Here is a 57671-nt window from a genome sequence, read left to right on the forward strand (position 1 = left end):
GCATTTTGCAAACAACTAAATAGATATTATTACAAGGAGGATACATGTTCCACAGCTAACCGAGTCGGTTGTAATCTAACCTAAGATAGAAGCTATCTAACAGTTTACTACAAATATGATGTAACATTTTAAAACATAGTATAACATGTAAATAGGATAGAAATCTGTTTGATTATACTAATAAAGTCAGTTATAAGGAGAATAATATGATATGGAAAATACACCTGTAATTAAAACTGAAAGACTTATTTTACGTAAGTTTACTCAGGATGACGTAGAAGCTTTATTTGAAATTTTAAGTTGTAAGGAAGTAAATACATTTCTACCATGGCTTCCTCTAAAGACTCTTGATGAAGCAAAGGTGTTTTTAGAGGAACGTTTCTTGGCTTATTACGATAAACCATCAAATTACCGTTACGCCATTTGCCTGAAAGAGTACGATAAGCCTATTGGTTATGTGTGGCTTTCAGATAATGAAAGTTGTGATTTTGGATATGGGCTGAAAAAAGAATTTTGGCATAAAGGTATTGTTAGTGAGGTGACAAAAGGGGTATTAGAAATAATTAAAAAAGCAGGTTACAAATATATCACCGCTACTCACGATATAAATAATCCAAGAAGCGGCGAGGTGATGAAAAGACTAGGTATGAGCTATAAATACTCCTATGTAGAGCAGTGGCAACCTAAAGATATTCCAGTAACTTTTCGCATGTATCAACTCAATATTGATGGAGAGAGTGATAGAACTTATTTATACTATTGGAATCGATATGAAAATCATTTTATAGAGAAGAATCTGTAAGATACAATACATATTGTAAAAAACCTTTTAACCAATCAGGTAATAATTTTACTGATTAATAGAACGGTTAAAATAGGTAGAGATATGAATAATAGTTCAAGAAAAAAATGAAGTAAAGCGTTAGAGAGTTATATCACTCCATCATCGAACAATGTGTTTACACTTGTTCAGCACAGGGTCAAAAAGCCTCTAGGGTTAGACTAAAGGTGTTACTAAGTAGTCACGCTCATACATTCCCCAGCTAAACGAGTCGACAGCACTCCAACCTAAGATAAGAGCTACCTAAGTTTGGAGCACTACCTGTAACACTGAGCAACGCCGTATACACGGAAACGTTATAAGACATTGGCGTATCATTTCGGAGCAGTTTTTGAGGGTCTTTTGATTGACAATACCATAACACTAGATGGAGGTATAGATGAAAAGATGAAGACAATTGTTATTTATAAGTCCAAAACTGGTTTTACTAAAATGTATGCAGAATGGATAGGAGAGGAACTTAACTGTGATATTTCGAGTTACGAAAATTTCCCTCTGTCCACTATTGCAGAATATGATTGTGTAATTTACGGAAGTCGTGTTCATGCAGGAAAAGTTGATGGAATAAAAGAGATAAAAGAATTGTTTGTAGGTTGTATAACCACTAAACTTGTTGTATTTGCCACAGGCGGAACACCATTAGAGGCAAAAGATGTTATTAATAAAATTTGGCAGAGGGTTTTTTCAGAAAAAGAGTTGAAAACAATTCCACATTTTTATATGCAGAGTGGATTAAATTACAAAAAAATGAGTTTTGGAGATCGTACAATTATGAAGACGCTTGCTAAAATTCTAGGTAGGAAAAAAATCAAAAATTCAGCAGAAACAGGATGTGAGAAAGCTATTGCAAATTCCTATGATATTTCTTCTCGAAAATATATTGTACCTTTAGTTGAATTTGTAAAAGAGCAGGCAAAGATATTATAATATTGATTTTTACACAATAAAATGAGTGGAGTTAATATTAGTATATGAAGCATTCCTAACGGGGCGTGCTCACCACATCGTTTCACTGGGAACGAAGCACCTCCAAGACGGACTAACTTACAAGCCTGCTCAGGGACATCACAGATGCAGGACGTCAGGTGAAATAGGTTCAAGATAACTTATATTTCTATAATTTGGGAAATGGAGAGGAACAAAATGTACAAATATAAAACCATTATATTTGATTTAGATGGTACCTTGTTTAAAACTGACACCATATTTGTTGAAGCTATTAATCAAATTTGTATGGCAAGAGGAGTACAAACATGGGAAAAAGGTAAATTAATAGAGCTTATAGGCAAACCTACGATTGATATTTGCAGAATATTATTTGGAGACAAAATAACCAATAAAGAAGTAGAAATCATACAAAATGAGGTAAGGTCAATCGAGGAAAAACTCTTGGTTCAATCAGGAAAGTTATATGAGGGTGTTATTAAAATGCTAAACAAACTCAAGAATGCTGATTACACTCTTTGTATTTGTACAAATGGTAGTGATATTTACACAAATAGGATACTAAGTAATTTTGCAATTAAAGACAAGTTTTCTATTATTAAGTCTAGAATTGATGGACTTACTAAATCACAACATATAATACAGATTTTAGATGAAACTGAGAGTTGTAATGCTATAGTGGTAGGGGATAGAGCTTCGGATTTTGAATCAGCTGAAGATACTGGCTGCCTGTCTATTGGAGTTTCTTATGGTTACGGGGGGGATGAATATCAATATGCAAATTTTACTGCAGTTTCAACAATAAACATATATTACATTATAGAGAAAATCAACAGAATTTACTATAAAGTATCTAATACAATAATTAACACTAAAAAGAAAGAGATACCGCTTATTGTTGGGATAAATGGTGTAGATACTTCAGGGAAGACAGTTTTCACTAAGGATTTAGCAAATTATCTTAAGAAACTTGGTTTCCATATCCAAACTATTCATTTGGATGATTTTCACAATCCTTCTGAGATTAGACATAAGGATACTAATCCTATCCTATCATATATACACAATGCTTTTAATCTTAATTGTATTGAAACTGAGTTGCTAAAACCAGTTATATCAGATGGGATATTAGATAAAGAGCTTACTTTATTAGAATTAGAGAGTAATGAATTTAATATCATTAAAAAGTATGAAATTAATCCTGATACAATAGTTTTAGTTGAAGGAGTATTGTTATATAGAGAACCAATTGATAAATATTTTGAGTTAAGAATATACCTAGATATTTCATTTGAAGAAGTATTAAAAAGAGCTTCTATAAGAGATGGATGTTTGATGGGTGAAACAGTTATTGAAAAATATCGACAAAAGTATATTCCTATTCAAAAATGGTATATTGAAAAATATCAACCTGTGAAGAAAAGCACAATAATAATCAAGAATGATAATTATGAAAAACCTAAAATAAGTTCTAATATGAAAAATCTGTTTAAAGAAAAAGAATATAGGATAGGGTTCAGAACTGCTGCAGAAGAAGATTTAGATGATATTAGAAAATTACACAAAGAAGACTATGTCAAAGAGATGCTTGGAGTTACAGAATTACCGGATAAAGAATATCTTAAAGCTAAAAACACAAAATGCTATGTTATTTTAAATGGCACAAGTGAAATTATTGGAATAATTGAGTTTTTCAGTATTTCATGGAGGAATAGAAGAGCAGAGTTAAGTATTATTATAAAAAGTGAGTACAGAGGAAAAGGATATGGAACAGAAGCTATAGAGAAAATACTAGATATTGGATTTGGTGAATTAGGGTTTAATAGAATATGGCTAAGAGTATTAGACTACAATAGACAAGCTATTGAAAGCTATAAAAAAGCAGGATTTATAGAAGAAGGTGTTTGTAGGGAGGAAAGCTTTAGGTTTGGTAAATTCAAGAATCAAATTCAGATGAGTATATTAAGAAATGAATGGATTCACCGAAGAAATTAAACTTCTAATAAAATTACATAAGTCTTACTCCACCTAACAGTGTTTTTACGCAGGGGTGCTGGTGGGCACATTTTGAAGTGAAGGTCAGCACACCACATTACTTCATTGGGTAACAAGTTCCACTAAGGCAGTCTAGCTTTTGGTTCCGGCTCAGGGACGTCGCAAACACGAAAACGATAGTGTAATTCAGATAAGCTTTGGAGAGAGAAAAAGATATCACTAAATAAAGGGGAATGAAACAAAGGGGTAGTGAATATATGGAAAAATACAAATCGAATCATCTTATATTAAAGGATGTAAGTTTAATTGATTGCAATACTGACCATGTGCAGAAGAATATGACAATAAGTATTAGAAATGGTATCATAGAAAAAATTATAAAAGAGGGTGAGCTGGAGACATTCGAAGATACAAAAGTAATAACTCTTACAGGGAAAACAGTAATTCCAGGTTTGATTGATTCTCATGTACATCTTTTTCAATCTGGAGTAGATGATTTTATGAAACCATATGCTGAAAAACTAATTAAAAAATTTAAACGAAATTGTTGGTTAACTATACGCTCTGGAGTTACTACAGTTAGAAACATGCCCGGTGGTCGTGGTTATAAAATCTTTAAATATAAAGAAAAAGTGAATAAAGGTGAAATTATTGGACCTAGGATTTTAGCATCTGGACCTGCGATCTCTGTACCTTATAGTTATTTTAGTATATTAGCATATTTGCCATTTAACTCTTTTGTGCGATTTTTCATAGAACGATTATTTCGAATACGAGGTTTATCTATTGACGTAAATAATGAGAGAGAAGCTAAAGAGGTTGTTAGAAGACTAAAACGAGAAGGAGTAGATTTTATAAAGACTATTACTCCAGGTTCTAATTATCCTTATGCAGAAGATGAAAACATGAAATTAGAGTTGTTAACTAAAGGTTTAAAAAATGAGCATTTAGAGGCAAGTATGCAACCTAGAATATTGAGAGCTATTAGCGAAGAAGCCAACAAACTAGATCTGAAAGTTGCCTGCCACAACATATATGGAACGGAAGGGTTTTCAGAAGCGGTTAAAGCAGGTGTAGATAGTATTGAGCACTCACCTATGGGATTACTTAGTGAAGAGATATTTAATCTTATGAAAGAAAAAGAAGTTTATTGGGTACCAACAGCACATGCTATTTATAATTGGAAAAATATTATAGATAATCCTGATATATATGAAACGGAAGAAATGAAAGAATTAGTACCAGAACCATTTCATTCTTTTGGGAAAAAGTGTTTACAAAAAGTAAGAGACGATATAGAAAATGGTGGATTCTGGAGTAAGTTTCATAATGATGTAGAAATATTCAAACATGAGTATTTTCCTGTGAATATTAGTAAAGCAATAGAAAAAGGAGTGAAAATTGTTGCCGGAGTTGATTGCGGAGCAGGAGGTGCTGGATATATTCCACACGGACAATTACACAAGGAGCTAGAGTTATATGTTGTAAATGGTATGGGTGAGTTCGATGCCCTTCAGACTGCAACAAAAAATGCAGCTGAACTATTAGGAAAGATAGATGAACTAGGAACTATTGAGGAGGGAAAAGTCGGTGATATTGTCGTTCTAGATAGTGATCCATTAAAGAATATATGTAATTTAAAAAGAATTAATCTTGTTATTAAAGAAGGAAATATAGTTTTTAATAAAAAAGAACCATTCTAAAAAAGTTCCACTATGATAGTATTTCTATAGGGTACAGCTAAAAAACGTCATAAACACAGAAACGTTATGAGACATTGTCCCATCATTTCTGGTAGTCCTCTTGGCTAAATGAAATAGGCGTTTATGTTTAATAATGCCAGCTATAATTTAATAAAGTAAGATGAAACAGGAGGTAATTAATCTGGAAAATTTTCGGTTATTTATAAGTGCTATAATTCAGGTTATTATATTTTCAATCATACCATTTATTTGGTGGATAATAAACGGAAGAAAAAATGCGAATTTTTTACAATGGTTGGGCATCAAGAGAATAATCATAAAAGATTGTAGAAAATATGTTGTAGTGGTATTATTTATGATATTTATTTCATTTCTCGTGGTGTTTGTTATACTCCCCTTGTATGTTGATGTTTCTAATAATGCAACTGCCCAGTTTGCAGGAAAAGGTTTTTCTGCCCTAATCCCTGCCCTAATATTTTCTTTCATAAAAACAGGTCTATCTGAGGAAATTTTTTTTAGGGGATTTCTAGCTAAAAGACTTATAAGTAAATTTGGATTTAAGATAGGGAATATTGCACAAGGCTTACTATTTGGTCTGTTACATGGGATGTTGTTTTTTTGGATAGCAGGAGTATTGGGGGCTATAGTTATAATTACTTTAACTGGTATATCTGGATGGTTGAGTGGATGGATTAATGAAAAACAGTCTGGCGGTTCGATTATCTCAAGTTGGTTGCTACATGGGACAGGTAATATTATTGCATCTATTGCCGCAATGTTCAATTCTATTTAAAACACGAGAAACACGAGGGGACGGTTCTCTTGTGTTCTTCTCTTATATTCTTTTTTCTAATACAGTTAAAACCTCAGTATCAACTTCTAATACCAAACCACAAATGTAAAAACTTAAGTCTTTTTATAATTAAATCATAAATAATGTAACATACGATTATTGTAAAAAAACTGATGAGTATAAACTTTACAGTAGCAGGAATATATAGTGGAAGAACTATTATAGCACCTATGTACATTACTATCATATGAATAATATACACTGGTAGAACTGCTTTACTTAAAACTGAAAGATATTTAAAGTCCTTATTTAAATAACTATAGCCGACTCCCAAAATAAAAAATATTAAACTTATTGATTCAATTGCTGTTAGCCAATGGGGCGAAGCGAAATCTAAATAATATACTCTAAACACATATAGACATGTTCCTAAAAATAGACACACATATTTATACTTTGATAAAGCTTTCCAAAACCCATCACCAATTGAAATAATTAAAAAACCTAGAATAAATGAAATTAGTCCTATTCTAAAACCATGACCACTCATGGCATAGCCAGTGAAACTAACATACCCTGGAGTAAGCCTAGCTACTAAAACATATGGAATGTACAGAAAAAATATCAATAAGCTATTCTTCTCAACTGCTTTCCTAATTTTAAGCATAAGCCAACTGTCTTTTCTATTTTTTAAGAACACAAGAACAGGTATCGTGATAATTATATAAATCATTAAATTCCCTAGAAACCAAAGATGGCCTGGGCTTGGGAAATAGAAAATGGCTTTTTTATAATAGTACTGAAATAGCATTATATGTATAGGTGTTATAGCAAAGAATCCAAAAACAAATGGTATTAAAATTCTTTTAGCTCTTTCTTTTAATAGAGCCTTCCAGTTTCTTCTTTGAAATGAAAAATACACACCCATTCCAGATACAAAAAACAGTAATGGAATCCTCCAAGTGTTTAGTAAGCTCATTAGATTCCATAGCCAATCTAATGATATATCATTTTTCATGAACAAAATGTGCTTTGCAAAGGGAGTGAAAAATATTGCTGTATGATAAATCATAAGTAAAATAATTGCAATAACCCTTAAAAGATCAATATCATACCTTCTGGTAATATTATTCAAATTTATGTTCATTCCTTTCAGGCTCTTGTTGTCAAAAAACCTTCCTGTATTTAGTTCCTTCTTTTAATACCAGCCTAATTGTTAATAATGTCTAATCAAAATTCTTGTACCTGCTTTATTGCTTAGGCTTTTGTACTAAAGATTTGCTAATTTATTGCCAGTTACATTTAAAAACAACATTTTTAGTTGTTTTAATCTACAGTTATCAGTATATATGAAAACATAGATCCTATACAAGGCTTCTTTTAACTATTGCATCGTGGGGACAGGAGTTTCAAACCTTATCAAGCAGTGATTATAACCAGTTGTAGCAAAGCCGTTTACGGATGTGAGTGGATAAACTCCAATAGCACTTAGATTTACTTATTTATTAAATATGACATACATATGTCAATTTAATGATGTATAATTGACTTAAGGGAGGTGAAATCAAGATGAAGATAACTCGTTTGTTGGAGATTACAATAATTCTACTAAACAAAGGAACCGTTACTGCGAAGGAGCTTGCAGATAGGTTTGGAGTGTCAAAAAGAACAATATATAGAGATATTGACGTGCTTTCAAGTGCTAGTGTGCCTGTTTTTACCAATAAAGGTAAGGGAGGTGGCATCTCATTAATGGAAAGCTATTCACTTAATAAAACCCTCATATCAGAGCAAGAAAGTGAAAGCCTAATGCTTGCTCTTAAAACATTGCAGGCAACCAAATATCCAGAAATTGATATTGTGCTGGATAAAATAGGAGCATTATTTAATAATGTAGATTCAACAGATTGGGTGTATATTGATTTTTCCGCTTGGGGTAGTAAACCTAATGAAAATGAAAAGTTTATAAATATTAAGAAGGCTATACTTCAACGTAAGCTCATTAGATTTGACTACCTTAGCTCAGAAGGGGTTAGAAGCAGCCGAAGCATTGAGCCAATGCGGATGGTATTTAAGAGTAATGCATGGTATTTGTGGGGATACTGCAAAGCAAGAGAAGATTTTCGTACTTTCCGAATTTCAAGGATGAAGAATGTTGTTTTAACAAATGAAGCTTTTGAAAGAAAAAATCCTGCAAGCTACAAAACATCTGAGGCTAATGAAGAACTAAAAAAGCCAGTAAAATTAAAGCTGAAATTTTATCCACAGGCCCTGTACAGGCTCTATGACGCATTTGAAGATGATGTAATTATCAAGAATCCTGATGGTACATACACTGTATCATTTTCATTTCTTGAAGATGAGTGGCTTTATGGATTAATTCTCTCATTTGGATGCTATGTTGAAGTTCTGGAGCCAAATTCTATTAGAGAAGCTGTTAAAGAAAAGCTGAATAAAGCATTGGATATATATAAAGTGTCAGAGGGACGGGGTTGTTGACATAATCTTATCAATAATATAATGGCACTGGAGGGTTAATAATGTTTTTATAAATGGCTGCGTATAATATCAGGTGGTATTGTAATAATCATTAGTATACTAATAATTATAGAATAACGGCTTTTATCTGATTATTGTATGATAAAGCTTAATTTATTTTTTTACTTAAGGAGGTTTTATTGATGTGTGATAGCTATATTAACTCAGAATCAAATAACGTTAATGAAGAGCATTTGTGCTGTGCAATTTCTGATAAAAAACATCAGCATGGTGTTGGTATGAAGCGAACTTGGTTGGCTGAAAGAATAAAAGAAGGTCATGTTTTTAAAAAGCTTGATGCTAGAGGAAAGGTTTTTATAGAGTATGCTTCAGTAGAAAATGCTTGGGTACCTGTTATGGGGGAAAACTATGTTTATATATATTGTTTTTGGGTTTCAGGTAGCTATAAAAAAAAGGGACATGGCAAGAAACTATTGGAGTATTGCATTGAAGATGCTAAGAGTAATGGCAAGTCTGGGATTTGTGTCATTAGCTCAAAGAAAAAAACTCCATTCCTTACAGATAAAAAGTACATGCTGAAATATGGATTTGAGGTAGCTGATGTTATTGATAATTATGAACTATTGGCTCTATCCTTTGACGGTACAAAGCCTTCTTTTACTGAAGGTGCTAGAAAGCAAAAAATAGATACTAAAGATCTAACAATTTACTACTCCATGCAATGTCCATATATACCCAATTGTATAGAGCAAGTAGAAGTGTATTGCAAAGAAAACAAAATACCTTTAAACCTCGTTAAAATAGACACACTGGAAAAGGCTAAGTCTGTCCCATGTGTATTTAATAATTATGCAGTTTTCTATGAAGGAAGGTTTATAACCACACATTTACTTAATTTAGGATATTTAAAAAAGATGGTTTTGAAGTAATTTAAATCCAGTTTAATATCATATCTTGTGAAAAACAAGGTTTATATAGGCGTGTATAAAAAGTCCATTTTTTTTAATATTAACATGATAATGATTGTCATTTTCACATTCACCTGTTATAATGAATTGAATAAAAAAATGAAGGAGATGGACAAAATGGATAGGAGTTTAGTACTTGTTTTATCATTATTAGTAGTGGGAATAATAGTTTTTTATTTTAGGGAGCCCTTTAAAAACAAATAAGAACATGGTATGCAATATCTTGGTTAGTATCGGCTCTAACATTCATCTATTATATTGTTACCTTGTTCGTTGAAGTGGATTATCATGCTTGGTATATAATACCATTTAGGGTAAGCTTCAGTGCAGTTATTCCAGCTGCCATATGGATGTATGTTATGTATGCTGGCGTAATACCTAAAGGGCATAGCTTTAAAAAACCAATGATGTCTGTGAGAACAGAATTATCTATACTGGCAGTAATTTGGTCTTTACCACAAGCAATTATTTATACATTAGGCGGCACTGTTGTAGCTTTTATACCCTTTATGATAGATTTAATTAATGGTGTTGAAGCCTTTGGCTATAGCTCATTAACCACAATTATAACCTACTTGTCTGGATATATTAATTTTGTTTTACTGGTAGTTTTAGGTTGGACATCAATGAAAAAGCCTAAGGCTAAAATGGGGATGGCAAAATGGAGAAAACTACAAAGATGGGCGTATTTATTTTATGCATCATGCTTTGCCCAATGGATTTTTATAGCTGTTAGGCGAGCAATTGGTCATGCTGCCCATGATGGAGTACATTTTTATCAAACCACTGAAATTATAAGGGTTATAATATATATTGTAGTTCTTGTAGGATACCTAGCATTAATGTATAAAAGAGAAAGCCATAAGAAAAAGGCTTTAGCTGAGGGTAGTGCTTAATAAACTGTTAATACATAGTTGATTAATGAAGCACATAAAAAATTATGAGGCAAATAATCAGCAACCCCAAATATGCAGATGCTTGTAAACATTATTATTACTATCAACATATAAGTGCGGAAGCCTGAGATAATAATAACATATCATTCAAAGCATTTAAGTATATACTTAAAATAAAGGCATAGTAGCTATTATACACTATGCCTTTACTTATATGGTTATAAAGAAAACTTAGTTCAGATGGAGTTTTAACTCCAAATGAGTTTTAGTTGCCCTTATTTCGAAGCTTAGCGGCACTTATCTCCTGCTTTGGAAGCGGGAGTGTTAGTAACGCCGCTGAGATAAAAAGCCAGCCATTAGTTTATGGCTTAGTACCTTGCTACTATTTTTTCTTACTGCCTAATTGCTGAATATGGCTTAAGTCTTCTTAAGCCGTATAGATCTAGCATACTAAAGCCTACCTTCGAAAATATGGGTAAGAAAATAAAGGCTAAAACATCACTTGATTCTGTTATCAAACCAAGACCAGAAGGACCAATTAGCCATACTGTTGGATAGCTAATCCAAAGGACAGTTAGGTACAAAGCGGTTGTTTTATAATGGTTACTGAGCTTTGTATCGCTTGCTTTAGCAATTTTATATAGGGGTACCCAAATTATAAAAAGAATAATAAATAAAGCAACCATACCAATGGAGTACCATATATACTTTAGACTATGCTCTGAAAGGTCTGCTATAAGTCCAGATAATATCATTATTATGTCTGCAAATACTAGGGATAAAATAATAGAGATGTTCTTAGATGTATAAAACATTGCTGTAAGTGCCAGTGACAGAAGCAGCAGAGGTGTTGTAACAATCCAGTCTAAATAACGTGCGAAGAATACTGTTTGTTCGGAGGTTTTTAAAAATCCTTGACCTATTGCAATGGAAAAATAAGCTATAGCTGACCAAACAGGTATAAAAATAGCAATTAAGTACTCGTATTGAGGCACCCCTTGAGGATTTCTACTTTGAAAATAAAAGTATAAAGCACCTGCCAGCATCACTGCTGCGTAGAACCAATGAAGCTGTAGAATAAACTCGTCCATTTAATCACTCCTCTATATAAGTTCATATGAGAGACGCTACTGATAACTCCTTTTCTAAGGGGATATGAGTACCGCCAAGTATTGAAATAGGTGGAAATAAGCTTTCTTCATTAGTATCTTTAACATTTTCCTAGTACTTTATACTGTTAAAAGCAACGTAGGTACTGTACTAACATTTAATACCTTGTATAAAAGCAACAAAGATGCTCAGAAAAATAACTTGAAGCAATTAATATAGAAGAAAAGTATTGACAAAATAAAATGAGAATGATAATCTTTATCATGACATAAAATATTCTGAAGAGATGCTTTTAACACTTCATTTATGAAGCAGAGAACAAGCTTCAAACTAATACATTTTAAAGGGGAGGATAACATGAAAAAAATATTATTACTTGTACTAATTGGTTTATTAAGTATGTCTATGATTATAGGTTGTGGGTCAGAAAATACTACTAATGACGAAACAAACGAAAATCAAACTGAAGCAAATGGGGAAAAAGACAAAGATACAGAAGAAACTAATGAAGAAACAGCTGTTGAAACAACTAAGTTTGCTGGTAAAATATCCTTTAAAGAGGTAGCTGGCAAGGTAACTTTGGACTTAAAAAACTCAGCTCCAGAGATAAGTGAAAAATATGATGTACTATTTAAGAAGTTTTCACAGCTAGGCACCTTTGAAAATTCAGCAATTGGAGCTGCATCCACCGCTAATTTGTTCTATGAGCTAGGTATTGATTTTATTGCTGCTCCACAAACAAAAACACTACATAATGACCTAGTGGCTAGACAAAAAACTATTGAAGAGTTTTCAAGGGAAAATAATGATATTCTTAATATAGGAAGCTCAATGAGCCCTAACACAGAAGCCCTTATAGAGCTGCAACCTGACATTTTCATATTTCCAGACACCCTATTAGGGCTAAAAGAAAGGTACAAATATATAGAAGAGGCAAATATTGAAATATTCCCGTTATATCAAAGCGAATACACAGATATATTTGTAATATTACAAGCGATTTTAGATACCACAGACACAAGTGATGAGAAAATATATGAAATTTTTAAGAATGCAAAGGAGGTTATTGAGGAAGCAAACAGCCTTACAGCAGAAGCTAAGGAAGAAAAAACAGTAGCTGTTCTTTATATTAAAGGTGAACCTCGTATTTTAGAGGATGGTATGCCGGTTATTAAAATCGCTGAAGATTTAGGAATGATTAATGTACTGGCAGGTGCTGAAGCTTCTGAGCTTAGTCCTGAGGTATTAATTGATAAAGATCCAGATTATATTATTTATTATGCCCACGGAGATGGAGATGTAGAGGCACTAAATACATTCACTAAAGAGCTTGAGGATGAAAATGGCAAATATAGATCCTTAAAGGCTGTTAAAGATGGAAACTATATCCCATTAGGTAACGAGAATTACTCTAGCTTCTCAAGCGTTGATTTAAGAGTTATTGAAGTAATAAAGCAAATTGTTGAGACTACCTATGGTGAAGAATAAGATAGTTGCAACTGTAGCTGCCTTAGCCATATTATTGATTGCTTTACTAATAAACATTTGCTATGGTGGCTCAACTGTTGGACTAAAGGATGTTATAGATGTTTTTATTGGTAATCCAGTAAAAGATAGTACAATGATAATTGTAAAAGAGGTGCGACTACCTAGGGCTATTACTGGCCTTATGGTAGGAGCTACCCTTGCCGCCAGTGGAACTCTAATCAAGGCGGTTATGAGAAATCCTCTTGCCGATAGTGGACTTTTGGGCATACAAAGTGGTTCTGCTTTAGTGGCTATATTCATAATACTTGTAGCTCCAAACCTCTACTCTTATCTACCCGTAGGAGCCTTTATAGGGGGAATAATAACATACCTAATTCTTATTGTGCTTGCAGTAAAGGATGGTAAAATACAATCACTGAGGCTTGTGTTGGCAGGGGTTGCAATTAGTGCTTTTATGGGTTCAATGATAGGTCTAATAACAATTTATAATAGTGATGAATTAGAAAGTGCAATATCATGGCTTAATGGTTCATTTGTTGGAATAGGTGGCTATGATGCCAAGCTATTAACTATATATGGAGTTATAGCACTAATAGTCTCTTTGTTTTTAATACCAAAGTGTAATCTTTTATTATTAGATGATAGTACTATAGAAAATCTAGGTGAAAACGTAAGCCTTGTAAGATTTATTGTTGCAACAGTGGCGGTCTTTTTATCGGCAGTAAGTGTTGCCTTTGTTGGAATAGTAGGCTTTGTAGGCTTAGTTATACCACATGTGGGTAAGCTTATAATAGGTCAAAATCATAAATGGCTATTACCCTTCTCTACATTATTAGGCTCTATTTTTGTTTTACTTTCCGACGGAATACAAAAATTAGTTTTCTCTCCAATGGAAATTCCAGTTGGAATTGTTATTTCATTTGCTGGTGCACCTTTCTTTTTATACCTCCTTAGAAAGGAAGTGTAGTTAATGATAGAAGTGAAGAATTTATCAGTTAGCTTTAATAGCAAAGCTGTACTTAATAATTTATCAATTGAAATAAAAAAAGGTAGCTTTACAGCTATAATTGGTCCTAATGGCTGTGGCAAATCAACACTGGTAAAGGCAGTTGCTGGTTTAATTTCAACGGATTCTGGTGTAATTATTGTTGATGGAAAGCTGAGAAATAAGTATAAGAGAAAGGAATTTGCCAGAAAGGTTGCATTCTTAATGCAGTTTGGTACCAGCTGTGACGGTGTTACTGCAAGAGATCTAGTAGAATATGGTAGAAACCCATATAGAAGGCTTTTTAAGAGGCAGACAAAGGAGGATGAAGAAATTATCGAATGGGCTATAGAAAAAACCCATTTAAGAGAATTTGAAAATAGAATGCTAAATAAATTATCTGGTGGAGAAAGACAGCGTGCCTTTCTGGCAATGGCTATTGCACAACAAACAGAAGTTCTTATATTGGATGAACCAACTAATCATTTAGATATAAAATATCAATATGAAACCTTAAACCTAGTAAAAAAGCTAAACCAAGAAAGCAATATAACAGTAATATGCATACTCCACGATATTAATCAAGCCCTAAGATACAGTGATAATATAATTGTTATGAAGGAAGGTAGAATAGTAACTAACGGAGCTACAGAAACATGTGTTACAAAAGAGCTCATGCAGGATGTCTATGAAATTAAATGTGATGTAATCAAAAGAAGGGGAGTATGTTGCATAGATGTATTTTAAGAGATACAATAATAATAAAAAGGGAGGAACTTCAATGAAGGTACTTATTACATATAGTTCCAAAACAGGCAATACTAAAAAAATAGCAAATGAGGTAGCTAAGGAGGTTACAAAATTATATCCACAGGCAGATTTTAAGAATATTGATGAAGTAGTTGAATTTGACTACGATATAATATTTTTAGGGGGATGGATTGATCGAGGTAATTTCAATAAAGAAGTAGAATGCAGGCTAGATTCAATTAAGAATAAGAATGTTGCTTTTTTCTTTACTTTAGGTGCTTATTCCACCTCCATGCATGCTTATGATTGTATAACAAATATAAGAACAGCATTAGATAAGAGTAATAATAGAGTTATAAATCATTTTCATTGTATGGGTCCAGTATCTAAAGACCTTAAAGAAAGAATGGCTAAACTTCCAAAGGATCATCCACATTATCCAGATGAAGCAAGATTAAAGAGATGGGCTTGTTCAGAGAGCCATCCTAATGAAGAAGATTTTGAGGCAGCTAGAAGCTTTGTATCAGGAACCTTTAAAGCATTGAATAATAAGAGGGTTTAGTATATGTTTGAGAAAAGATATAAATCCCATCATGATGCAAGAAGAGAGTTTTCCCACCTGCTTCAAACAGAGAAATCTAACTTTAACCAATTAACTGAAGTCCTAAAAAAGGAAGCTTTAGAACAGGAAAAGGAACATTGTATTTATATTCACATTCCTTTTTGCGATAAAATTTGTTCATTTTGCAATATGAATAGAAGGATACTGAAAGGAACCTTGGATAGCTACGTAAATGATATTATAAATCAAATTAAAATGTATGGAGAGTTTGATTATCTTAGAAGCATAAAAATAGGTAGTATATACTTTGGTGGAGGCACACCAACGGTTCTGTCAGGAACTCAACTTGAGAAGATTATCAATTGCTTAAAAGAACATTTTAACATTATAGATAACTGTGAGATAAGCACAGAAACTACCCTACATAATTTAGACTCTAGTAAAATCACTAAGCTAGAAGAAATTGGCTTTAATAGATTAAGCATAGGCATACAAACCTTTAGTGACCACGGTAGAAGATTCTTAAACAGAACCTTTGATAAAGAGGAGAGTATAAATAGACTAAAAAAAATACGTGAGGAATTCTCTGGTACAGTCTGTATTGATAAGATTTATAATTATAGTGGTGAAACCCTTGATGATTTGAAGGAGGATATTAGAATTATAAAGGAGCTTAAAATTGATAGCTTTAGCTTTTACTCTCTAATGATACACGAAGGCTCTAATCTTAGTAAAATGGAGCAGAGTAACAAATTAATAGAGGATAAGGATAGAGAATATCATGATTTTTTTGTTGAAAGCTTTATTAATGATAAGGAATTAGACTATGATATATTAGAGCTTACAAAGATAACATTAAAGGGAAAGGATCGTTATAATTACATAAAAATAAGGCATAAGGAATCAAACACTATACCAATAGGGATAGGTGCAGGGGGAAAGATTTTAAATTATAGTATATATGTCCGAGATTTTAATAATATAGTAGTCAGTAAAAATATTGGAAAAGGTTATACCGATACCCATATCCTTTATGGTTTAATACAAGAGGATAAGCTAACCTATAATAATCTTAGTAACCACTTTACAAAAGAAGAAATTGAAGGTTTAAGGGTTAAGCTAGATGAACTTGTAGAGAATCAATTCTTAATGAAATATGAAGATGGTTATAGGTTAACACCAAAAGGTCTTTTCTATGGAAATAACATTTGTGGAAGTATTTGCAAGCATTATTTAGAAAACCAAAGCTGATGTAAAAGATGCCACCTTAATTATAGGGTGGCTTTTTGCTTCAAAACTTAAGTTTACATAGGAAATTAATAAATGTTATAATTACTAATGTAGAGGTAGACTATAGGAATATACAATTGTATTATTACCAGCTCAAGGGAAGGTGTATAATGAAAAAATTATTAAAAACTACTTTAAAATGCTTTTTTATTATAATACTTACTATGCAACTAATGGGCTGTTCTAAATATCAGCTCCAAAATAAAGCACCAAATACTGAAGATGAGGGAAATATTTCAGATAATGCTCTTCAAGAGCAACCTTCAAATTCAAATTTAGTGGAGGAGGGGCAAACAATTGAGACAAGGATACTACCACCTATAGGCTTCCAACGTATTAGCGTGGTAGAGGGTTCTTATGCTGAATATTTAAGAACTCTACCCCTTAAGCCCCATGGCTCCCCAGTAGTCTATTATAATGGTACAGAGAAGAATAAAGAAAACATCTACATGGCAGTGGTGGATATGGAAATAGGTGATAAAAATCTACAGCAATGTGCAGATGCAATTATGCGCCTTAGGGGAGAATACTTATACGGAATTGGTGCCTATGATAAGATACACTTTGATTTTACCAATGGATTCAAGGTGAATTATAGCAAATGGATGGAGGGCTATCGTATTGTTGTGGAAGGTAACAAAAGCTATTGGGTGAAAAACGCGGAAGCTTCTAATACATATCAAGACTTTAGACGTTATATGGATATTATCTTCACCTATGCAGGCACCATCTCATTAGAGAATGAACTAATAGCGGTTGATTTTAATGATATGGAAATAGGGGATGTATTTATTCAAGGAGGTAGTCCAGGTCACGCGGTAGTTGTAGTAGATATGGCAGTCAATGGTAGTACAGGTGAAAAGCTGTTTTTATTAGCCCAAAGCTATATGCCGGCACAAGAAACACAAATATTAGTAAATAACATGGATAGGGATTTAAGTCCATGGTATTCAATAAACCTAGAGGGAGATACAATTTATACTCCTGAATGGAGCTTTAAAAGAAGTGATTTAAAAAGATTTCCATAAAAGCTGTATCTTTTAGTTAGCATCTAAGACCCTATATTAAGTAATAGGAGGTAGCAAAAGTGCATAGTTTCTTTGGACCAGCACCAATAGACAAGCCCTTTGTATTATTTGGACAAGCCCACCTAATTATGCTTATAGTTATGTTTACTTTAATATTTCTTATATACCTATTAAGACATACCCTTAGGGCCTTTAAATATGAAAAAAACCTTCGATGGATATTGGGATTCACACTAATATTTACTCAAATGGCCTATGGCTTAAATAATGCCTATAATGGAATAGGCAGTATTCAAAAAGACCTGCCCCTAAGTCTTTGTGGGGCCAGCATGATTTTAGTTGGGATTTTATTAATTAACATGAATAAGGGGCTTTTTGAAATATTGTACTTTTGGGGAATAGTGGGTGTAATACAAGCATTAATTACTCCTAACTTAGGCCCCTATGGACCAACACATTTTAGATTTTATCAGTTTGCAGTAGGACATATTGGAATAATTGTTTCAATTATATACTTAGTTTTTGTACATAAATTTAAGCCTAATCATCGGTCTATTTATAAATCTCTTTTAGCCCTTTTAATATTTACAGCCTTTGTTTTAGTTTTCAATGTAATGTTTGATGCAAATTATCTTTTTCTTTTAAAAAGTCCTGAGAATAAAAGTGCATTAGATTTGTTTCCAAAATTCCCTTGGAACACACTGGTGTTATTTATCCTAAGCTGGTGTCTATTCTATTTGGCATATTTACCCTTTGTATTCACTGGAAAAAAAGAGAAAAGTGCTACAGTAACCAATGAATAATTAATATTTACATCAGTAAAATATAGGCCCTGCATAAGAAAAACAACATATAAAGGATTTAGAGATACTAATAAATATTGTACTTGTACTATTTCTTTTTTAGATAGTAAGAAAATATTCTAAAAAAGATAGTAAACAAGTACTTTTTTTTGTTAATTAGATGTTAAAAACGACAATTTTTTACAAACAATGAATTAAGTATTCAAGCAGTTTTACTACTATAATTTAAGTTAACATTAACATATTATGCAGAATTTTGTAAAACAAAAAAAAGAAAATGAGGAAGGAAAAAACAATTATACCAAGAATAAGAATAAAGCAAATAGTAATTAAAAACTATTAATAGAATAACATGACTAATATAAAATTAAATAACATAAAATTTAGTAAATGGTAACAAAAAGATAATAAATATTATTACTAAATGTTACATTTATCCTGTGGTTAATCAGAGTTTCGTTTTAAGGAGCATAAGTATTGATTTTTTTATTAACAAAAGTCAATACAATATAAAATATTCTAAAGAAGGAGTGAAGAAATTATGGAGGATTTAAAAAGAGAGGTTTGTGAAATGATTTTAGAGAGATTGGGCTTTGATGATTTAACTGTTAATGACGTTGATTTTCAAGCACCCCTATTTGCAGCCCAGGACAAAGAAGGTATTGGCTTAGGCTTAGATTCAGTTGACACCTTAGAAATAGTAGCTGGTATCAGACAAAACTATAGTATTAGAATTACAGAAAATGACATGCACATCTTTAAGAATATTGACACTATAGTAGATTTTGTGGATCAAAAGCTAAGCTCAAATGCAAGCTAGAATAAGCTTAGTGAAAAATATTTCTTTCCTTTACATTTGGACAAGGGGGTGCAAAATTGACGCTTTCTTTTAAGTACAAGTTTAAACCAAGGTTTTCTGATATTGATAGATATGGTATAGCACATCATAGTAAGTATTTTTGCTGGTTTGAAGAGGCGAGGTATTATTTTCTTGAATCAATTTTAAAGATACCACAGGAGGAACTAGTTCAATTATATGCCCCTATTACTAGCCTTAAGGCCGATTACAAAAAATCTATCATATTTGAGAATAGCTATGTAATTGTGGTTTCCCTTAGCATTGACGAATTTAAGTCTTTTGTACAATTTCAGTATGAGATTATGGATTGTAATGAAGAAACAATATATGCTAAAGGATTAACTGAACACGTTTTTACCAAAAGTAATGGTGAGTTATTATTTGAAATTCCGGATTTTCTTTACGAAAAGATTAAATTAATAAGAAAGTAGGGAATAAAATGCATTCTATTTATATCAATGGAATAGGTGTGATACTTCCTGGGGTAACAGACATTAAGGACTTATGGCAAGAGCTAGCTGAAGAAGCCAATAATAAAGCCGTTAAAATTGAAAGTATCCCATCATTTATTTCAAGTAGGAAAATAAGAAGAATGGATAGATTGTCTATATTAGCTCTATATAGCTTTTGCAAAGCATATGAGGAGTTAAAGGAGCAGGATATTGATTCTTTACGAGTAGGAACAGTATTCAACAGTGACTTTGGATCATTAAACACTATAGCAGAATTTGCTGAATGTTTAGTGGAAGGCAGTAATATAGAGGCTAGTCCAGTTACTTTTGCAAACACTGTTATCAATGCTTGCTTAGGTCACATTTGTATGGAATATGGGGTAAAGGGTGCCAGCACCATGCTTTTGGGTAGTAACTATGTAGGTTATGCAATGAAAATGATACGAAATGGTAGATCGGATATGGTATTTGCTGGAGGCTTTGAGGAATATAATGAAGAATTATTTGATTGCTTTAATGAAAAAAGCATCAATGTAAGGGAAGGCTTTTCTACACTCCTATTGTCAAAGGAGAAAAAAGAGGACTCTTACTGTGAAATTGTTAGCTACAGTGAAGGAAATTTAGGAGGACATCCTTGTTTTTTAGATGACTTTAGTCCAGATAAAAAAAGTATAATAAATACAGTTAACAACCTATTAAAGAAGGCAGAAATTGAAGCTTGTGATATAGATGGAGTAATAACTGCCAGCAATAACAGATTGTTTATTGATGCAGAATTAGAAGCTGTAAACAGTATTATTTCAAAGGACAAGTTTATATTACCCACTAAAGTTATACTAGGAGACACATTGGGGTCTGCTTTGGGAATAAACATTGCAACAGCTTCTATGATATTGAAATATCAAATAATTCCCTGTAAGCATTTATCAGATATAGAAACGAAGACAGGAGAAATAAAATATTTACTTGTTAATAATTTTGACATCAGTGGAAACTATGTATCCTTTATACTAAAAAAATGTGATTAATCTCATGGGTGTTACTAATGGTAGCATATGAGAATTTAAGGACTTAATATATCAGAAAATTCTTAAAAAAGCCTTCTAATTATGATGGGAGTGATGAAATGTTTGATAGTTTAAAGGGTAAAAGGGTTTTGGTAACAGGAGGAAGCAAAGGCATAGGAAAAAGCATTGTTAGACTATTGGCAAATTACGATTTAAAGATTGCCTTCACCTACAATAGCAACAGGGTTAATTTATCAGAGCTAAAGGATAGCTTTAATAATAAAGACACAATAATTCATCAATATAAACTGAACCTAGAAAATGAAAATGAAATCTACAAGGTTGTAGAAGAAGTAGAAAATGATTTAGGAGGGATAGATTTTCTAGTAAACAATGCTGGTATTGTAAGGGATAGCTATATGATGCTAATGAATTCAGAAAACTGGAATAAGGTTATAGCAACAAATTTAACCGGTACATTTTTACTAACGAAGGAGGCTCTTCCCTTAATGCTGGCAGGTAAAAAAGGAGGTGCGATAGTTAACATAGCCTCAATTGCAGGACTTATAGGAGTTTCTGGACAAAGCAATTATTGCGCAGCTAAGGCAGGAATTATTGGCTTTACTAAAGCCCTATCTAAGGAAGTTGCCAGTAAGAGGATTAGAGTTAATGCAATTGCACCTGGTTATGTAGAAACTGATATGACAAGTGGACTAGATCCAAAACTACTCAATAGCTTTATGGAAAGAATTCCTCTAAAAAGAATTGCTTCACCTGAGGAAATTGCAGCTGTAGTTCTATTTTTATTATCCGACGGAGCAAGCTATATAACAGGAACAACTATAGCAGTAGACGGCGGAGCTATTAGTTGATAAATAAGCAGTTGGTGATACTATGTTAGTTAAATTTAATGAGCTTAAAAAGAATTGTGGAAATGTTATACTAAAAGACTTTAATTATTTAAGTAAAGAGCAAAGCCTATCACAGTTTAAGGGGACTAGAAGAAATTATAGAAATATTCTCATTGAAGGACTTTTAGAGGATACTTTTATTGTAAACAATCAGTTGAGGAATATATATACAGTTAAAGGGACATATAAATACAGCTGCTCCTATACAGGATACAACATAGCAGTTGCAATTTCACATAACAATATAGGAATTGATATTGAGATGTACAAAAACATTAATATCAAAAACCTTGATATATTTACTAACGATTGTGAATTGAATCTTGTAAAAGGCATTATAAAGAAACCTACATCAATAGAAGCAGCAACCTTTATTTGGTGTTTAAAGGAAAGTATAGGTAAGCTTTTCAATGTAGGCTTATCAAAGGGATTTAAAAGCATAAGCATATGTAAAAAACAGGAAATGCATTTAATAACTAATTTTGAAAGGGATGAAATACCCAACTTATATGTTTATTACAAGCTTTTTGAAGATTTTTGTCTTGTTATAAGTAGCTATAATGAGCTATAAAGTATAAATGCACCAAAAAAACTGGAGGTGTAATGATGAAGCCTAAGGATATTTTGCTACATAGAGAGCCATTTTTATTCGTTGATGAAATAATTGAAGTTCGATATCTACAGTACTCTAAAGGTAAAAAATATGTAAGGGATGATGAGTTTTGGGTAGATGCCCACTTCCCAAATGACCCTATTTTTCCAGGTGTTCTGTTACTGGAGACTATGGCACAAATAGGTGGACTTTTATTAAAAAGCGAAGGTGAAAATAGGCTCAATGCTTTTTTATCAAAGGTAGACAATTTTAAGCTAATAAAAAAAGTAGTGCCAGGAGAAGAAATAATAATTGAGGGAGTTTTTAAAGATAATATAGCTGACTTTACAAAGGTGAAAACAAAAGCCCTTGTTGCAAATAAAAAGGTAGCAGAGGCTGAGATAACCTATGTGTCCCGAAAAACTTTGGGGGGTTGATTAAATGGATGGGAAAAGAAGAGTTGTTGTAACTGGAATAGGAATGCTGTGTAATTTAGGAAATAACAAGGATGAAGTTCTAGCTAGCTTAATGAAGGATAAAGCATATTTTCAAGAGTCGGAAGAGTTGAAGGGTGTAAAGGTTGGTAAAGGTAGTTTATATAATTATGAGCTTAAAGAAGCCACCTCAATGAACAAAATAGAGGGTATGTCTTATATCACCATTGATGAAGCCCTAAAGGACAGTAGCTTATCAATCGAAGAATTAGAAGCTAAGGCAGAAAGGGTTGCCATATCCTTTGCAACATCTTCAACAGCCCTTCATGTCATAGAGCATTGTACAAAAGGCTTTATTGATAAAAAGGAAAGGGGCCTATGGTATTTACATAGTGGACAGTATATGAGTAGAATGGCCAACAGATATGGTATAAAGGGCAGCATATATACAACTAGCTCAGCCTGTGCTTCTGGTACAGCGGCAGCTATATTGGCATATGATCTTATAAAAAATAACGAAGCTGATATTGTAATAGTTGGTGGGGCCGATACCGTTTCTGGTTTTTCTCTATATGGCTTTAACTCCTTACAATCATTAAGTAAAAACATATGTAAACCCTTCGACAAGGACAGAGATGGTATCAACATAGGAGAAGGCAGTGGCTTTTTTATATTTGAAGAATTGGAGCATGCAAAAGCTAGAAATAAAAAATGGTATACAGAGATTATTGGATGTAGCTTAGGAAATGAAGCATATCATATGACTAGTCCTAACCCCGAGGGAGAGGTAATAAATCATGTTATGAAGGAAGCAATAAAGGATGCTGGTATTAGTCCTAAAAGTATTGACTATATAAACGCCCACGGAACAGGAACAAAGGCTAATGATATAGTTGAGCTAAAAGCCATTGAAGAACTATTTGAGGAAACTACTGAAGTTAACACATTGGTTTCTTCAACTAAATCAAGAACAGGACATTGCCTAGGGGCTGCAGGCAGCATAGAATTAGGATTTTCTATATTGGCACTATCACATAATTTACACCTAACTACATTGAACGCAAGTAACAAAATAGAGGACAAGCTAAGCCTTTTGGAGCCTAAAGGAAAAAAAGTGTTGGAGTATGCATTATCAAACTCCTTTGCCTTTGCTGGTAATTTGGCTAGTATTGTTTTAAAAAACAGCAATGATACAGACCTATAAGCAAATTAAAATTACTGCATTTAATGGTAGTCCAAGGGGTGTCAATGGTAACACAAATAAAATGATAGTAGAAATCCTAAATGGAGCTAAAGAGGTAGGGGCAGAAATAGAGAATATATTGCTTTCTGAGTATAATATAAATCATTGCATTGGCTGCTTCAGTTGTTGGGTTAATAAAGGTAACAGGTGTAGATTTAATGATGATATGCAGCTGCTACTGACAAAATATTACACATCTGATGTAGTCATCTATGGAACACCTCTATATATGGACAATGTATCAGGAATATTAAAGGCTTTTATAGATAGATCCATTGCCATCATATGTCCATATATGGAGAAGGATAATGCAGGGGAGTATCGTCACGTTAGGTCAAAGTTTTTTAAAGAACCACCAAAGTTTGTTGTAGTTAGTAATGGAGCTTTTCCAGAAAATAGTCAGTTCCAAGTTGTGGCTCATTACTTTAACAGATTAGCCAGGAGTATGGATACCGAGGTAATAGGAGAAATATACAGAGGTCAAGGTCTATTGTTAGCTTTACCAAAGCATGATGAAAACAGACAAATTATAGATAACTATAACACAATACTCAATAGGGCAGGAAGGGATATTGCAGAAAAGCTAGAGCTTAAAGACCAGACAAAGAGAGAGCTTGTAAAGCCATTAGTTCCATATGACGTGTATATAAAAAATATTGAGAGATATTGGAGAAAAGTGTTGGAGGGATGAGTTAATAATAATTAGCTTTTAGGAGGTAACCCATAAGTGAATAAAAATCTACTAAAGGATATTGATAGGGTATGGCATCCCTACGTACAAATGGAGGCATACAAGGAAAAACCAACAATGATAGTAGAAGCCGATGGTATTTACGTTAAGGACATACGGGGAAAAACCTATATTGATGGTATTTCATCCCTATGGAATGTATGTCTAGGTCATAATAATAAGAAGGTAATAAATAGTATAACTGAACAGCTCAATAGTCTACAATACTTCTCATTGTATGGATATACTAATCAACCATCGGTTGAGCTGTCGTTAATGATAAGTGACATTACTGATAATAGATATAAAAGATTCTTTTTCACCAATAGCGGTTCTGAAGCAGCTGATTCAGCCATTAAAATTATTAGACAATACTTTAAAAACAAAGGTGAAGCAAATAGAACTAAAATTGTATCATTAGAAAAAAGCTTTCATGGTGTAACCTATGGAGCAATCAGTGCTGGGGGTATTCCTATTGATTCACAGCAATACAAGCCAGTGTTAAGTGGATTTATTAAAATACCTCCTCCCTACTGCTTTCGTTGTTATTACAATAAAAAGTATCCTGAATGCAATTTAGCCTGTGGAAACAAGCTAGAAGAGGTAATTATACAGGAAAACCCTGAAACAGTTGCTGCCTTTATGGCAGAGCCAATTTTAGGTGCAGGTGGAATTATTATTCCTCCTAAAGGCTACTTTACAAGATTAAAGGAGATTTGCGATAAATACGGAGTTAAATTAATAATTGACGAGGTATCCACAGGCTTTGGTAGATTAGGTACAGGGTTGGGGATTGATAACTGGAATGTTAAACCCCAAATCTTTATTGGAGCAAAGGGTATTTCAAGTGGTTACTTACCTTTAGGAGTTGTAGGTGTTGAAGAGGATATATATGAAGCATTTTTAGGTGATAAAAAGCAGTTGAATCATGGCTTTACAACTTCAGGGCACCCTGTTTCCTGTAAAGCAGGAATTGCCACCCTAAGGGTTATAAAAGAAGAAAACCTAATAAAAAAAGTAAAGGATAAGGAGGTATTTTTTCGTAAGCAGCTACAGCAATTAATGAATATTTCAATTGTTAAGGATATTAGAGGAATGGGCTTAATGTGGGGAATAGAGCTAATTGATAAATATGATGTAGCCACTTTAACATATGAAATTGCCAAGCGTAAGGGGTTAATAACCTTCATTACCGATGCCAGTAATGTTATTGCTTTATTTCCACCCTTTATAACAACAGAGGAGCAATTGGTTAGAATTAAAGAAGTAATGGAGGCTTCTTTGAAACTGGCAGAGGAAAGAGTTAAAATCATGCTGAAATAAGGCTTGGAGGTGGTAAGATGGCAGTGATTGAGGGCTTTAAAAATGTTTTAAACTATTCTACCTGCAACGAAGATTCCCTAACTGAAATTAAAGCATTAGATATTAGTAAAAGTGATAATGTGCTGTGTATAACAGGGTCAGGAGGGAGAGTATTGAATTTACTAACACAGGCTCCCCAAAAGATTGTTGCTATAGACTTTAACCCGATACAAAATTGGTTACTTGAGTTGAAAATAGCCGCTATAAAAAACTTAAGCTATTATGACTACAGAAGATTTATAGGGCTAGACAGTTGTAGTGAGAGGAAAGAGATTTTCTATAGCTTAAGAAATGATTTATCAAAGGATTCCTATAGTTATTGGGAAAAAAATATAAGAATAGTTTCACGAGGGGTAATATACCAGGGTCATTTCGAGAAAAAATGCAAGTTTTTTTCCGATTTGCTAAAGGAGGCTATGGGAGACAAGGTAGATAAAATATTGAGCTTTGACGATTTAGATGCACAAAAAGAGTTTTATAAGAAGCAGTGGGACAATTCATTATGGCAAAACAACATAAATTTTAGTGTTACTAAAGCAATTGATCCAGCCTTTTACTTGTATGTAAATGAAGAATACAACTTCGCAGAGTACTTATTTAACATTTTAGATAAGGGATTAAAAAGGCATTTGGCAAAGGAAAATCATTTCTTGTGTTTACTATTAGATGGTAGCTATAGTAGGGCCACTAAACTCCCCCTGTATCTACAAAGAGAAAGCTTTCAATTAATGAAAAGCAATTTATGGCGGGTAGAAATCATAACAGAAAATGTAGTTAATTACTTAAAGGGTTGTGGTGAGAATTACTTCAACAAATTTTCTTTATCGGATGTTACAGGTTATTTAAGTGATGATAATAGCAATTCACTATATAAATATTTAATAAACTCTGCAGCTGATAACAGTAGGCTTTGTGGTCGTAGCCTGTTGGCGAAAAGAGAAATCCCTCTTGAGTATAGTAAAAATATAAAAAGAGATAATGAAATTGAAGAACAGTTAGAAAAGCTTGATTTAACAATTGCCTACAAGGTATTAGTGGCAGATATTTCAATGTGAAAGGAATGATAAACAGTGAAAAAAGAAATGATTAACTTCCTTCTTTTCCTATCATTGATATATAGTATTATATTTATTTATGTTATTTTATTACCGTTTAAAAAAATAGATGATCTATTTAAAACTAATTTTGGTAATAGGTTAATAGATAAACTATTATGGTATTCTAGTAAATCTCCATTTTAAAGGAGGGATGGTATGTCATATTTGAAGATATTTGTGTATTTATTTATATTAATTAATCTCATTTTATTATTGGTTTATATATTCTGGCGAGGGTTTTACTTTTTTAGAAATCCTCCTAGAAAAATACCAGCAGATAACAGCACAATAGTGTCACCAGCTGATGGGAAAATAGTCTATGTGAAGGAAGTAAAAAAAGGAATGTGTCCAATTTCAATAAAAAACCATAAGGAAATACCCTTGACAAAATATACTAAGTTTAATTGCTTAGAAAATAAGGATTATTATCTTGTTGGAATTTATATGTCAGTAGTTGATGTACATTATAATCGTGCACCAATAGCTGGAAAAGTAAAGCATCAGGATTACCTGCCTGGCTTTAATGTATCTATGTTTAGCACAATGGTGAATATCCTGTTAAATAGAAGACCCTATGAAAGAATGGGTCAGTATTTACTACAGAATGGGAGAAATCTTCTTTGGATAGAGGGGATGGATATATCTATTGGTGTTGTCCAAATAGCAGATATATGGATAAGCAAGATAAAGAGCTTTGTAGAGGAAGGAAAACAGTTAAATAAGGGTGAGGTATTGGGGCTGATTAGGATGGGATCACAGGTTGATATTCTTCTACCAGCTGATGAAGTTTCATTAAACTGCGGCGTAGGAGAAAGAGTAAAGGCTGGAGAATCGGTTTTGGCATATAAAAAGCCTTAAAGCAGGTGAAATAGCATATTGTAAAAATCTCTAATGGGAAGGGGATATACTTGAATAATTATAATACAAGCATGAACTACTCAACCTGTAATGAAGATTCACTTACTGAAATAAAGGCATTAAAAATAAGTAATAGAGATGTAGTTATTTGCATAACTGGCTCAGGAGGAAGAGTACTGAATTTACTAACTGAGAACCCTAAAAAAATAATAGCTATTGATATTAACCCAGTACAAAACTGGCTGCTTCAGCTGAAAATTGCTGCAATAAAAAATTTTAGCTATCAAGAGTATAGTAGGTTTTTAGGTATTACAGAGGAAAAGAATCGATTAGACCTTTTTGATAAGCTAAAGCATGATTTATCCCAAGAAGGCCTTTTATATTGGCAGACTAATAAGAGATATATTAACAAAGGAGTTTTGTATCAAGGAAAATTAGAAAAAAATGCTAGGTACTTTAGTGACATTCTAAAAGAATCTATGGGAAGTAAAATTGACAAGCTATTTACCTTTAGCAATTTAAAGGAGCAAATAAAATACTATGAGGAAAACTGGGTAAATGATAGAAATTGGCATAGGCTAGTTGATAGCTATTCCTCCACCATAAGAAAAGGTGATGCTACTTATAACCTGTATGTTGATGCTACCTATGATTTTAAAGACTTTTTGTTAAGGGTATTTGATAAGGCCTTTAGGTCACATTTAATTAGGGAAAATCATTTTTTAGGATTAATCATTGATGGAAGCTATAAAAGAGTTACAAAGCTACCCTTATGCTTAAGGGAAGAAAATTTTCAGCTTTTAAAAAAAGCTATAGATAAAGTAGAAATAATAACCAGCGATTTAGTTGATTATCTTAAGACTTGTAATCATGAAATAGATAGATTTTCAATTTCGGATATAGGTGGTTATTTAAGCAGCAGTGAATATGAGAATTTATATAGGTTTATGATAAAGGCTTCAAGGAAAAATGCTAGGCTTTGTGGACGCAATATAATAGCAGAAAGAAGTATTCCTAATAAATTTTCATCAATGATAATAAGAGAAGAGGCAATGGAGAAACAGCTAAAGGCTGAGGATTTATCCTTTGAATATGAAATAATAGTAGGTTCATTTAAAGCAAAATCGGAATAGCCCTTTAAATTCAATTAAGAGGAGGTGAAGTATGGAGCATATAATGGAATATAAAGGTAATTTAAATTATACAACCTGTAATGAAGATTCCTTAACAGAAATTCAGGCTTTAAAGGTTAAAGCTAAAGATACTATATTATGCTTAACTGGCTCTGGAGGTCCTGTATTAAACTTGCTAACGGAAAATCCACAAAAGATTATTGCTATAGATTTTAATCCCATACAGAATTGGTTACTTGAGCTTAAAATGGTGGCTATAAAGAATTTAGAATATAAGGATTTTATTAGATTTATAGGCTTAAAGAAAAGTAAAAACCGCTTAGAGATATTCAACAGCTTTGTCGGTGAGCTATCAGCAGAATCAAGATATTACTGGCAAAAAAATAGTAAATTCATCAATAAGGGAGTTTTATATCAAGGGACATTAGAAAAATACTACAAATATGTTAGTGATATTTTAAAGCTCACTATGGAGGAGAAGGTAAATAAAATCCTTTCATTTACTAGTTTAGAAGAGCAAAGCCATTATTATCAACACCATTGGAAAACTGATCCCAACTGGAGAGAGCTTTTAACCAGCTCAAGCCCATTTTATTTTAACAATAAAACATTGGAGCCAGCCTATGATTATTTAGGAGAGGGCTATAACTTTGAAAAGTTTTGCTCTGATATGGTTGATAGAGGCTTTATGACCCATTTAGTTCGGGAAAATCATTTACTGTGCTTGAGTATAGATGGTAGCTATGATAGAGCTGAAAAACTACCATTATGGCTACAGGAGGAAAACTATAATATTATAAGGAGTAATTTGCATAAGGTAGAAATTGAAACCGACGATATAGTTTCCTTTCTGATGAAGACCGATAAAAAGTTTGATAAATATGCTATCTCAAACGTTACCGATTACTTAAATGAAGATAAATTTAATATGCTGTTCCAATACATTATAAATTCCTCAAAAGAAAACAGTAGGCTCTGTGCCAGATATATTGTACCAAGACAAATAGCAAAAAAAATAGCACCCTATATAAAAAGAGAGTTAGAGCTAGAAGAGCAGCTGGAAAAAAGAGATTTGGCTCTGGAATACAAACTGATAGTAGCTGCTATTGATAAGTAATTATTTAGTATGGTAAATCAAAAGAAAAGCTGTGAACTAATGATATGGAGGGATATAAATGTGTGAGATTTATGAAAAATACAAAGACAAAAGGGTTGTTTTAACTACATGTCACAATGTGAATTTTGCTGGTGTAATTGTAGAAGAAGCAAACATAAAGGAAAGAGAAGGTGTTATTCTTGAGCTAGATGCTAAAACTGGCTTTTCTATCTACTGCCCTATCACAGCCATAAAGGAGATTTTAGAGGTTCCTCTATCTATGGAATAAGAAAACCTAGCTCTACTTATTTTACCTTGAAGAAGGGAGTGGATAAAATTGGTGATTAAAGTTGAAGGCCTTGTTAAGAAATACGGCGATTTAGTAGCAGTTAATGACTTGAATTTACAAGTAAATCAAGGGGAGGTATTTGGGTTATTAGGGCCTAATGGCTCTGGAAAGACAACTACCATAAACTGCATTCTATCACTTTTAAGCTATAGCAAGGGTGAAATACAGGTTTTTGGAAAGCCTATGGCTCCCGATGCCTATGATATAAAAAGAAACATTGGGGTTATAATGCAAAACATTGCAGTTTTCGATGAGTTAACGGTATTAGAAAATATTGATTATTTTTGTGGCTTGTATATTAACGATAAAAGAAAAAGAAGGAATCTGGTTGAGGAAGCCATTGAATTCGTTGGGTTAAGGGATTATAAAAAATTTGTTCCCAAGGAGCTATCCGGTGGCTTGTTAAGAAGATTAAATATTGCCTGTGGTATTGCCCATAAACCAAAGCTAATAATTCTTGATGAACCAACTGTGGCGGTTGATCCTCAAAGTAGGAATAATATCCTTGAGGGCATCTTAAAGCTCAATAGAGATGGGGCAACCATAATATATACCTCCCATTATATGGAGGAGGTTGAGCAAATTTGTAGCAGGATATGTATATTAGATAAGGGCAGCATCATTGCTTCTGGAAGCAAGGAAGAGCTAAAGTCCATGATTGATATGGGAGAAAAGGTTAGTATGGAGGTTTTTGATTTCAAAGAACAGCTGCTAAGGGATATGAAAAAAATACCAAATATCCAATCCATTGATTATAAAGGAGGAAGGATTACTGTAAAATTCAGTAAGGCTTCAAACAACTTAATTTACCTGCTGGATTATCTAAAGGAGAAGAACATTAAATTTGGTAAATTTTATTCAGAGCTCCCCACATTAAATGATGTTTTTTTAGAGCTTACTGGAAAAGAGCTAAGGGATTAAAGGGGAGGTACCAAAATGTTTTTTCATATTTTTAAATATAGATTAAAATCCTTAAGTAGAAATAAAGCAGGCATATTTTGGGCATTTATGCTACCAATTCTACTTGCCACATTGTTTAATTTTACGTTGGTCAATATCCTTAGCCCAGATAAGCACATAGATGTAAAAGTAGCAGTTGTAGATAATGAGGAATTTCATAATAACCAGGGCTTTAAAAGCTTTATTTATTCTTTGGGGGGATCAAATGAAGCAGAAGGCAACTCAATTTTCAATATAAGCATAACACCATTACAGAAAGCAGAAGAAATGCTGGAGAATGATGAGATTGATGGATATGTAAAAGTAGCTGAAGATATTAAGCTTATAGTTAATGACTCTGGCTTAAATCAAAGCATTATAAAGGCTGTTTTAGAGGATTATATTCAAATACAATCAACTGTTGAAACCATAGCAGTCCAAAACCCCTCAGCTATAGATGAAGGCCTTATAGAGAGCCTAGCAAATAATGTAGATTATCTTAAGGATAGGTCTTTAAACGAGGCAAATTCAGACTCTGTAGTACTAATGTTTTATTCACTAATAGCAATGTCCTGTATGTATGGTGCCTATTGGGGCTTAGCTGTCATAAATAACAGTCAAGCAGATTTATCAGCTGTAGGGGCAAGGCTAAATCTATCCCCTATACATAAGTTTAAGGTCTTCATTGCCGACACATTTGCTGCATGGCTAGTACAGTTCATTTTTGCATTATTACAGCTATTATACTACACATTTGCTTTGGGGGTAGACTTTGGATATCAAGTTGTATTTATTATATTTACAATGCTTATTGGAAGTATTATGGGTATTACCTTTGGCACCTTTATAGGAGCTATTGTGAAGAAAAGTGAGGACATAAAAATTGCTATTTTAGCTTCATTAATATCTGTTGGCTATGTTTTGACAGTATCAGCCGAAGTGAAGTATGCAGTTATGACTAGGCTACCAGTATTAGGATACATTAATCCTATAAATCTTATAAATGATGCCCTATTCAGCCTATATTACTTTGAGGGTTATTCACGGTTTTTTATCAACATTTCTATTATGCTTCTCTTTACAGTTATATTTAGTGGAGGTACATATTTAATCGTAAGGAGGGTTAGATATGTCAATATTTAAAGGATATTTTAAAATAATGAAAAGTAACCTACCGGTATTGATAATGTTTATGGTTGTGTTTCTGAGTTTATCGGTTTTTTATAGCTATATAGGTACTAGAAGCCAAAATGCTTCCTTTGAAGCAGTTAAAACAAAGCTGGCCTTCATAAGCTATGATACAGAGAAAAATGGTGAAAACACTGTACTAGTTGATGGTTTGAAGAATTATATATCACAATACTCAGAAATAATACCAGTGGAGGATGATCCTGAAAAGCTTCAAGAATCTCTCTTTTTCAAAAAGGTTGATTCAATAATAAGAATACCAAAAGGCTTTACAGAAGCCTATCTCGAAGGAGAAAATCCATCTATAGAAGTAATGTCGATACCAGACTCAGCAAATGCACAATATGCAAAAATGTATATAGATAGGTATTTAAATAGAGGACGCTTATATATAGCCCATATGGAAGAGGTTAGTTCTGCCGATATAGTAAGTTATTTAAAAAATGATCTTTCAAAAAACGTTACTGTTGAGGTTGAAAATAGTGGCTTTGTCTTTAATGATGGGGATAATATGGCATCCCATTACAATTTAATGGCCTTTTATCTTCTTTATGTTTTGATGATAGGGGTAGGGATAACCATGCTGGCCTTTAATAAGCCCGAACTAGTTAAAAGAAACAAGTGCTCACCAATTTCCGACACCAATAGTAATCTTCAGCTACTATTAGGGAACTTAACCTTTGCAGTGCTTTGTTGGGTATTGGGGATTTTATCTAGCTTTGCTTTATATGGTGGAAAAATGGCTACCATAAATGGGCTTCTTTATGGAATAAACTCATTTGTACTAACCTTAACAGCACTTTCTATAAGCTTTTTAGTTGCCAGCAACATAAAAAGTAAAGAAACCTTTCAGGGTATAGCTACTATTTTAGTGATTTTAATGTCCTCATTAACTGGAGTTTTTACACCCCAAGAAATGCTTGGGACTAGCATTTTAAAAATTGCTAGATTTATGCCGACCTATTGGTTTGTAAAGGCAAATGACCAAATACAGTCTGTTTCAGTCATTACTATTGATGGTTTAATGCCTATTTTTCAACAGATGCTAATGGTTTTATCCTTTGGAATAGCAGCACTGGTTGTAACGATGCTAATATCTAAAATAAAAGAATCCCTATTACTAGAGTAGCTATTATGCTCACTATGTCTGTAGCTATAAACGGATTTTAGTAATCTATTAAACAATAATAGATTAAATTAATTAAGAAAGGAGGTGAAGATATGAAGGGTATATACATCTCTCCTAGGTCTATCTCTATTGAAAGCGCCAATGGCATGAGCACAAGTGTAGGGGCTGAGGCACCTGGAAAGACAATTACAACAGCGGCTGTAACAGGTGTTTCAACTGGAGCTTCTACAGCTGTTGCAACAGCAGCAGTTGGAGTTCAACCCTATTAGCTGAGGCATTTGGTAAAGCTGGTACAACAGCAGTAGTTGGATGACAGACTAATTGGTACCACCTTTAGGAATATCCTAAAATTAAGATGCCCATGGGAATCATATACCTAAAGGTGGTAAACCAATTAAAGCTTTTGAAGCTAAATTATATCTACTTTATATATATGTATTACCTAAACAAAATTGTAACACATTTATTGCTATTATTTATAATTAAGATTAAATATATACAGCTACATAGTATTTTTTAATAGACCTATAAAACAATTATACAATGGTTTGCCACACAAGAGAATTTAGTAATCTATTAAATTTATAATAGATTAAATAAACTAAGGAAGGGGGTGAAGATATGAAGGGGATATACATTTCTCCAAGATCCATCTCTATTCAAAGCACTAACGGAATGAGCACAAGTGTAGGAGCTGAAGCACATGGTAAGCCTGTAGCATCAGCAGTAGCAACTGGGGCTTCTACAGCCGTTGCAACAGCTGTAGTTGGATCGCAGGTGTAGGAGCTGAGGCATATGGTAAAGCCAGTGCAACAGCAGTAGTTGGATAACAAACTAATTGGTGCCGCCTTTAGACATATCCTAGAATTAAGATGCTCTTGGGAATCATATGTCTAAAGGTGGTAAACCAATTAAAACTATTGTTGTTAAATTATATACACTAATATATATTAACTAACAGAATTGTAACATATTATTCATTATTGCTTATTATTAAGATTAATTATACACAACTACATAGTACTTTTCAATATATGTATATGCTATGAAACCAATTATAAAACAATGGTTTGCTATATAGTACCCTTAAAAATATGTGCTAAAGGCACAAGGAAAGGATGTAGTTTAAATGAAGGACATAATTTTAATAGGAGGAAGCACTTCAAAGGAATCCAGAATAGCTCAACGAAGTCGATATAAGCTGCCTCCAATTGGTATACTTTCATTGTCAGCTGTTTTAAAAATCCATGGCTACAGTGTTGGGGTATGTGACTTGTTTTTCGAAGATTTCAGTAGAAAGCAGTTTATAGAGTATTTACGTTCCTTGTCATCAAATCCATTAATGGTTGGTATAACTGTATATACTGAAAATGAGGCAGAGTGCTTAGAAATAGCTTCTTTAGTTAAAAGGGCTTTTAGTGAAACAAAGGTTGTATTAGGTGGTCCCCATGCCTCCTTTTATGCTTCGGAGTTAATAAAAAACCCAAATATTGATTTTATTGTAAAGGGTGAGGGGGAGTCAAAAATTGCATCTCTTCTTGAGCATATAAAAAACCCCACTGGCTTTCCCGCCAACAACATTGCAGGTGTTACCTCTAAAGTCGATGTTAAAGGGGAAAAAGAAGCAAAAACAATGGAAAGCCTATCAATGATAACTAACCTTGACATCCTGCCCTTTCCCGATTTTACAGAATGGAAGTTTAGCTCTGAGTATTTATCACGGATGTTATCTATGGTGACTTCAAGGGGCTGCCCTTCTAAATGTATATTTTGTGCCTCAAAGGCACTATCAGGATCAAAGTACAGATTCAACTCATCGGAATGGGTATTTTCAATGGTATATTATTACTATAAAAAATATAAGTTCGGTAAGATTGCTTTTTTTGATGATACCCTTTTAGCCAATAAAGCACGAGCAAAGCGTTTCTGTAACTATCTAATATCCTTATCTAACGAAGTACTATTTTCATGGTCCTGTAAAAGCAGAGTAGACATGATTGATGAAGAACTTCTTATAATGCTAAAGAAGGCTGGCTGCAACTCAATTCACTTTGGGATTGAAAGTGCTTCTCAAAGAATATTAGATACAATAGGAAAAAAAGTAACTTTGGAGGACATATATACGGCTTTACAGCTTACCAAAAAGCACGATATACAGGCTGAATGCTCCTTTATTATAGGACTACCCAATGAAACCCTTGAAACAATTGAAGAAACCATCATTCTTGCTGATGTCATAGAGAAGGAAGGCTTTGGAAGTGCTGTATTAGGTGTCACAACTCCCTTCCCAGGTACTGAAATAATGGAGGAGAATGAAAAATATGGATTAAAGATAAAGGTTAAAGATATGCAAAAATATGATTTGTCTACACCAATATGTGAAATTGATGGAGTCACCCTTAATGATTTGAGAAAGGCTTATTTTTACTATAGCCATCAAAGACATAAAACTAATTATCCAAAGCTGTCAGGAAGAAGCTTGAGTGAGGTTGAGGAAATAAGAGAATGCTATATTGATAGCTTGAAGGGAGGCTTAGCAGAAAGTGTTTAATGAAAATATTAATATAAAAGTAGTGTCATCACCAATAAAAATAATTGAGTATGATAATGGGATGGTTGTATTTTTAAACCCTAATAGCTTAAATTGGGTTAGAACCTCTGTAACTGGCCTATGGATTTATAAATACTTAGAAAATAAACCCTGTTCATTTGCAGATTTAATAAAAACCATTGCTGAAAATAACAGCTTGCCAGAAAAGGAGATATACGAGGATGTAAAATACTTCATAGAGGATATGGTGAAATGTGGATTTATGGAGTTGGAATTAGAGGTTTTAAACAATGAAAAGATTAAGATTGTTAAAGAGCTGATGGAGTATGGGTTAAATGAATTATGGCTACAGATTACTTCTGACGGCATTGAACTCTATCAAGCCTCCAAATTAACTGAAAAAACAAGTTTTTTTCCAGTAGAAAACTTGGACAAGCTACTGTCAGAAGCCAAAGCACTGGGAGTTAGTTTTTTAACCATAGCTGGAGGGGAACCCTTACTACATCCACAGTTTCCCCATATACTTAGTAAAGCAAGGTCTGCTTCAAACTGGGTAATAAAGGTTAAAACAACAGCAAGCTTTCCAAACTTTGACTATGTTGATGAAATGATTAAAAACGCAGACATTATTCAAGTAAAATTAGATGGTGTAAAGGAAGAAACCCATGATTTAGTTGGAGGAAAAGGTAATTTTGCAAAGGTTTTTAGCTTGCTTAAATACCTATATCACCATAGTGATAGAGATAAGAAAAAAATTGGTATATCCTTTACCCCATTACAAAACAATATCGATGAAATGGAGTATTTAGTAGAAGTGGGCTATAAATATAAGCTGGATTTTATCCACTTAAATCAAGTGAGGCTACCAGAGTATTACAGGGGGATGGAGGAAGATGAAAGAAATGAGCTTTTCAAGAAAAGCCAGGACATCTTCTTTGATATGGTAGAAAAGAATAACACAATAATTAGTGAAGTGAATCGTGAAGGCTTCAAAAAACTTTTAATAGATGAAACCTTTGCACTATATTATGACCTGTTGGATACAGCTAAGAAGCAAAATTGCGAAGCTGGTATAACAAAGCTATGTATTATAGAAAACGGTGATGTTTTTCCCTGTGCTACTATGAAGGTATATCCAGAGGCACGAGTTGGAAACTGCTTTATAGAGGATGATCTACCAACATTGTATCAAAAAGCAAGAAAATGGAATAAGGATGTTTTTTCAGTAGACAACCATCAGCAATGTAGGGAATGTGATTTTCGTTATTACTGTGGAGGTGGTTGTAGAGCAAGGGTAAAAGCCACCAATGAGCCGGACCTAATGTGTGAAATGATTACCAAATATTATAATAATTTATTTAAGTATTTAGAAGTAATTACACAAAACCAAGACAAAAAGGAGGTAGAGGTGGAGGATGGAAGAATACAACGATTTTTCTTTAAGCACTGTAGTTGAGCCAATGAGTATATTTTGGTTTGACGAAGAAAGCTATATAAAAATCCTTCTAAATGCACCTAAAAGAGAAATATTCCTTACAAGATGTGAGATGGAGGTTTGGAGGCTTATCACAGAGGAGGAGCATTCCCGCCAAAGTATAAATGAAAAGCTTCAACATCAGTATGACGATGAAACAATTCTAAAGGCCCTCATGGAGTTAAAGAGCTGTAACATTATTAATATAAAGAAAAACTTTCTATGGAAGGATGACGAGGACATAATATAAGGCTGGTTAGATTAAGTGGATGAAGGAAAAGGGGTGTATTATGGAATATCAAATTAGAGGGGCAGAGGCAAAGGATGCTGAAGAATTATCAAGGCTGATATATGAATACTATGAAACCTGGGAGAATCAACAGCTCTTCTTAGAATACTATAAAGAAGAGGCCTTAAGAATTAGGCTAGAGAAGGGTATAGAAAAGGGCTTTGTTGCTGTTAAGGATAATAAAGCAATTGGATTGATTTTTTATACTGATAATGGCTTCCATGTAAACATGACACAAATAATTCTTAAGAAAAATATAAGCTATGGAGCTGTGGCTGCCAGTCTTGCACGAACAGCATACAATTCCTTAAATCCAGAAAAAGGATTTAGAAAGGTTATAGCCAGTACAGAGGATTTTAATGAGACTTCTATGATAATGCTGATAAAACTAGGCTTTTTACCAGAAGCATTTATTAGGCACGGATATAGTAAAAATGTTCATCAGATTGTTTGGACACTATACATCGGTGAAGGGGAAGTAGAGGATTATGAACTATATAGGTAGAGTAATTTAGTGAAAATAAACATAATTGTTGTTTTGCTGAACTTAAAAAATAAAAAAGGGTGAAGAGGTATGCTAGTATACGTTTTTCCAGGACAAGGCTCCCAGCATTTAGGCATGGGAAAGGAGATTTTTGATGAGTTTAAGCAGTTAACCGAGATTGCAGATAGCATCTTGGGTTACTCAATTAAAGACCTGTGTATTAATGATCCCCATAAATTACTAGACAAAACTAATTATACTCAACCAGCATTATATATAGTAAATGCCTTATCCTATTTCAAGAGGATTAAAGATAATAATCAAATGCCAAGCTTTTTGGCAGGACATAGCTTAGGAGAATATAATGCACTTTTAGCTGCTGGTGCAATGGATTTTGAAACAGGTTTAAGGCTAGTAATAAAGAGGGGAGAGCTAATGGCACAGGAATCGGATGGAGGAATGGCGGCAATTGTCGGCTTATCAGAGGAGATTGTAAAGGAGCTATTAAGTGAAAATAAATCCTTAAATATTGATATAGCCAATTATAATACGCCATCACAGCTTGTTATTGCAGGAAAAAAGGAAGACATCTATAAAGCAGAGGTAATATTTAAACAGGCTGGAGCATTTTCCTATACAGCACTAAATGTGAGTGGTGCTTTTCATTCAAGATATATGCTTAAGTCAAGTAGGCTGTTTAGTGAATTTCTTAATGGATTTACATTTTCCAATATAAAAATACCAGTAATAGCCAATATTAATGCTAGACCATATAAGCAGTGTGACATTAAGGATAATCTAGTTAAGCAAATAACCCATTCAGTAAAATGGATTGATACCATTAGATTTTTTATGGGAAAAGGTGATGTAAATATTATTCAAATAGGGCCAGGAAACACCCTTAATAGAATCGTAAAGGCAATAATGAGGGATGCTGACCCATTAGTACTAACAGAGGAAGAATATATAAAATATGTTGCCAATTAGCTGAGTGACATTATCGTAGTCTATTATTTATTACAGCCATCTATTAAAATCTCTTGACAAATAACGAAACCACCATTACAATTAAATAGTAATGATAATCAATATCAAATATTGATTAACGAAACAAGGTGTTTAAAACCATATATACATACTTAGTTATTATATATGGTTATTTTTATAATCAATATCAAATGGAGGGCTGTAATAATGAAAAATGTATCAATTATTTTTGGAAGTACAACTGGAAACACTGAAAAGGTTGCAAACCTAATTAAAGATCATATGACTGATTGCAATGTAACTGTATCAAATGTTGTTGATGCAAAGGATGCTATGATTGAATCTGCTGATTTAGTTTTATTTGGATCATCTACATGGGGCTATGGAGAGTTTCAAGATGACTTCGCTCCCTACTATGATAACATGAGCAGTGATCTTCTAAGTGGAAAAAATGTTGCTGTTTTTGGTTGTGGTGACAGTGTAGGCTTTGCAGATGTATATTGTGAAGCAGTAAATTTAATTATTGAGAAAGCATCTGACTGCGGTGCAAAAGTAATTGTTGAAGGCTTAAAGGTTGATGGCGAAGTGGATGACAACCTAGATAAAATAGAGGCCTTCGCAAAATCATTGTTATAAGTACAAGTGATAGATTATTATACATAGTCTAGTCTTATGTCATATCTCACAGTAATAAATGAGTAGTTTAAAAAACCATTAATAATAAAACAGTGGATATTATGCCACTGTTTTAATTTCGAATAAATTAAAAATCTATATCTATAGAGATAATATACTCTTAAGATATTGACATCGATTATCATATGACATAAAAGTACAAATGAGAATAGAATCATGAACATTGCATTTATGACTAATATCTAAGCTATAGATGTAAAGCTTGAAGCTTTTGTCTCCCAAAGACAGGGCTGTATACATATACAAGTAGTAATTTATCTAACTATTCTTTCCGATAGAATAATCTGTAGACTTTCAGCAAGGTGGTCTACTTCATTGGTTTTCAAAGTTAGGGGTGGATATAGGTGAATATAGTTATATGCTTCAGAATAACCAGTAAACACTCCATACTCTAAAAGATGTTTAAAAACCTCTTTAGCACTACAATTATCCTCCAAAACAACAATGTTCATCATTCCTCTGCCACGAATTTCCTTTATTCCACCTACTAATTCGTATACCTCCATTAGCTTTCCTCTTAAATAATTACCAGTTTCATTACCAATATCTATAAGTCCTTCCTTTTTGATTATCTCAATAACACTTCTAGCTATAATACATCCTAGTGGGTCATCTATATGGGATTGTACATATCGAAAGCCTGTTTCCTCAAGGATACTAGCCAGCCCTGAAATAACCAACAGTCCACTTATGGGGTACCCATTACCTAAGCCTTTACCTAGTGCAATAAAATCAGGGGAGGTGTTGCTATTGTTAAAATAATCATAGTGCTGAAAACCAAACCACTTTCCTGTTCTTCCAAAACCTGTGGTAACTTCGTTAGCCACTACATAACCACCAGCAGCCCTCACCTCCTCAGCTAGATAAGCAATAAGCTTTTGAGGTGGACAAAGGACAAGACCTCCTGAGTTTCCAGCCTCAAAGACAAATGAAGCGAAATGTGTGAAGTCTATATAACTGAAATTTCCACACTCTCTGCAATCAATATTTTTACTACAGCTTAAACACTGGGCTACATCAAGGTCAGTCCATAACTGTTGATCCCTTGGTAGTCGTAAATCTGCTGTAGCTCCATGATATGAAATAGATAAAGATAGCTTCATTCTCCTGCCTGTAATAATCTCCGACAGTTTTACGGCTAAAGAAACAGCCTCACTACCTGAGGATAAAAAAGCACCCTTATAGCTGGACTTAAGATTAGCAGCCTCTTCTAATTTCTTAATTAAAGCAGTGGGATGACCTGTATCAAAAAATTGATGGGTATGCATTAGTATATCTACATTTTCTTTTATAGCATCTGTTATTTCCCTTCTATTATGTCCTATAATTGCTGCCCAGCACCCCGATTGAAAATCAATTAATTCTCCGTATTCCTTAGTAGTAATTTTAGTTCCTAAAGTCTTTGTGATTGTTAAGGAAGCCTCTGGTTCTTCAAACATTTTTAATCGTCTGTCACTATTTTTCCTCATATTCTAACCTCCATCTGAACTAAGTTCACTTTATCTCAGCGGCGTTACTAACACTCCCGCTTCTAAAGCAGGAGATAAGTGCCACCAAGCTTCGAAATAAGGGCAACTAGAGTTCACTTGGAGTTAAAACTCCATCTGAACTAAGTTTTCTTTATATAATAAGTATATAATGCTATAATAGGTAGTACAAATCCATTATTTTTAATCTGTACTACTACAAAACTATGTGGGGGATAAGCCATGTTGAATAATAAAATGAGTAAAGTAAGAGAATACATTCTTGATGAGATCAAAAAAGGTAGAATAAAGAAAGGTCAACGGCTACCAAGCTGTAGAGAGTTATCTCGAAAGCTATCAATTAATAAAATAACTATAAACAAAGCTTACAAGCAGCTTGAAAGCCAGTATAGGGTTTATAGTATTCCAAGGGGTGGGTTTTACTTGGTAGAAACTGAAGAAGCCCCAAGCAGCAAAGCTGGTTTAGTAGATTTTAAAAGTGTTGTACCTGATGAGAAGCTTATTCCATATAGAGAGTTTACCCATGCTATAAATAGGGCAGTAGATACATATAAAAATAATCTCTTTGGATACGAAAGGGCTGATGGTCTACAATCTCTAAGGGCTACATTGAAGGGTGAGTTTGAGGGGGATGGAATATATACATCTGCCGACGGTATTATTATTACCCATGGTGCACAACAGGCGATAGCTCTGGTTCTTCAATCTGTTTTCTTAAATACTAAAGGTAAGCTATTGGTAGAAGCACCAACATATAATCTAGTATTAGCTATGGCAAGCAAGCTTGGTATAGAAATTGTGGGAATAGAAAGATCAATAGCTGGATATGATTTTATGGAAATGGAGAGGGTTTTTAAATTGGGGGAAGTAAAAGCCTTTTATACTATACCTAGACATCATAACCCAACTGGATACCTTTTAAGTGAGGTGGATAAAAGGAAGGTGGCTGAGCTTGCAAACAAATACAATGTACTTGTAATAGAGGATGATTATTTAGCAGATTTAGGCTCAAGAAAAAAAGCTCTACCTATTCATTATTATGATATAAACAATAGAACCGCATATATTCGTAGCTTCTCAAAAACCTTTATGCCAGGAATAAGGTTGGGGGCAGCTATTCTTCCTGATTATCTTCACAAAAAAGTATTGGCCCTTAAGCATATAAGTGACTTAAACACTTCTAGTATTCCGCAGGCAGCTTTAGATATATTTATAAAATCTGGAATGTACAAAAAGCATGTTAACAGAGTTAGGAAATCCTATGAGGATAAGCTAAAAAAAGCAGCTGAAATTTTTAAAGCCCTATGTCCCGAAGGCTTATACTACCATATTCCTGATTACGGAATATTCATATGGCTTCAGCTACCGAAGGATATTAAAGATATAGCCCTTCAAAAGAAGCTTGCTGATATGGGTATTAAAGTAAGTAATGGGTCAGAGTTCTTTTCAGGTGGCTGGCTGGAGAAGAATAAAACTCAAAATGATTACATTAGGCTTTGTATATCAGGTGTTGATTATGACAACTTAGATTCATTAGCTACAATAATAAAAGCAATGAATATTAATTAACAGTTTTTTTATCAATATGTGTTGTTAAATATGACATACATATGTCGTGTTTTGAATGTTAAAATATTAATATAATCATTAATATAAGCAAGAAGCTATTGAAGGGAAGAGCTATATGCATTATAAAGAGTATAAAACCATTCTTTCAGCAAAAAACGGAATGAATATATATCGTGGTTGCACCCATGGATGTATCTATTGTGATAGTAGAAGCAACTGCTATCAAATGAAGCATGATTTTGAGGATATTGAAGTAAAGAAAAATGCTCCACAAATACTTGAGGTGGAGCTAATGAAAAGACGAAAAAAAGCCATGATAAGTACAGGGGCAATGGGAGATCCTTATATAGAGCTTGAAGAAGATCTGGAGTATACAAGAAGATGCTTAGAAGTAATTAATAAGCATGGCTTTGGACTTGCAATACAAACAAAATCCACAAGAGTTTTAAGAGATATTGATTTATTAAAATCCATAAATAATCATTCTAAATGTGTTGTTGAATTTACACTTACAACCTATGATGAAGACCTATGCAAAATAGTAGAGCCAAAGGTGTCAACCACTAAGGAACGCTTTGAAGCCCTTAAGGTATTAAGAGATAATGGTATTCCTACTGTTGTATGGCTTACACCCTTTCTACCATATATAAATGATACAGAAGAAAACATTAGGGGTCTTTTAAACTATTGTATAGAAGCAAAGGTTTACGGAATTATAAGCTTTGGAATTGGACTAACCCTAAGGGAGGGGAATCGTGAGTTTTTCTATAAGAAACTAGATGAAAGCTTTCCACATTTAAAGAAAAAGTATATAGATAAATATGGATATTCCTATGTATGCAGCAGCCAAAGTCATAATAAACTAATGAGAATTATACATAGTGAATGTAAAAAACACAATATAGTCTGTAACCCAAACAAAGTATTTTCATATATGAATACATATGAAAGAAAAATAGAGACAAACCAATTAAGTATGTATTCACTTTTTTAACAATTACTATTGACAAAACCAAAAATAAACTATTATATAAGAAAAAATGACTAAGCTTTCATAACTTAGTCATTTTTCTTAATATATTTTAATCCTCAAAATACTCCTTAATAAACTGTGGTACATGCTGTTGATAAAAGCTTCCATAGTCGATTCTATCACCAGCTTCATTATAGAAGGCTACTACATAAATTGGAGAGTCCTCATACCGCCAATGGTTAGCATAGTTCTTAAGGGAAATTTCTATTTTTTCCTTATCAGTGATTTTTAAGCTGCGGCCTTCCCCCATGGAGGCTAAAATCTTATCGGCCTCCTCATAAGAATCAGCTACATTTACCATAATAAATTCAACTTCATCTTTAACTAATCTAGCCTCTTCTAAATAACCCTTTTCCATTAGCCACTCATCAATACTATCAAAGGATTTATACCATGTTACAGCAATACTTTCGTAGAATTCCTTTGTATATTTATCGTATTTTTTAGTTGCTTCTATGATGTTGGTATTTTCATCAGGTTCAGGCTTAAGAAGCAAATCTACAACTCCCCATACTCTAGAATCCCTTAATTCATCATAGTTTGAACTTATTATTTCATCCTGTAATAGCTTTGTTAGCTCCTCAATTTCATCTGAATCATATATTACTAAATCTTTGCTTATATTATCATGATGGGATTCAAAGGTAATTTTTTCGATTTTACTTAAATCTACATTTAATACATCATAATGCATTTTCTTATATTCAATAGAGCTGTTAATTTCTTTTATGTTATCCATATAGGGAGATAGGTCTATACCTTCGTAGCCCCTTGTTATTTTTTTCCCGTTTTTCAGCTGATAAACAAAGTATAGGTTACCACTATTTTCTCCATAGACCTTTTCACTGAATTTCATATTTTTTCTGTTACCTATAATTTCTTTATGGGCATTACTTATTAGTTGTATGTTTTTAGGATCTTTATATAAATATTTATCCTCTTGATGGCGATAGGAGTAATAATTGGTTGCAAAGCATACCCCCTTAATTTCATCAGAAGAGGGTAGCCTTTTCTCATACCCTGTAAAATCTAAGCTAATTCCCACTAAAAGTAAAATAACTGTCCCCATGTAAATAGAATATGATGTTAAGGTTTTTCTATTAATTATTCTAAAGGATTTTTGCAGTATGCCCTCTGCAATAAAATACCCTAAGAATGAAGCAATAGCATATCCAAATAGTATCCAAGCTATGCCTCCACCAACCTCCTGAAAGTACATGCCTGCTGTAAGCATAAAGGAGAAGGCAACTCCGTATTTAAACAAATAGCTTAGATTTTTAAAGACAATGGGCTGCATATTGTTTTCTAGCCTTCTTTTTTGATATAAATACATACCACCTATAAACAAAACTAATACTAACACTAAGTAGCCTATTAGGTTTTTAGCCTCCATTGAGTAGAGACCAATTATCCTATAAAAAGGTGATAGTATCATTAATAAATCATCCTGGTAAACTAAACTAAATCTCCAGCTAAATCCGTACATAAGCGACTGCATATTATATACAACTAAAAATAGTAATCCCATAGGCAGAAAAAGCATTATATAGGTTAATACACCCTGCACCAGTGTAAGTCCCGTTACTGTTCCAACAAAAACAGTAATCATAAAGATTACCATATTCATAACTATGGTAATTGCAGCCCACAGTAAAATATCCTCAAGGCTATAAAATGAATGTAGATTATTTATAATTTGAACTATCCAAGTAATAAAACCATTAGCAATAACTGGAACTGTTAAGAACAGAAAACCAACTAGAGTGTGACTGGTAAAAAGGGTATTCCTTTTAATTGGAAGACTGTGAAGCATATCTGATGATTTTTTTGTCTGTAGATAGTTAAATAGTAACAGAGCTAGAAGAACAGGCACAATAAGTATAAATGCATGCTGAACTCCACCTCCAGTAAAATCTAAAATACCGTATATATGCTTGTAGGGTACAGTCTCTTTAAACTGATTTAGCCTTAAAATAATTTGTAATGGTACTGCAAAAAATAGGGCTATGGTATATAGTATAGGAAACCAATATAGTCTTTTAATGTCGTTTTTTATAATCCCTTTATTTAATAATGATGTTTTCAATGGCATAGCCTACATCCCCCATTTCATAAGTAAATATTTCTTCTAAGGTCAAAGGTAAAATGTCCAATAGAAGAGGTTCAAACTCTGTAAAATGATTTACTAAATCCTTTCTTTCACCCCTTGCAATAAATATGTAGACACTACCACGTTGTTCCTTATACAACAGACTTAGGTTATCATAAATCTCCTTTGAAAGTGGATTTTTAAAGGAAACCTGTATCTTATGTATATCCCTTTTCATGTCATCCATATCCTTTTCCAGCACTATGCTTCCTTCATGTAATATCCCTATATGGTCGCAAAGATCCTCCAGCTCCCTTAAATTATGGGAGGACACTATTATTGTAAGCTGGTGATTGGCTACATCCTGTATTAATAGGTTCTTAACCTTCTGTCTCATTACAGAATCTAATCCATCAAGGGGCTCATCTAAAATCATAACCTTAGGCATTGTTGAAAGGCAAAGCCAAATGGCAACCTGTCTTTGCATACCCTTAGATAGCTTTATAATTTTTTTATTGGTGTCTAAATTAAATACTTTTTGCAGAGCCATATACCTTTCTTGATTCCAGGTTGAATAAATGCTTTTATAAAACTCAGCCATATCATTTATTGTATAGCCAGCAAAATAATATATATTATCTGGAATAAATAAAACCCTATTTTTAAGGGTAGGATTTTCAAAAATCCTCTCTCCAAATATCCTTACCTCTCCTGAATCCTCCTTATATATGCCTGCCAATGTTTTAAGTAATGTAGTTTTACCAGCTCCATTTGAGCCTAGCAAGCCATATATTGACCCCTCCTTAACAGATAAATCTACACCCTTTAACGCCTTTATATCATCAAAATCCTTTGTTAGATTTTTTACTTCAATCATGGGTTTTGTCACCTCCAACAATCTTTTCAGCACTTGATATTAGCTGTAATATTTCATCTCTTGACATACCTATGTACATAGCCTCCGACAAAATTTTAATTAACTCCTTTTTTAGTGCATTTTTCTTTTCTGTATATTTGCTTTCTATAACCGATGCCACAAAATTCCCCTTTCCCTGTATAGTGTAGATGAAGCCTTCTCTTTCAAGCTCTCTATAGGCTTTTTGTATTGTATTTGGATTAATTGTTAGCTGCTGAGCTAAGGCTCTTACTGAAGGCAGCTGTTCATCAGGCTTCAACACTTCACTAATAATTAGCTGCTTCATCTTTTCAATTAACTGCTCATAAATAGGTAGTCGACTTCTCAAGTCTAGTTCAAACATTTATTTCCTCCTTTCTGTATTAAGCGTACTAACTGTATTATTATATGTAATACAATATTACTATACAACAGATTTTTAAATTTGTAAAGAAAAAATTTTGTTAGAGATGATAATAGTGAATTTCAACGGTTAGATAGATTTTACATGTGGATATAATATATAAAAAATAAATAAATTCTGTAAAATAGACTGTAGAATGCTTATAATAAAAAAGAATATAGAAAAGCTGTAAATCAAGCATATAGCACATACCATCAAATGATGTAAATTAATATATTTTTAGTTAAAGAAGGGAGTTTAACAATAGAATGGAAAAAGAGGAAATAATAAAGGACTTTTTTAAAAACCGCATAGGTGTTTTAGCAACCATGCATAAAAAAGAAACAGTAATATCACCAATACTGGAAAAGGAGCTTGGAATTAGGATAATTGTACCTGAGGCCTTTAATACCGATGAGTTCGGTACCTTCACCAGAGATATAGAACGTAGGGGAAATCAATTAGAAACAGCAAAATATAAGGCAGAGGCTGTAATGGAATTAACAGGAGAAACCCTAGCCTTAGCAAGTGAAGGCTCCTTTGGGCCTCATCCTATAACCCCCTTTTTACCCTTTAATAGAGAAATAGTTGTATTCATTGACAAAGAAAATGATTTAGAGCTTATTGGTGAAGCAGCAACTACAGCTACCAATTTCAATCATAAACCAGTAAAAAGCCTACAAGAAGCCCATGAGTTTGCTATAGAAGCTGGTTTTCCAGAGCATGGAGTAGTTGTAAAAACTAAAGAGCTTTCTAAAAAGGAGGATGAAATATTTAAAGGTATAACAACAATGAAGGACCTTGAGCTTGCAGTTAATTCAGCCCTATCAGGGTCTATTGATGGAGTAATACATATAGAAACAGATATGAGGGCCCTATATAATCCTACCCGCATGAAAAACATAGAGGCAGCAACAAGGGATCTTGTTAAGAAGATATATAACCTTTGTCCCAAATGTTTATGGCCAGGATTCACATTGGTGGATAGAAAAGCAGGCTTACCCTGTGGGTGGTGTGGAATACCTACAGATTTAACCTTGAGCCTTTTATACAGCTGTAAAAAATGTGGATATAATCAACAGCAGCTTTACCCAGAAGGAATTAAAAAAGCTGACCCAGGAAGGTGTAAATTTTGCAATCCTTAATGAAAAAAGTCCTAAAAAAATTAATGTAATTATCTGTTTGCCTATAAAATATATTGGGTAGTAATAAACAAATTAATATTTTATAAAAAGGAGAAGACAATATGGACATAAGCATGAACAGAATAATATTTGCCTTTAGCCTAACATTATTTGCAGGCTTATCAACAGGCATAGGAAGTGCTTTAGCCTTTTACACAAAGCAAACGAATAAGAAGTTTTTATCAGGGGCTTTGGGATTTTCTGCAGGGGTAATGATTTATGTTTCAATGGTAGAGATTTTTGTTAAATCTCGAGATTCACTGGAGCTTGTATATGGAGCTACTAAGGGCTATTGGGTTACAACTATTGCCTTCTTCGGTGGAATTGCACTAATAGCTATAATTGATAAACTTGTTCCAAGTGCTGAAAACCCCCATCATATTCGGGATGTAAAGGAAATGAAAAAGGAAAAGGTTAAGGATCATGAGTTACTAAGAATGGGATTGTTTTCGGCCTTAGCAATAGCAATACACAACTTTCCAGAGGGTTTAGCAACCTTTACCAGTGCAGTACAGGATCCTACTCTTGGTATAAGCATTGCTGTGGCAATAGCAATACATAATATTCCCGAAGGTATTGCAGTTTCTATACCTATCTACTATGCAACAGGTAGTAAGGGAAAAGCATTTTTATACTCTTTCTTATCAGGACTATCGGAGCCACTTGGAGCAATATTAGGTTATTTTCTACTAATGAGATTCTTTAATGATGCAATGTTTGGTATTATATTTGCTGGTGTTGCTGGTATCATGGTTTACATCTCTTTAGATGAGCTACTTCCAACTGCAGAAAAATACGGTGAGCATCACATTGCTATTTATGGCTTAATTTCGGGAATGGCGGTAATGGCCTTAAGTCTACTATTGTTTGCATAAATAGTATTATATTATATTAAAGTCTACAAAAATCATACTACTAAAAAGCTGATACTGACAAGAATTATTATAGTTTTACAATTAAAAAATAGGCTCCCTCAACTACTATTATATGCTACGTTAAGGGAGTTTTTTGTTGTTTTTATTTTTATATGAATTAAACAGTTTAAAATTAAACAGTTATTATAATAATAATATTGACTAATACTATAAAGTAATTTATACTGTAATTAAGTTTACGATATAAACTAGGGAGGTTGTTGAAATGTCAAAGAAAATTGAAATGGAAAAACTGGTGGATGACCTAGTTTTTATTAAGCAGGCAATAAGGAAAAATAATAATGTCTTTAAGTATTTTTCTGTTAGTAGGGCAATGAAATGGGTTTTATTGTATGCAGGTATATTAATTATTTCCCTATCTCTGCTTATAAATACCATAATAACCAGATATGCTTCCTGGCAGCTGGCACCTACAGGCTTAAAGCTTCTCATTTATGGCGCAGCTATTGTAGGTCTATTGGTAATAGTAGTTATTAAGCTAAGAACAATAGTAAAGGCTGCAAAATCAGTTGAATCAGATATGTCAGTGGTAAAGCTAATTAAGGAAGTATATACAGGTCAAACACTTATGATTATCATTCCATATTTTATATCTATTGTTTTAATTATTACTTTTTTTAATCAACAGGACTTAAATCATTTTATTGCTCCCTTTTTAGCTGTTTTATTTGGTTTACTAACAAACTCTTTAGTAAATGTTTTTCATGTTAAAGAAATGATTGTTATGGGTGATTGGTTAATTTTAACTGGATTTATAGCTCTGTTTTTCCTAAACCCTTTAAACCCAGCTATAATTGTAGCACTAACCTTTGGGCTTGGATGTATAATAATGTACTTAGCTATACTATTCTCCACCAAAAGGGAGGAGGAATGAATAATTGGGTGATAAGTTTGCGGTAGATATTGACAAGGTTATTCATGAGAGGGCTAGATTGTTGATTTTATCATATTTAGCAAGTAATAGTGGTAAAAAAATTCAGTTTAATGAGTTAAAGGAAAGCTTAAGCTTTACATCTGGTAACCTTTCGGTTCAGCTTAAGAATCTTGAAGAGGTAAAATATATTAAAATTCATAAAAGAATAAAGGATAACAAACCCCAAACCAGTGTTTCTTTAACACCAGAAGGATTAAAGGCACTAAAGGAATATTTAAAGGTGATGGAGGATTTAATCAAAACAGTAAATAATCAAGAGGACAATTAGGAGGGAAAAAAATGATAAATGTTAAAGGATTGTATCATGACTATTCCGGTAAGGGAAAGTATGCTGTTAGTGATATTAGCTTTCATATTAAAAAGGGTGAGATACTGGGTTTCTTAGGACCAAGTGGTGCAGGTAAAAGTACTGTGCAAAATATTATGATTGGTCTTTTAAAGCTTCAAAAGGGGGAAGTCAGCTATGACGGCAGAAGTGTTAGCCGGTTGGATAACAGCTTTTACAATAATATTGGAGTTTCCTTTGAGCATCCAAACTTATACACGAGATTAACAGGCTATGAAAATCTTAAATATTTTGCAGGGCTTTTTAAGGTGCCAACAAGAGATCCAATGGAGCTACTAGATCAAGTAGGATTAATTGATTCTGCCAATAAAAAAGCTGGGGCATATTCAAAGGGTATGAAGCAAAGGTTGGTATTTGCAAGGGCTTTAATAAATAATCCAAATATTCTTTTTTTAGATGAGCCTACCTCTGGACTAGACCCTACAACCGCCAATAAGATAAAAGCAATGATAAAGAAAAGGCAAGAGGATGGCTGCACCATACTATTGACAACCCATAACATGTTTGCCGCCGATGAGCTTTGTGATAGAGTAGCCTTTATTAATGATGGTAAAATTGTTGCATGTGATTCACCTCGTAATTTAAAGCTTCAGTATGGCGAGAAATCGGTGCTTGTAGAATTACAAGAGGGAAAAGAAATATCTAAAAAAATATTCTTTTTAGATAATGAAAAGGATAGAAAAAGCTTTAATGAGGTTGTTAACTCAAAAAACATTCAAACAATCCATTCTCAAGAGGCAACACTAGAACAGATCTTTATTAGGCTAACTGGAAGGGAGTTGGCATAATGCTAAAGGGTTTAATGAACCTATTCAAAAAAGATATGATAATTGCCTTAAGAAACTCATTGTTTTGGGTTTTAATTGTAACTCTTATTCTAATGATAGGTATGGTTAGATTTTTAATTCCTGATGAAATTCAATTGACTGATAACAGGCTTATATTTGACAATAGCCAAGACAAAGCCCTAGAGAAGGCTCTTCTATATGGGGGGCTTAGTGAAGAAAACATACTCCAAAGTGAAGAAGAGGTTATAGAAGGGGTACGGGAGAATTCTCAAAGTATAGGTATAATTTACGAAGGATCGCTTGAAAGCCCTAGATTTACGGTTGTTCATCATGGGAAAATAAATCCACAGCAGAAAAAGCTTATTGACGCATCTTTAAAGGGATTAATGTCTGCCTTAACAGGGACTAACACAGAAGAAGCATATCAATTAGAGTTTATAAGACCGCAGGCACCACCAATCTCGAAAAAGCTAACCACAATACCTACATTGCTGGTATTCGAGGTATTAATACTGGGCTTTATGTATATAGCATTATTCATGTTTCAAGAAAAGGAAGAGGGTAGCATTAGAGCATATAGGATTTCCCCAGGTAATACATCCCAATATATTTTATCTAAAACACTGGTTTTTACTGTAGTTGGATTAGTTTATGGTTTTTCACTAGTATTATTAACAGTAGGAACAGACTTTAATTTTCTTTACCTAGCTTTAACAATAGTGTTAGGCTCAGCACTATATACATTCTTGGGTGGAATTGTTGGAGTATTCTTTAATAATATATCTGAGTGGTTTGCTATAGGAGTAAGTCTACTAGTAATTAATATGATTCCTATCATATCTAGTCTTTACCCAGCCTTTTCACCAAAATTTGTGACATATATACCATCATATTCTATATTATTGATTTTTAATGAAATATTATTCCCCACGGGAAAGCAGCTATTTAGCACAACCTTGGCTATAGTTGCCTTAACCATAGTAGCCTATATTGCTTGTCATCTATTAGTTGAAAATAAGCTAATGAAGGAGGGTCGTTAATGAAAAGAATTATTAGTATAATAACTCAAGATTTATCAACTGCTCTAAGAGATAATATTCTAGTTTATATGCTTATTGCTCCCCTTTTGCTTTCCTTTGGGGCAAGTATGCTGATTCCTTCAGTTGAGGATACTAGCATTAGATTTGCCGTTGAAAACAGTCTTCAGAAGGAGCTTGTAATGGATTTACGTGAATATGGTGAGGTAGAAGAATACGATTCTATTGATGAAGTAAGAAATAGAGTTGAAAAAAATGATGCTATTGTAGGTGTTGTTGAAGGGGAGGGGAAGTTAACCCTATTATTTGAAGGTAATGAGCCACAAGAGGTTATAGATACCTATAAAGCTGTATTAAGTAACATTATGTCAAATAAAAGCAACGTTGATGTACAGCATAAAAGTCTAGATCAAAGGGGTTCAATTTTAAAGGAATTTATAACAATAGCTATGATTATGACAACCCTAATGATTTCCGGGGTAATATCTGGCTTTAATATTGTTGCTGAAAGGGAATCTAAGGCAATAAATGCAATTGCTGTGTCTCCCTTGACAACTAGAGGCTATATTATGGCAAGGGGTATACTTTCTAATATAATTGCTATTATACTTGCCATAGGCAGTAGTATCATACTGGTGTCATTTAATATTGATTATAGTAATTTATTAATTATATTAATTCTATCATCATTTTTAACGACATTATTGGGCTTAATAGTAGGGGCTTTTGCACAAAATCAGTTAACAGCAATAGCAGTTATAAAGCTCTTAACACCTCTATATGTTGCTATCCCAATGCTGTCCTTTCTTATACCAGACAGATTAAGCTTTTTATTATACTGGCTTCCTAACTATTGGCAATTTCAAGCCTTAAGCAATATATATTTCAGCTTTCCACAGGAAGTTACCTTTTTAAATGCTTCTATACTAACCTTTATAACAAGTGGTATTTATCTATTACTATTTAGTAAATATCTAGGTAAAAAACTAAATCTAAGATAGGAGGTGGAAAAATGAACTTAGCATGGTACTGGTGGGCTTTAATTGCTGTTGTTGTAATAGCTGGAGGTTATTTTAAGCTAAAGATTTTTAAAAAGCTAATGAATAAAGATAATAAACACCAGGAATAGAATTAAACCTATTGGTCTACATAGACCAATAGGTTTAATATAATATAAAGCAGATAATTTAATAAAACCCCATGACCTATCGGTTCTTTTATGAGCTGATAGGTTTTTTAAACTAATTTTGCGTAAGGGTCACAAAAGAATATACTAAAAAAGGCAGGGTATAATAGGTATGATTTATCTAATATTACCTATTACAAAAGAAAGTCTATGCAATAAATTTGCAGGAATTTAAGAAAAAATGAAGAATAATAGTATTAGATGCATGAAGGTAAACGATTTCATCCATATAAATCTTGCATCATTTTTTATGGTAATATCAGTACCTTAAGCTTCAACGTCCCACTTATTTCAAAGCTTGGTGGCACTTATATCCCTCTTAAGAGGCGGGAGTTTTTGTAATGCCGCTGAGATAAACATACTACGCATTAAAAAACTATAAGGAGGTAGCTAAATGAATAAAAAGGACTTAAATGTAATGGGATTTGCTACAAAGGCTATACATGGAGGCTATAAGAAGAATGAAGTTGGAGCATTGGCAACACCTATATATCAATCTTCAACCTTTGTATTTGATTCAGCAGAGCAGGGTGGAAATAGGTTTGCAGGTGAAGAATGCGGTTATATTTATACAAGGCTAGGAAACCCCACCAATACTCAATTAGAAGAAAAGCTAGCACTGTTAGAGGGAGCAGAGGAGGCAATATCTGTCGCATCCGGTATGGGGGCAATTACCTCTGCCATTTGGTCGGCGGTTGAAGCTGGTGACCATATTATAGCATCACAAACTCTATATGGGTGCACATATGCCTACCTAAGTCATGGAATCACTAAGTTTGGAGTTGATGTTACATTTATAGATACCACTAATCCCGATAATGTTATGGAGGCAATGAGACCTAATACTAAGGTTGTATACTTAGAAACTCCTGTAAACCCAACCTTAGAAATAGCTGATATTGAAGCTATAAGTAATATAGCCCATAAAAACAAAAAGTGTTTAGTAATGGTGGACAATACTTTTTGCACTCCATATATACAAAAGCCTATTGAGCTTGGGGCAGATGTAGTTATTCATTCTGCAACTAAGTATCTTAATGGACATGGAGATGTTATTGCTGGTTTTGTAGCTGGCTCAAAGGAGTTTATCAGTAAAGTTCGATTATTTGGGGTTAAAGACATGACTGGGGCCAGCTTAAGTCCCTTTGATGCGTTTCTAATTATTAGAGGAATGAAAACCTTAGAGGTGCGTATGGATAAGCATTGTGATAATGCAGTAAAGGTTGCGGAATTTCTTCGACAACATCCTGCGGTAGACAAAGTATATTTTACTGGCTTTGATGATTTTCCTCAATCCTCCCTTGTGAAAAAGCAGATGAAGCTACCTGGTGCTATTATAGCCTTCGAAATTAAAGGTGGTTTAGAGGAAGGTAAAAAAGTAATGGATGGTGTGAAGCTGTGTCAACTGGCAGTAAGTCTAGGAGATGCAGAAACCCTAATTCAACATCCAGCATCAATGACCCATTCACCCTACACTCCAGAAGAAAGATTAAAATGCGGAATAAGTGACGGATTAATTAGATTATCCGTTGGATTGGAAACTCCAGAAGACATAATTAATGACCTTAAAGAAGCTTTAGATGCAATACTATAAAGAGAATGCTGCAAAATAAGCTGGTACAATATCACTGCATCAGCTTATTTTTCAAATTAGATTGTTTTTATTTTAACAATACCTAAAGAGGAAAACGGTTACATACTATATAAATTATACAACAATAAAACCGTTGGTATAACATGGTTACAGCCATTAAATCAATAAAACACCATTTTACTGTTTGTTTTTGATATAATAGTTTGTATAATCTGTACAAAGGCAAAGTAGCTATAAAAGTTGTATATTTATAATTAACTAATGTTTCAAAAATATTCGAAACATTAAAAAAAAGGAGTGGAGTGGTTTTATGACAAAAATTATTTATCCATGGTTTAAACGGGAAGATATCGACGGCTTCTTTGCTTTATTCCAAAACAATTTAGCAAACTTTGTTCTTATTGCTGTAACCATGATCGCAATTGGTTATCCTGGTAGTATAGTCTATGGAAGGGTTATTCCAGGGGCAGCAATATCGGTATTAGTAGGAAATCTCTACTATGCACGTATGGCAGGAAGACTTGCCATTAAAGAAAACAGAACAGACGTAACAGCTTTGTCCTATGGAATTAGTACTCCTGTTATGTTTATCTACCTGTTTGGTGTTCTAAAGCCAGCACTAGACCTAACTGGTGACCCAGAGATAGCATGGAAAATAGGTATGGCAGCATGTCTTTTGGGTGGAGCAGTAGAAGCATTAGGTAGTATTATTGGTAAATGGGTTAGAGACAACCTTCCAAGAGCTTCTATGCTTGGTGCCCTTGCTGGAGTTGCCTTCACCTTTATTGGGGGAGAATTATTTTTTAGAACCTTTGAAATGCCTGTAATAGGAATGATAGTATTAGCAATTATTTTAATTGGTTTAATAGCAAAAAAGGCAATGCCCTTTAGAATACCAGCTTCCTTATTTGCTATCATAATAGGTACAGTTTTAGCCTATACACTAAGACAATCAGACGTTTCTCAAATTGCTGCTGGTCTTGACACAGTTGGATTTTATCCTCCATTACCAACCTTAGGCTTCATAGAAGGAATACAATATTTAACTGGACCACTTTTAAGCTTACTTGCAATTCTACTTCCTATTTCTATATATAACTTTATAGAAACTATGAATAACGTAGAAGCAATGGCTTCAGCTGGAGACAATTATAACGTTCAAGAAGCACAGCTGGCTGACGGTGTTGGTACTATGATAGGAAGCTTATTTGGTGGAGTATTCCCAACAACTGTTTATATTGCATCTATTGGATCAAAATGGATGGGTGCAGGAAGAGGTTATTCTGTAGTAAATGGTATTATGTTTATGCTGGCTTCAACCTTTGGTATAGTAGCAGCTGTATCCAAGATTATCCCAGTGCCTGTAATCGCTCCAATTCTTGTATTTGTTGGTATATCCATGATTTCTCAAGCCTTTGGCTCAGTTAAGCAAAAGCACTATCCAGCCATTGTGTTGGCTATGTTCCCTTACTTTGGAAACTATATTATGACTAGATTTGGTAAAGCAGCTGGAGATGTAGTAAATAATATTTCTACAGGTATCGTTCCATTAGGTCAAGGGGCAATGTTCTCGGGATTAATATGGGGAGCTATTCTTGTATATATCCTTGATAACGATTACAAAAAGGCAGCAATTGCATCTGGAGCTGGTGCTTTGTTGGCAGCAACTGGATTT

Annotated in this window: 57 protein-coding genes (1 of these 57 running past the window's edge); 51 read left to right on the forward strand and 6 right to left on the reverse strand. The window is 33.4% G+C overall.

What is annotated here, in order from left to right; all coding sequences use genetic code 11:
• The first annotated feature begins 211 nt into the window (after positions 1 to 211).
• The 5 genes from F8154_RS10605 to F8154_RS10625 all read left to right on the forward strand — a co-directional run bounded on the left by F8154_RS10605 (position 212) and on the right by F8154_RS10625 (position 6277).
• Positions 212 to 802 (forward strand): GNAT family N-acetyltransferase, encoded by a 591-nt coding sequence (locus tag F8154_RS10605; protein ID WP_151861593.1) that lies wholly within the window; start codon positions 212 to 214, stop codon positions 800 to 802.
• A gap of 426 nt (positions 803 to 1228) precedes the next feature.
• Entirely contained in the window at positions 1229 to 1768 is a 540-nt protein-coding gene (locus F8154_RS10610) for a flavodoxin domain-containing protein (RefSeq protein WP_151861594.1), read from the forward strand.
• A 216-nt stretch (positions 1769 to 1984) separates the two neighbouring features.
• A complete protein-coding gene (locus F8154_RS10615) occupies positions 1985 to 3781 on the forward strand; it encodes a GNAT family N-acetyltransferase (protein WP_192930249.1) in 1797 nt (598 codons plus the stop codon).
• 257 nt (positions 3782 to 4038) lie between these two features.
• Positions 4039 to 5484, forward strand: coding sequence for an amidohydrolase family protein (locus tag F8154_RS10620; protein ID WP_192930250.1), 1446 nt, complete (start codon positions 4039 to 4041; stop codon positions 5482 to 5484).
• 397 nt (positions 5485 to 5881) lie between these two features.
• Positions 5882 to 6277 carry a CPBP family intramembrane glutamic endopeptidase gene (locus F8154_RS10625; RefSeq protein WP_207706875.1) on the forward strand — a complete coding sequence of 132 codons (396 nt, stop codon included), beginning with the start codon at positions 5882 to 5884 and terminating at the stop codon, positions 6275 to 6277.
• A 79-nt stretch (positions 6278 to 6356) separates the two neighbouring features.
• On the opposite strand, the gene F8154_RS10630 is transcribed toward F8154_RS10625, so the two are convergent.
• Positions 6357 to 7424 carry an acyltransferase family protein gene (locus tag F8154_RS10630; protein ID WP_151861597.1) on the reverse strand — a complete coding sequence of 356 codons (1068 nt, stop codon included), beginning with the start codon at positions 7422 to 7424 and terminating at the stop codon, positions 6357 to 6359.
• Positions 7425 to 7846: 422 nt separating this feature from the next.
• Between F8154_RS10630 and F8154_RS10635 the strand changes: the two genes are divergently transcribed.
• The 3 genes from F8154_RS10635 to F8154_RS10645 all read left to right on the forward strand — a co-directional run bounded on the left by F8154_RS10635 (position 7847) and on the right by F8154_RS10645 (position 10640).
• On the forward strand, positions 7847 to 8776 hold the full coding sequence (locus tag F8154_RS10635) for a helix-turn-helix transcriptional regulator (protein ID WP_151861598.1): 930 nt from the start codon (positions 7847 to 7849) through the stop codon (positions 8774 to 8776).
• Positions 8777 to 8958: 182 nt separating this feature from the next.
• A complete protein-coding gene (locus F8154_RS10640; RefSeq protein WP_151861599.1) occupies positions 8959 to 9705 on the forward strand; it encodes a GNAT family N-acetyltransferase in 747 nt (248 codons plus the stop codon).
• Between the two features lie 305 nt (positions 9706 to 10010).
• Entirely contained in the window at positions 10011 to 10640 is a 630-nt protein-coding gene (locus F8154_RS10645; protein ID WP_192930251.1) for a hypothetical protein, read from the forward strand.
• 392 nt (positions 10641 to 11032) lie between these two features.
• Here F8154_RS10645 and F8154_RS10650 read toward each other — a convergent pair whose 3' ends face one another.
• Positions 11033 to 11731 (reverse strand): bacteriorhodopsin, encoded by a 699-nt coding sequence (locus F8154_RS10650; protein WP_151861601.1) that lies wholly within the window; start codon positions 11729 to 11731, stop codon positions 11033 to 11035.
• Positions 11732 to 12107: 376 nt separating this feature from the next.
• Here F8154_RS10650 and F8154_RS10655 point away from each other — a divergent pair, with 376 nt between their 5' ends.
• From F8154_RS10655 to F8154_RS10800, 32 genes are all read left to right on the forward strand, one after another.
• On the forward strand, positions 12108 to 13238 hold the full coding sequence (locus tag F8154_RS10655; protein ID WP_192930252.1) for an ABC transporter substrate-binding protein: 1131 nt from the start codon (positions 12108 to 12110) through the stop codon (positions 13236 to 13238).
• Complete coding sequence (locus F8154_RS10660; RefSeq protein WP_151861603.1) at positions 13225 to 14205, forward strand: FecCD family ABC transporter permease; 981 nt, start codon at positions 13225 to 13227, stop codon at positions 14203 to 14205. The genes F8154_RS10655 and F8154_RS10660 overlap by 14 nt, the downstream gene beginning before the upstream one ends.
• 3 nt (positions 14206 to 14208) lie before the next feature.
• Positions 14209 to 14970: an ABC transporter ATP-binding protein gene (locus tag F8154_RS10665; RefSeq protein WP_151861604.1), complete on the forward strand. Its 762-nt coding sequence runs from the start codon at positions 14209 to 14211 to the stop codon at positions 14968 to 14970.
• Between the two features lie 34 nt (positions 14971 to 15004).
• Positions 15005 to 15535 carry a flavodoxin family protein gene (locus F8154_RS10670; RefSeq protein ID WP_192930253.1) on the forward strand — a complete coding sequence of 177 codons (531 nt, stop codon included), beginning with the start codon at positions 15005 to 15007 and terminating at the stop codon, positions 15533 to 15535.
• 3 nt (positions 15536 to 15538) lie between these two features.
• The gene (locus F8154_RS10675) at positions 15539 to 16786 is read left to right on the forward strand and encodes a coproporphyrinogen-III oxidase family protein (RefSeq protein ID WP_151861606.1); all 1248 of its coding nucleotides are present in this window, start codon (positions 15539 to 15541) and stop codon (positions 16784 to 16786) included.
• Positions 16787 to 16935: 149 nt separating this feature from the next.
• A complete protein-coding gene (locus F8154_RS10680) occupies positions 16936 to 17853 on the forward strand; it encodes a DUF4846 domain-containing protein (protein ID WP_151861607.1) in 918 nt (305 codons plus the stop codon).
• 59 nt (positions 17854 to 17912) lie between these two features.
• Positions 17913 to 18656, forward strand: coding sequence for a YwaF family protein (locus F8154_RS10685; protein ID WP_151861608.1), 744 nt, complete (start codon positions 17913 to 17915; stop codon positions 18654 to 18656).
• A 541-nt stretch (positions 18657 to 19197) separates the two neighbouring features.
• Positions 19198 to 19476, forward strand: coding sequence for an acyl carrier protein (locus F8154_RS10690; RefSeq protein WP_151861609.1), 279 nt, complete (start codon positions 19198 to 19200; stop codon positions 19474 to 19476).
• A 56-nt stretch (positions 19477 to 19532) separates the two neighbouring features.
• Complete coding sequence (locus F8154_RS10695; protein ID WP_192930254.1) at positions 19533 to 19946, forward strand: acyl-CoA thioesterase; 414 nt, start codon at positions 19533 to 19535, stop codon at positions 19944 to 19946.
• An 8-nt stretch (positions 19947 to 19954) separates the two neighbouring features.
• Complete coding sequence (locus F8154_RS10700) at positions 19955 to 20995, forward strand: beta-ketoacyl synthase N-terminal-like domain-containing protein (RefSeq protein WP_151861611.1); 1041 nt, start codon at positions 19955 to 19957, stop codon at positions 20993 to 20995.
• A gap of 98 nt (positions 20996 to 21093) precedes the next feature.
• Positions 21094 to 21846: a 3-oxoacyl-ACP reductase FabG gene (fabG, locus tag F8154_RS10705; protein WP_151861612.1), complete on the forward strand. Its 753-nt coding sequence runs from the start codon at positions 21094 to 21096 to the stop codon at positions 21844 to 21846.
• A gap of 22 nt (positions 21847 to 21868) precedes the next feature.
• Positions 21869 to 22456, forward strand: coding sequence for a 4'-phosphopantetheinyl transferase superfamily protein (locus F8154_RS10710; protein WP_151861613.1), 588 nt, complete (start codon positions 21869 to 21871; stop codon positions 22454 to 22456).
• A 32-nt stretch (positions 22457 to 22488) separates the two neighbouring features.
• Positions 22489 to 22914: a 3-hydroxyacyl-ACP dehydratase FabZ family protein gene (locus F8154_RS10715; RefSeq protein ID WP_151861614.1), complete on the forward strand. Its 426-nt coding sequence runs from the start codon at positions 22489 to 22491 to the stop codon at positions 22912 to 22914.
• A gap of 4 nt (positions 22915 to 22918) precedes the next feature.
• Complete coding sequence (locus tag F8154_RS10720; protein ID WP_151861615.1) at positions 22919 to 24115, forward strand: beta-ketoacyl-[acyl-carrier-protein] synthase family protein; 1197 nt, start codon at positions 22919 to 22921, stop codon at positions 24113 to 24115.
• Positions 24099 to 24845, forward strand: coding sequence for a flavodoxin family protein (locus tag F8154_RS10725; RefSeq protein ID WP_151861616.1), 747 nt, complete (start codon positions 24099 to 24101; stop codon positions 24843 to 24845). The genes F8154_RS10720 and F8154_RS10725 overlap by 17 nt, the downstream gene beginning before the upstream one ends.
• Before the next feature lie 36 nt (positions 24846 to 24881).
• Complete coding sequence (locus F8154_RS10730; protein ID WP_151861617.1) at positions 24882 to 26207, forward strand: aminotransferase family protein; 1326 nt, start codon at positions 24882 to 24884, stop codon at positions 26205 to 26207.
• Between the two features lie 17 nt (positions 26208 to 26224).
• A complete protein-coding gene (locus tag F8154_RS10735; RefSeq protein WP_151861618.1) occupies positions 26225 to 27301 on the forward strand; it encodes a DUF3419 family protein in 1077 nt (358 codons plus the stop codon).
• Between the two features lie 198 nt (positions 27302 to 27499).
• A complete protein-coding gene (locus tag F8154_RS10740; RefSeq protein WP_151861619.1) occupies positions 27500 to 28201 on the forward strand; it encodes a phosphatidylserine decarboxylase in 702 nt (233 codons plus the stop codon).
• A 50-nt stretch (positions 28202 to 28251) separates the two neighbouring features.
• On the forward strand, positions 28252 to 29334 hold the full coding sequence (locus F8154_RS10745; RefSeq protein WP_151861620.1) for a DUF3419 family protein: 1083 nt from the start codon (positions 28252 to 28254) through the stop codon (positions 29332 to 29334).
• Positions 29335 to 29365: 31 nt separating this feature from the next.
• A complete protein-coding gene (locus tag F8154_RS10750; RefSeq protein WP_151861621.1) occupies positions 29366 to 30451 on the forward strand; it encodes a DUF3419 family protein in 1086 nt (361 codons plus the stop codon).
• A gap of 58 nt (positions 30452 to 30509) precedes the next feature.
• The gene (locus tag F8154_RS10755) at positions 30510 to 30719 is read left to right on the forward strand and encodes a hypothetical protein (protein WP_151861622.1); all 210 of its coding nucleotides are present in this window, start codon (positions 30510 to 30512) and stop codon (positions 30717 to 30719) included.
• 51 nt (positions 30720 to 30770) lie between these two features.
• Positions 30771 to 31700: an ABC transporter ATP-binding protein gene (locus F8154_RS10760; protein ID WP_330577889.1), complete on the forward strand. Its 930-nt coding sequence runs from the start codon at positions 30771 to 30773 to the stop codon at positions 31698 to 31700.
• A gap of 15 nt (positions 31701 to 31715) precedes the next feature.
• A complete protein-coding gene (locus F8154_RS10765; RefSeq protein ID WP_151861624.1) occupies positions 31716 to 32861 on the forward strand; it encodes an ABC transporter permease in 1146 nt (381 codons plus the stop codon).
• The gene (locus tag F8154_RS10770; protein ID WP_151861625.1) at positions 32848 to 34035 is read left to right on the forward strand and encodes an ABC transporter permease; all 1188 of its coding nucleotides are present in this window, start codon (positions 32848 to 32850) and stop codon (positions 34033 to 34035) included. Before F8154_RS10765 ends, F8154_RS10770 begins: the two co-directional genes overlap by 14 nt.
• Positions 34036 to 34127: 92 nt before the next feature.
• Positions 34128 to 34304 (forward strand): hypothetical protein, encoded by a 177-nt coding sequence (locus tag F8154_RS15135; protein ID WP_192930255.1) that lies wholly within the window; start codon positions 34128 to 34130, stop codon positions 34302 to 34304.
• 352 nt (positions 34305 to 34656) lie between these two features.
• Positions 34657 to 34818: a hypothetical protein gene (locus tag F8154_RS15140; protein WP_192930256.1), complete on the forward strand. Its 162-nt coding sequence runs from the start codon at positions 34657 to 34659 to the stop codon at positions 34816 to 34818.
• Positions 34819 to 35164: 346 nt separating this feature from the next.
• The gene (locus tag F8154_RS10775; protein ID WP_151861626.1) at positions 35165 to 36586 is read left to right on the forward strand and encodes a B12-binding domain-containing radical SAM protein; all 1422 of its coding nucleotides are present in this window, start codon (positions 35165 to 35167) and stop codon (positions 36584 to 36586) included.
• Positions 36579 to 38042, forward strand: a complete 1464-nt coding sequence (locus tag F8154_RS10780) for a radical SAM/SPASM domain-containing protein (protein WP_151861627.1) — start codon at positions 36579 to 36581, stop codon at positions 38040 to 38042. Before F8154_RS10775 ends, F8154_RS10780 begins: the two co-directional genes overlap by 8 nt.
• Positions 38002 to 38310 carry a hypothetical protein gene (locus F8154_RS10785; RefSeq protein WP_151861628.1) on the forward strand — a complete coding sequence of 103 codons (309 nt, stop codon included), beginning with the start codon at positions 38002 to 38004 and terminating at the stop codon, positions 38308 to 38310. Before F8154_RS10780 ends, F8154_RS10785 begins: the two co-directional genes overlap by 41 nt.
• Positions 38311 to 38350: 40 nt before the next feature.
• On the forward strand, positions 38351 to 38854 hold the full coding sequence (locus F8154_RS10790; protein ID WP_151861629.1) for a hypothetical protein: 504 nt from the start codon (positions 38351 to 38353) through the stop codon (positions 38852 to 38854).
• Positions 38855 to 38923: 69 nt separating this feature from the next.
• Entirely contained in the window at positions 38924 to 39820 is an 897-nt protein-coding gene (gene fabD, locus F8154_RS10795; RefSeq protein ID WP_151861630.1) for an ACP S-malonyltransferase, read from the forward strand.
• A 207-nt stretch (positions 39821 to 40027) separates the two neighbouring features.
• Entirely contained in the window at positions 40028 to 40456 is a 429-nt protein-coding gene (locus F8154_RS10800; protein WP_151861631.1) for a flavodoxin, read from the forward strand.
• Positions 40457 to 40770: 314 nt separating this feature from the next.
• On the opposite strand, the gene F8154_RS10805 is transcribed toward F8154_RS10800, so the two are convergent.
• Positions 40771 to 41985 (reverse strand): aminotransferase class III-fold pyridoxal phosphate-dependent enzyme, encoded by a 1215-nt coding sequence (locus F8154_RS10805; RefSeq protein ID WP_151861632.1) that lies wholly within the window; start codon positions 41983 to 41985, stop codon positions 40771 to 40773.
• Positions 41986 to 42225: 240 nt separating this feature from the next.
• On the opposite strand from F8154_RS10805, the gene F8154_RS10810 reads away from it, so the two are divergent.
• Together F8154_RS10810 and F8154_RS10815 are read left to right on the forward strand one after the other, a co-directional pair.
• Positions 42226 to 43572: an aminotransferase-like domain-containing protein gene (locus tag F8154_RS10810; protein ID WP_151861633.1), complete on the forward strand. Its 1347-nt coding sequence runs from the start codon at positions 42226 to 42228 to the stop codon at positions 43570 to 43572.
• Positions 43573 to 43687: 115 nt separating this feature from the next.
• Positions 43688 to 44566 carry an SPL family radical SAM protein gene (locus tag F8154_RS10815; RefSeq protein WP_151861634.1) on the forward strand — a complete coding sequence of 293 codons (879 nt, stop codon included), beginning with the start codon at positions 43688 to 43690 and terminating at the stop codon, positions 44564 to 44566.
• A gap of 88 nt (positions 44567 to 44654) precedes the next feature.
• Here F8154_RS10815 and F8154_RS10820 read toward each other — a convergent pair whose 3' ends face one another.
• Genes F8154_RS10820 through F8154_RS10830 form a run of 3 tightly spaced genes read right to left on the reverse strand, consistent with a single transcriptional unit; the run spans position 44655 to position 47953 of the window.
• Positions 44655 to 46697 (reverse strand): DUF6449 domain-containing protein, encoded by a 2043-nt coding sequence (locus F8154_RS10820; protein ID WP_151861635.1) that lies wholly within the window; start codon positions 46695 to 46697, stop codon positions 44655 to 44657.
• Positions 46669 to 47571 (reverse strand): ABC transporter ATP-binding protein, encoded by a 903-nt coding sequence (locus F8154_RS10825; protein WP_151861636.1) that lies wholly within the window; start codon positions 47569 to 47571, stop codon positions 46669 to 46671. The genes F8154_RS10820 and F8154_RS10825 overlap by 29 nt, the downstream gene beginning before the upstream one ends.
• A complete protein-coding gene (locus F8154_RS10830; RefSeq protein ID WP_151861637.1) occupies positions 47564 to 47953 on the reverse strand; it encodes a GntR family transcriptional regulator in 390 nt (129 codons plus the stop codon). Before F8154_RS10830 ends, F8154_RS10825 begins: the two co-directional genes overlap by 8 nt.
• A 308-nt stretch (positions 47954 to 48261) precedes the next feature.
• Here F8154_RS10830 and F8154_RS10835 point away from each other — a divergent pair, with 308 nt between their 5' ends.
• The 9 genes from F8154_RS10835 to F8154_RS10875 form a co-directional block, all read left to right on the forward strand.
• Positions 48262 to 49137, forward strand: coding sequence for a DUF6671 family protein (locus tag F8154_RS10835; protein WP_151861638.1), 876 nt, complete (start codon positions 48262 to 48264; stop codon positions 49135 to 49137).
• A gap of 113 nt (positions 49138 to 49250) precedes the next feature.
• Entirely contained in the window at positions 49251 to 50051 is an 801-nt protein-coding gene (gene zupT, locus F8154_RS10840) for a zinc transporter ZupT (RefSeq protein WP_151861647.1), read from the forward strand.
• A 265-nt stretch (positions 50052 to 50316) separates the two neighbouring features.
• Positions 50317 to 50985 carry a hypothetical protein gene (locus F8154_RS10845; protein WP_151861639.1) on the forward strand — a complete coding sequence of 223 codons (669 nt, stop codon included), beginning with the start codon at positions 50317 to 50319 and terminating at the stop codon, positions 50983 to 50985.
• A gap of 4 nt (positions 50986 to 50989) precedes the next feature.
• The gene (locus F8154_RS10850; RefSeq protein WP_151861640.1) at positions 50990 to 51313 is read left to right on the forward strand and encodes a transcriptional regulator; all 324 of its coding nucleotides are present in this window, start codon (positions 50990 to 50992) and stop codon (positions 51311 to 51313) included.
• A gap of 11 nt (positions 51314 to 51324) precedes the next feature.
• Positions 51325 to 52179 (forward strand): ABC transporter ATP-binding protein, encoded by an 855-nt coding sequence (locus F8154_RS10855; RefSeq protein ID WP_151861641.1) that lies wholly within the window; start codon positions 51325 to 51327, stop codon positions 52177 to 52179.
• A complete protein-coding gene (locus tag F8154_RS10860) occupies positions 52179 to 53219 on the forward strand; it encodes an ABC transporter permease (RefSeq protein WP_151861642.1) in 1041 nt (346 codons plus the stop codon). Before F8154_RS10855 ends, F8154_RS10860 begins: the two co-directional genes overlap by 1 nt.
• On the forward strand, positions 53219 to 54217 hold the full coding sequence (locus tag F8154_RS10865; protein ID WP_151861643.1) for an ABC transporter permease: 999 nt from the start codon (positions 53219 to 53221) through the stop codon (positions 54215 to 54217). The genes F8154_RS10860 and F8154_RS10865 overlap by 1 nt, the downstream gene beginning before the upstream one ends.
• Positions 54218 to 54796: 579 nt before the next feature.
• Positions 54797 to 55996, forward strand: a complete 1200-nt coding sequence (gene megL / locus F8154_RS10870) for a methionine gamma-lyase (RefSeq protein ID WP_151861644.1) — start codon at positions 54797 to 54799, stop codon at positions 55994 to 55996.
• Between the two features lie 310 nt (positions 55997 to 56306).
• Positions 56307 to 57671 carry the 5' portion of a solute carrier family 23 protein gene (locus tag F8154_RS10875; RefSeq protein WP_151861645.1) on the forward strand. The gene runs 159 nt beyond the window's last position, so the window shows 1365 of its 1524 coding nt (coding positions 1–1365); the start codon lies at positions 56307 to 56309; its stop codon lies off the right edge, out of view.

Source organism: Alkaliphilus pronyensis (assembly GCF_009017275.1).
Lineage (GTDB): Bacteria > Bacillota > Clostridia > Peptostreptococcales > Natronincolaceae > Alkaliphilus_C > Alkaliphilus_C pronyensis.

Coding starts and splice junctions, on each gene's coding strand:
- F8154_RS10805 (WP_151861632.1), bottom strand. CDS start 41,985: ATGAGGAAAAATAGTGACAGACGATTAAAAATGTTTGAAGAACCAGAG.
- F8154_RS10860 (WP_151861642.1), top strand. CDS start 52,179: ATGCTAAAGGGTTTAATGAACCTATTCAAAAAAGATATGATAATTGCC.
- F8154_RS10710 (WP_151861613.1), top strand. CDS start 21,869: ATGTTAGTTAAATTTAATGAGCTTAAAAAGAATTGTGGAAATGTTATA.
- F8154_RS10615 (WP_192930249.1), top strand. CDS start 1,985: ATGTACAAATATAAAACCATTATATTTGATTTAGATGGTACCTTGTTT.
- F8154_RS10810 (WP_151861633.1), top strand. CDS start 42,226: ATGTTGAATAATAAAATGAGTAAAGTAAGAGAATACATTCTTGATGAG.
- F8154_RS10770 (WP_151861625.1), top strand. CDS start 32,848: ATGTCAATATTTAAAGGATATTTTAAAATAATGAAAAGTAACCTACCG.
- F8154_RS10670 (WP_192930253.1), top strand. CDS start 15,005: ATGAAGGTACTTATTACATATAGTTCCAAAACAGGCAATACTAAAAAA.
- F8154_RS10605 (WP_151861593.1), top strand. CDS start 212: ATGGAAAATACACCTGTAATTAAAACTGAAAGACTTATTTTACGTAAG.
- F8154_RS10800 (WP_151861631.1), top strand. CDS start 40,028: ATGAAAAATGTATCAATTATTTTTGGAAGTACAACTGGAAACACTGAA.
- F8154_RS10630 (WP_151861597.1), bottom strand. CDS start 7,424: ATGAACATAAATTTGAATAATATTACCAGAAGGTATGATATTGATCTT.
- F8154_RS10680 (WP_151861607.1), top strand. CDS start 16,936: ATGAAAAAATTATTAAAAACTACTTTAAAATGCTTTTTTATTATAATA.
- F8154_RS10815 (WP_151861634.1), top strand. CDS start 43,688: ATGCATTATAAAGAGTATAAAACCATTCTTTCAGCAAAAAACGGAATG.
- F8154_RS10655 (WP_192930252.1), top strand. CDS start 12,108: ATGAAAAAAATATTATTACTTGTACTAATTGGTTTATTAAGTATGTCT.
- F8154_RS10765 (WP_151861624.1), top strand. CDS start 31,716: ATGTTTTTTCATATTTTTAAATATAGATTAAAATCCTTAAGTAGAAAT.
- F8154_RS10820 (WP_151861635.1), bottom strand. CDS start 46,697: ATGCCATTGAAAACATCATTATTAAATAAAGGGATTATAAAAAACGAC.
- F8154_RS10660 (WP_151861603.1), top strand. CDS start 13,225: ATGGTGAAGAATAAGATAGTTGCAACTGTAGCTGCCTTAGCCATATTA.
- F8154_RS10865 (WP_151861643.1), top strand. CDS start 53,219: ATGAAAAGAATTATTAGTATAATAACTCAAGATTTATCAACTGCTCTA.
- F8154_RS10640 (WP_151861599.1), top strand. CDS start 8,959: ATGTGTGATAGCTATATTAACTCAGAATCAAATAACGTTAATGAAGAG.
- F8154_RS10665 (WP_151861604.1), top strand. CDS start 14,209: ATGATAGAAGTGAAGAATTTATCAGTTAGCTTTAATAGCAAAGCTGTA.
- F8154_RS10830 (WP_151861637.1), bottom strand. CDS start 47,953: ATGTTTGAACTAGACTTGAGAAGTCGACTACCTATTTATGAGCAGTTA.
- megL (WP_151861644.1), top strand. CDS start 54,797: ATGAATAAAAAGGACTTAAATGTAATGGGATTTGCTACAAAGGCTATA.
- fabG (WP_151861612.1), top strand. CDS start 21,094: ATGTTTGATAGTTTAAAGGGTAAAAGGGTTTTGGTAACAGGAGGAAGC.
- F8154_RS10785 (WP_151861628.1), top strand. CDS start 38,002: ATGGAAGAATACAACGATTTTTCTTTAAGCACTGTAGTTGAGCCAATG.
- F8154_RS10755 (WP_151861622.1), top strand. CDS start 30,510: ATGTGTGAGATTTATGAAAAATACAAAGACAAAAGGGTTGTTTTAACT.
- F8154_RS10735 (WP_151861618.1), top strand. CDS start 26,225: ATGGCAGTGATTGAGGGCTTTAAAAATGTTTTAAACTATTCTACCTGC.
- zupT (WP_151861647.1), top strand. CDS start 49,251: ATGAACAGAATAATATTTGCCTTTAGCCTAACATTATTTGCAGGCTTA.
- F8154_RS10635 (WP_151861598.1), top strand. CDS start 7,847: ATGAAGATAACTCGTTTGTTGGAGATTACAATAATTCTACTAAACAAA.
- F8154_RS10720 (WP_151861615.1), top strand. CDS start 22,919: ATGGATGGGAAAAGAAGAGTTGTTGTAACTGGAATAGGAATGCTGTGT.
- F8154_RS10750 (WP_151861621.1), top strand. CDS start 29,366: ATGGAGCATATAATGGAATATAAAGGTAATTTAAATTATACAACCTGT.
- F8154_RS15135 (WP_192930255.1), top strand. CDS start 34,128: ATGAAGGGTATATACATCTCTCCTAGGTCTATCTCTATTGAAAGCGCC.
- F8154_RS10740 (WP_151861619.1), top strand. CDS start 27,500: ATGTCATATTTGAAGATATTTGTGTATTTATTTATATTAATTAATCTC.
- F8154_RS10790 (WP_151861629.1), top strand. CDS start 38,351: ATGGAATATCAAATTAGAGGGGCAGAGGCAAAGGATGCTGAAGAATTA.
- F8154_RS10855 (WP_151861641.1), top strand. CDS start 51,325: ATGATAAATGTTAAAGGATTGTATCATGACTATTCCGGTAAGGGAAAG.
- F8154_RS10825 (WP_151861636.1), bottom strand. CDS start 47,571: ATGATTGAAGTAAAAAATCTAACAAAGGATTTTGATGATATAAAGGCG.
- F8154_RS10700 (WP_151861611.1), top strand. CDS start 19,955: ATGCATTCTATTTATATCAATGGAATAGGTGTGATACTTCCTGGGGTA.
- F8154_RS10845 (WP_151861639.1), top strand. CDS start 50,317: ATGTCAAAGAAAATTGAAATGGAAAAACTGGTGGATGACCTAGTTTTT.
- F8154_RS15140 (WP_192930256.1), top strand. CDS start 34,657: ATGAAGGGGATATACATTTCTCCAAGATCCATCTCTATTCAAAGCACT.
- F8154_RS10835 (WP_151861638.1), top strand. CDS start 48,262: ATGGAAAAAGAGGAAATAATAAAGGACTTTTTTAAAAACCGCATAGGT.
- F8154_RS10725 (WP_151861616.1), top strand. CDS start 24,099: ATGATACAGACCTATAAGCAAATTAAAATTACTGCATTTAATGGTAGT.
- F8154_RS10775 (WP_151861626.1), top strand. CDS start 35,165: ATGAAGGACATAATTTTAATAGGAGGAAGCACTTCAAAGGAATCCAGA.
- F8154_RS10650 (WP_151861601.1), bottom strand. CDS start 11,731: ATGGACGAGTTTATTCTACAGCTTCATTGGTTCTACGCAGCAGTGATG.
- F8154_RS10610 (WP_151861594.1), top strand. CDS start 1,229: ATGAAGACAATTGTTATTTATAAGTCCAAAACTGGTTTTACTAAAATG.
- fabD (WP_151861630.1), top strand. CDS start 38,924: ATGCTAGTATACGTTTTTCCAGGACAAGGCTCCCAGCATTTAGGCATG.
- F8154_RS10690 (WP_151861609.1), top strand. CDS start 19,198: ATGGAGGATTTAAAAAGAGAGGTTTGTGAAATGATTTTAGAGAGATTG.
- F8154_RS10620 (WP_192930250.1), top strand. CDS start 4,039: ATGGAAAAATACAAATCGAATCATCTTATATTAAAGGATGTAAGTTTA.
- F8154_RS10675 (WP_151861606.1), top strand. CDS start 15,539: ATGTTTGAGAAAAGATATAAATCCCATCATGATGCAAGAAGAGAGTTT.
- F8154_RS10715 (WP_151861614.1), top strand. CDS start 22,489: ATGATGAAGCCTAAGGATATTTTGCTACATAGAGAGCCATTTTTATTC.